The sequence below is a fragment of the Fictibacillus aquaticus genome, assembly GCF_002245695.1.
Taxonomy (GTDB): Bacteria; Bacillota; Bacilli; order Bacillales; family Fictibacillaceae; genus Fictibacillus; species Fictibacillus aquaticus.
Genome location: NZ_NOII01000002.1, coordinates 167836 through 224292, shown reverse-complemented (window position 1 = coordinate 224292; position 56457 = coordinate 167836). Strand labels below are relative to the sequence as shown.

Sequence of the window (56457 nt, the reverse complement as noted above, 5' to 3'; positions counted from 1 at the left end):
CTCTAACAATACAGCCCGGGCATTTTTTGGCAGGCAACGGCAGAAAGAATATGCAGGAGAAATTAAACCGATAACGGAGGGCAATCCATGAACGAACAGCCTTCATTTCTTTTTGATGAAGAAGAAAGCAGCTATATTAGAGGCACCTTCATCCATAATATCTATTACAATACCGAGACATTGTACACTGTCGCTAAAATAAGGGTTCAAAAAACTAATGAAAATTATGATGAAAAAGAAGCGGTGATCACTGGTTTGCTTCCTCCGCTTTCGCAAGACGGACCGTATGTGTTTTTCGGAAAATTTAAAGAGCACGCCAAGTATGGTAAGCAGTACGAGATCACCCATTTCAGAAAAGAATATCCTAAAACAGCAGAAGGTGTGATCCAGTACCTGTCGAGTGACTTGTTCAAGGGCATCGGAAAAAAAACGGCCCAGCAAATTGTGGAGGCTCTTGGTGAGAATGCCATTGAATTGCTGCTCGAACGTCCGGAAAGGCTGAGTGATGTGCCTAAACTGTCAGAAGATCAGGCAAAGTCGCTCTACAGCTCACTCCTTGAAAATCAAGGTCTCGAACAAGTCATGATCCTTCTCCACCCTTATGGGATAGGCCCTCAGCTTTCATCAAAAATTTATCAGACATATAAGGAACAAGCTGTTCATGTACTGCAGAATGAGCCGTACCGCCTGATCACCGATGTGGACGGCATCGGCTTCCATAGAGCGGATGAAATCGGCAGAGGACTTGGAATGGGTCATGAGCATCCTGAACGTATTCAGGCTGCATGCTTATTTGTTTTAAAAGAAACGGGTAATGATGCAGGACATACTTATCTTCCCTCTGATATGCTGCTGCATGAAGTGAAAAAACTTCTTGCCTCAGGCAGCCATTCTGTAGATGAGATGGTCATATTCCGTGAGCTGCAGAACATGGAAGAAGAGAAGAAACTGATCATTAAAGAAGAAAGAGTGTACCATCCGGCACTTTATCATGCGGAAAGCGGAGTCGCTAAAAAAATCGCTGAACTCGCATGCGATAAACAATATGAGAAAGCATTTAAAAAGGGCGACTTTAAAAAAACACTGAAAGAGACGGAAAACAGGCTCGGAATTACATACGCACAGTCACAGAAACAAGCTGTCCATACTGCGCTGCACTCTTCTGTTATGGTTCTGACGGGCGGCCCTGGAACAGGAAAAACCACTGTTATTAAAGGGATCGTTGAAATGTACGGAGAACTGCATGGGGTGAGTCTTAATCCTGAGGATTACAGGCAAGGCAAGGTATACCCGATCGTCCTGGTCGCTCCTACAGGAAGGGCAGCGAAAAGAATGAAAGAATCGACCGGGATTCCGGCTACCACCATCCATCGCTTACTTGGCTGGAAAGGGTCGCATTTCGAAAAAAATGACGATGAGCCGATTGAGGGCAGACTGCTCATTATCGATGAAAGTTCCATGGTCGACATCTGGCTTGCTCACGCACTGTTAAAAGCCGTCCCAAAAGGAATGCAGCTCATTTTTGTAGGAGATGAGGATCAGCTGCCTTCAGTAGGTCCGGGACAGGTGCTGCGTGATGTATTGTCCTTGGATTTTATCCCGAAGGTTACGCTCGTGGACATTTACCGGCAGTCTCAGGATTCCTCCATCATCCAGCTCGCTCACAGTATGAAGCATGGTTCCGTTCCTAAAGATTTAATGGAGCCGAAAAAAGACCGCCGTTTTTTCAGCTGCAATGCTGAGCAGGCGGTTGAGGGCATCCTTCAAGTGTGCAGGGGTGCAATTAATAAAGGATATAAAGCAAAAGATGTACAGGTTCTTGCCCCGATGTACCGCGGCAGTGCGGGAATCGACCGGCTGAATAAAGAGCTGCAGAACTTATTCAATCCTGACGATGGACGAAAAAGAAAAATGCAGTTCGGAGATCATGAGTTTAGAACTGGAGATAAGGTCTTGCAGCTCATCAACCAGCCTGAAGACCAAATATACAATGGAGATATGGGCGAGATTGTCGCCATATTTTATGCTAAGGAAAATAAAGAAAAAGAAGATCAGGTGGTCATTGCTTTCGATGAGGTGGAAGTGACGTTTAAACGCAGTGAATTCTCCCACTTCACTCATGCTTATTGCTGTTCAATCCATAAATCACAGGGAAGCGAATATCCGATCGTTGTGCTTCCTGTCCTCAAAAGCTATTACCGAATGCTCAAACGAAATTTGATCTATACGGCTATCACAAGAAGCAAGGAATATCTGATTTTATGCGGAGAAGGAGAAGCATTTGAATGGGCGGTAACGAGGAGTGACGATGAACGCCGCTATTCAGGTCTGAAAGAAAATCTTGAAGCTGCCTATTTGGCAGAGGTGGAAAAGGTTTCTGTAATGAAAAAAAGCATATGAGTTACACTAAAAATGTTCGGAAAGGCGGGATGACTTTGCGGACATTTTCAGTTTTAGCAGGTTCACGAATCTTTGACCGTCACAGCGGGACGAACGTTATCATTAAAGATGTATTCTTTGATAATAGCGGCATCGTCCACGGCCTGCTGGCCAAACGCCATCCTTGGTCAAAGTGCCGATTTTTCCCCATCAGCGGATTCCTCAGCGAAGCTCCCAAAGTGGCAAATGCTGCAGTTCAGGAGCTATGGACGGTCTGTCATAAGCCTAAACATGTTCTCGGCCAGGCTGTTACGAAGCAAGCGGAAATGGACGCGATGATCACAGATGTATATTTCTCTGATAATCTGGACACGCTTGTAGCAGTTGAAACAACAGAAGGATTCTTCTCTGATATGCGGCATGGCCGACAGACGCTTTTTCATAATGCGTCATATGAGATCAATGGAGAATCGTTCTTCGGCCAATAGGGAGGAAACGGCGTGATTTGTCCGAACTGCAAACGCAAGGATATCGGAAAAATCGGTGTGAACCAATATTATTGCTGGAATTGCTTTATTGAACTCTCCATTCAGCAGGGAAAACTTGCACTGCATCAGGTGGAAGCTGACGGGACGTTAACTTCTTTAGATGACCTGTTTGAAGAGAGCGATTTGGCTTTTAAGGCGGAGGCGCCATAAACTAAGGCGGTGATGGTTTGAACCGATCATTTACTTCTTTACTTGCGCTCGGTATTGGAGCGGCTGCCATGGCTATGAACAAAAGACAGAGCCGCGGCAGGAGCTTAGGTATGATGATGGCGATGGACGACATGTGGAGATCCAGAACTATCCGAAAGATGCGTAAGAAAATCGCGAAAGCCATTTATTAAACAAGAGGCTGGCCGGAATTTCTCTGAGCCAGCCTTTTTTCTGTTTAATCTGGTAAAGAAAGCAGATTTCAGTCTGAAACTCAAGTTATGGCTTAATCTGGTTAATCATCAGAATGATATTCTCTTCTTTGCAAAAACTAGCTTGTAGAGGTGAGTTTCTTGCAGAAAGAAAAGATGCTTCGCTGGATGTACACCCTCCTGTTTCTGCTGCTGCTTTTTTTGTGCGGTTTTATGGTTATGAAGGTTTTTCCGCTGTTCAGCTCTCTGCTGACAGCTCTGAAAAATGTGCTGATCCCTTTTGTTTTAGCCGCTCTGATTACATATTTGCTGCATCCTGTCGTAGAATGGCTGCACAATAAAGGGCTGCCAAGGTTTCTGGCCATACTTATCATTTACGTTCTGTTTTTCGGCGGTACAGGGTGGGCTTTAGTAAAAGGTATCCCACATGTTCTTGCGCAGTTAAAGCAGCTTATGAAAAACCTTCCTGGGATTGCAGGATTATATAAGAACATGCTGATGGAAGTGGATCATCACACATCTAGGCTGCCTTATGCGATGCACGAAAGAATAGATGACACGATTTCAAATATGGAGAATAAAGCTCAGGAATCCCTCGCTGGTGCTATCCTCTCTGTAAGGCATCTAGTGGATTATTTTTTCGTCTTCCTCGTTACACCATTTTTAGTGTTCTATTTTCTTAACGACATCGAAAAAATTAAAAAAGGGCTTTGGTACATCACTCCGAAAAGATGGCGGGGAGAAGGCGGTTCACTGCTGCATGATATTAACTTGTCCCTTGGAGGGTATATTAGGGGACAGGTATTAGTCGGAGTCATCCTTGGTGCAGCAGCAACAATAGCTCTGTGGATCATGGGCATGCCATACCCTGTTCTTCTCGGCCTGTTTATTGCCGTGACCGATGTGATCCCTTATTTCGGGCCGATCATCGGTGCGGTACCTGTCCTGTTCCTGGCATTCACAGTTTCCTGGAAGATGCTCTGGATCGCAGCCGCGATCATGCTCGTACTTCAGTTTATCGAGGGGAACATACTCGGCCCTTTGATCGTTGGGAAAAACGTTCATATCCATCCTGCACTGATTATCTTCGCATTGCTGTTGGGAGGGGAGCTAGGGGGGATCGTCGGTATGATTACAGCCGTGCCCCTCTTGGCGGTTGCGAAGGTCATACTTCTTCATATTAGGGATTATCGTTCTCATCAAACCGTTGACAAGCTAAAATAGTTCATTTTATACTACAGGAGAATACATAAATTCGATGATGGAGAGAAGTAAGCCGAAACATCCTTGCATAGAGAAAGCGCCCTTGGCTGGAAGGCGCTCATGGATAACGGACTGAAAGCTACTCTTGAGTGCAGTTAATAACTGCCGTCTGCCGCGTTAAGGCAAAATCAAGGTGATGGCCGTTTTATGCCATAACCAGGGTGGTACCGCGTGAATGCTCTCTCTCGTCCCTGTTTTTCAGGGGCGGGAGTTTTTTGTTTTTTTAAAGACAGATAAAAGGAGATGTAATGATGAAACAGTTAACATCAGCTCAGGTCAGACAGCTTTTCTTAGACTTTTTTCAGCAAAAAGGCCATGACGTGGAGCCAAGTGCATCGCTTGTGCCTTATGAAGATCCTTCATTGCTTTGGATTAACAGCGGTGTTGCGACACTGAAAAAATATTTTGATGGACGTGTGATACCGGAAAATCCGCGCATCACGAACGCACAAAAATCGATCCGTACTAATGACATTGAAAACGTCGGAATCACAGCACGGCATCATACTTTTTTTGAGATGCTTGGCAACTTCTCGATAGGAGATTATTTTAAAGAGGAAGCGATCCTTTGGGCATGGGAGTTTTTGACGAGCCCGGATTGGATTGGATTTGACGCAGACAAACTATCTGTCACGATACATCCGGAAGATAACGAAGCGTTCGACATCTGGGTGCAGAAGGTCGGAATTCCGGAAGAGCGTATCATCCGTCTCGAAGGAAACTTCTGGGATATTGGCGAAGGCCCAAGCGGACCGAACACAGAAATTTTCTATGACAGGGGCGAATCATACGGCAATGATCCAGAGGACCCTGAACTTTACCCTGGCGGAGAGAATGAACGCTATCTTGAAATCTGGAATCTTGTGTTCTCCCAGTTCAACCATAACCCTGATGGAACATATACACCGCTGCCGAAGAAAAATATCGATACGGGCATGGGGCTTGAGCGAATGGTTTCTGTCATCCAGGATGCAAGAACGAACTTCGATACAGATTTGTTCATGCCGATCATCAAGGCGACAGAGAAAATTTCGGGTTCACAATACGGCAGCGATCTTGAAAAAGACACCGCATTTAAGGTGATCGCGGATCATATCCGTACCGTATCTTTTGCAGTCGGCGACAATGCTCTTCCTTCGAATGAAGGACGCGGCTATATCCTGCGCAGACTTATCCGCCGTGCTATCCGATTTGCGAAAAAAATAGGTCTCCACCGCCCGTTCATGTACGAGCTTGTGCCTGTGGTAGCTGAGATCATGAAGGATTTCTATCCTGAAGTGACAGAAAAAGTTCCGTTCATCCAAAAAGTAGTAAAAAATGAAGAAGAGCGATTCCATGAAACGATCAATGACGGTCTTGCTATTTTAGAAGAGGTTATCGCATCTGAACGCAAAAAAGGCAGCACTGTCATTTCAGGAGCTGACGCGTTCAAGCTTTATGATACGTTTGGCTTCCCGATTGAACTTACGGAAGAATACGCTCAGGAACACGAGATGACGGTCGATCTTGAAGGCTTTAAAAACGAGATGGAAGCACAGCGAGAGCGCGCACGATCTGCTAGGCAGGATGTCGGAAGCATGCAGGTGCAGGCGGGTGTACTCAGCGACGTAACGCTGAAAAGTGAATTCGTTGGATATGAAGCACTCGCAGCACAGGCAGAGATTATCGAAGTGTTTCAGAACGGAGAGCGCTCTGAGATGGTACAAGAAGGCGACGAAGCTCAAATCATGCTATCAAAGACGCCTTTCTATGCAGAAAGCGGAGGGCAGATCGCCGATCATGGAATTATTTCAAACGAAAACCTTACGCTGTTTGTTAAGGACGTACAAAAAGCTCCGAACGGCCAAAACCTTCACAGTGTAATCGTAAAGAGAGGCGTTCTTGAAAAGGGAGCTGCTGTAAGGGCAGAAGTTGATACTCAGTCACGTGCTGAAATCGTAAAGAACCATACGGCGACACACCTTCTTCATCAGGCTTTGAAAGATGTGCTTGGAACGCATGTTAACCAGGCGGGCTCACTAGTCGAAACAGGCCGTCTGCGTTTTGACTTCTCTCATTTTGGCTCAATTTCATCTGAAGAGCTTGAACAGATCGAGAATATCGTAAACGAAAAAATCTGGCAAAACATTACGGTAGACAAAATGCTCAAGCCGATCGCAGAAGCGAAAGAAATGGGTGCGATGGCTTTGTTCGGCGAAAAATACGGGGACATCGTTCGTGTTGTCAGAGTGGGCGATTACAGTCTTGAGCTTTGCGGCGGCTGCCATGTCAGCAATACGGCTGAAATCGGATTGTTTAAAATTGTTGCAGAATCAGGGATCGGTGCAGGAACAAGAAGGATTGAAGCCGTTACAGGAAAAAGCGCATACCGCATGATGAAGGACCAGATTCAGCTTTTGAAAGATGCAGCATCACTTCTTAAGTCCAACTTGAAAGATGTTCCGCAAAAAGTAGAATCACTGCAGAGCCAGCTGAAAGATGTACAAAAAGAAAAAGAATCGCTCTCCGCAAAAATCGGCAGCATGGAAGCAGGCAGCCTGCTTGATGAAAAGATGGAGATCAACGGCGTTTCAGTAATCGCTAAAGTGGTCAGCGCATCAGATATGAACAGTCTCCGCTCCATTTTAGATGATTTAAAAAACAAGCTAGAAAGCGGAATCGTAATCCTTGGTGCAGTAAATAATGAAAAAGTGAACATTGTCGCTGGCGTCACGAAGGATTTAATACCGCAGGGTTATCATGCGGGTAACCTTGTTAAAGAAGTGGCAACAAAGTGCGGCGGAGGCGGCGGAGGCCGTCCTGACATGGCTCAGGCTGGCGGAAAAGATCCTTCAAAACTTGAAAGTGGACTTCAATCTGCAGTCGAAATGATCAAAACCGTTTCCTAACATCACGTTCTTAAGGTACAATAAAGAAAATCAGCTTCCTGATGATTTTGCAAAAAGGGAGAACTTAGGAAAGAGGTGCTGGCAAATGAGTTCGATGGACAAGACGATGAAGTTCAGCTTTAACGATGACTCTTATGATACGAATGTGGAAAATGTTTTGTATTCTGTATATGATGCATTGCAGGAAAAGGGATACAATCCAATAAACCAGATCGTCGGTTATTTGCTTTCAGGTGATCCTGCCTATATCCCGCGTCATAATGATGCCAGATCGAAAATCCGCAAACTTGAGCGGGACGAGCTTATTGAAGAGCTAGTTAAATCTTATTTATCAAGGAAAAAAGAGAGGTCGCTTTAATGCCGCGAACGATGGGGCTTGACGTCGGCACGAAAACGGTTGGCGTTGCTCTAAGTGATGAACTTGGATGGACGGCACAAGGGGTCGAGACGGTCAAACGCCGCCCCGGCCGTCCTGATGATGAAGTGTTTGCAAGGCTTAAGGTGATCGCCGAAGAAAACGAGGTCACACTCGTTATCGTCGGTCTGCCAAAAAATATGAACGGGACCATCGGCCCAAGCGGAGAAGCATGCCAGCTGTTTGCCAAAGAAACAGAAGAAAAGCTGGAACTCCCCGTAAAGCTTTGGGATGAGCGTCTGACAACCGCAGCAGCAGAAAGAACGCTCATATCAGCCGATGTGAGCCGTAAGAAAAGAAAGAGCGTTATCGATAAAATGGCTGCAGCTCTGATACTGCAAGGCTATCTCGACAGCGTAAAATAAACCAGAGGTGATAAACATGGCAAAAGAAGAACGCGAACGTATTATTATTCCAGACGAGAACGGCGACGAAAACCTTTTTGAAGTATTGTTTAAATTCGACGTGGATTCCACAGGCAAATCATATATGGTGACAATTCCTGTTGCTGACTCAGAAGATGACGAGGACAGTGACGAAGTAGAAGTGTTCCCTTTCCGATACGAAGAAAATGAAGATGAAGATGATCTTGCTTTATTCCCGCTCGAAACAGATGAAGAATGGGACATCGTTGAAGAGATGCTTAACACATTTGATGACGAGGATTTTGGAAAAGAATCTTAATCACGCAACAAAAGCCGGGCGGCATAGCCCGGCTTTTTTCTATAGGAAATAAACTCACTAATATAATACATACCAAGGTTAAATTAGAATGACAGTTAAACCCTTGAGTGCAGCCTCAAGTCAGTATGTTTTCCTTTATTTGACATTTTCCCTTCCACTTCTCCAATTTTCTTCTTTTTATGTGAACAAAAGTAAGAATATAGTATACTAGTGGAAGTGAAGGAGGAGTCGAAATTGCTCCAGTTACATATGTCTTCTGTCAGTGGACCGGAAAACAAAAAGAAAAAAAAATCTGTGAAAAAAATTGTGCTTGCCATTTTACTGGTGCTTTTATTAGTTGTATCAGGATCAGCTTTAGGTCTGTACGTTTATGGCAAAAGCCTGCTTGAGGCAGCAGACCCTGACAGCACAAAGGAAGTTTCTATCGTCATCCCAATCGGTTCGTCACCGAAAGAGATCGGTCAGAAGCTGGAGGAAAACGGGCTTATAAAAAACGCACAGTTCTTTCATCTATATTCAAGGTTTATGAATGAGAGCAACTTTCAGGCGGGTTCTTACAGCCTTAATCCAGCAATGGATCTAAAAGCGATTATTAACGCGCTAAAAGAAGGAAAGCTATTCAAAAAACCTCAGTTCATGATCACGATACCCGAGGGATGGAATGTTCCTGAGACAGCTGCTCTTATAGCAGAAAAAACGGGAACGAAAAAAGAAGACGTGGTCAAGATCATGGCAGACAAAACATTTTTATCACAGCTTGAAAAAAAGTATTCAATACTTGGCAAGGACATTTATAAAAAAGATCTATATTATCCCCTTGAAGGATATTTGTTCCCTGCTACATATGAGTTTGAAGAAAAAAAGCCAGACGCAAAAAAAATCATTGATACAATGGTATCCAAAGCAAATGATGTATTTGGAAAATACAGCGCTGATATGGAAAATACTTCATACACGCCTTTTCAGATCGTAACACTCGCCTCGCTGATCGAGGAAGAATCACAGCGGGATGAAGACAGAGCTAAAATTGCCGGTGTTTTTTACAACCGTCTTTCAAAGGATATGAAACTCGACTCAGACCCTACGGTCAAATATGCTCGAAAAGATTTTTCAGTGCAAGTCCTTTATACAGACCTGGAATTTGATTCTCCGTATAATACATACCGTGTGAAAGGAATTCCGGCTGGTCCGATATCTTCACCTGGTGAAGAGTCGCTCAAGGCTGCCTTAAAACCGCAGAAGATGGAAGAGCTTTTCTTTTATGCACGTCCGAATGGTCAGGTCATTTATACCAAAACGCTTTCCGAACATAATGCAGTATATCAAAAGTACCGCCATGAATGGAAAAACTGGAATAAAAAGCAATAAAATGATAAGGCTGGCTGACGAGAGAATGATTCGTCACAGCCTTTTTTTTGCACTAAAAGAAAGTATAACTTTTTTACTAGAAGAGATTCGACTTCATTTAAGATTAGAGTTAAAAGCACGATCTACAGCTAAGGCTGACTTCAATAGATGCTTCAGCCAAGTTTTCTTTGAAGCTTTTTAGCAGCGATACCTTGAACAAAAAAAGGGAGAGCATAAAGGACTGTTTTTGTGTTACAATATACCGGTTAAGTAAAGGGGGATCTGGATTTTGGTCTCAAGCAGCAAAAAGGATGAGTACATCAGCGGCCTTATATCGCCTAGGCCGGAAAACATTGAAGAAATAGAGCAGTATGCGAAGGAGAATGATGTGCCGATCATGGACCTTGTCGGCATCGAATCCCTGCTGCAGCTTCTGAGAATTAAGCAGCCCAAACGCATCCTCGAAGTAGGGACCGCGATTGGATATTCAGCCATAAGAATGGCGTCGTCTCTTCCGGGGACAAACATCGTTACAATTGAAAAAGACGAAGAACGCTATCATATAGCATCAAAGAACATAGAAAAAGCCGGTTTAGAAGGTCGTATTACTGCACTGTTCGGCGACGCGAATGAACTTCATGATGATGTAAAGCATCACGGCCCGTTTGACGTTATTTTTATCGATGCAGCAAAGGGGCAATATCAGAAGTTTTTCGATGCATATACGGCAATGCTTGCCAGCAATGGCATGGTGATAACGGATAATGTGATGTTCAGAGGATATGTAGTTGATCAAACAGGCATTGAAAGCAGGAGACGGCGAGCTCTTGTCAGAAAAATCAGGGCGTTCAACGAATATATTATGAACCACTCCGATTATGATTCAGCGCTGCTGCCAATTGGGGACGGCATATTGGTCAGCATTAAAAAAGTTTAAAGTTGAAGGCTTCAAGTGTTTGGAAGGAGAAGGGATCATGGGAAAGAAACCAATTGTTATCGGAGTTGCAGGAGGATCAGGGTCAGGAAAGACAACGGTGGCAAAAGAAATTTACCGCCAGTTCGCTGACCAGTCTATCCTTATTATCGAACAGGACTCTTATTATAAAGATCAATCTGAAAAGTCGATGGAAGAGCGCCTAAACACGAATTATGACCATCCGCTCGCTTTTGACAACGACCTGCTTATTGAGCATATTAATGAACTGCAGCAATATCACGCGATTGAAAAGCCAGTCTATGACTATACAGCGCATACAAGAAGTGATAAAATTATCCCAGTTGATGCTAAAGATGTCATTATATTGGAAGGTATTCTTATTTTAGAAGATGAGCGCCTGCGTGATTTGATGGACATCAAAGTGTTTGTTGATACAGATGCAGATGTGCGGATCATCCGCCGTTTAGTTCGTGACATGCGTGACAGAGGCCGTACACTTGATTCTGTCATCGATCAGTATATCTCGGTCGTCCGTCCGATGCACAATCAATTCATCGAACCGACGAAAAGATATGCAGACATCATTATTCCAGAAGGCGGTCAGAATCGTGTCGCTATCGACTTGATGGTCACGAAGATCGGGACCATCTTAGAAGAAAAAGCACTGCTGTAATGAATGTGGGTAATACGAATGGACAATCCTGCCCTGACATTCTATGATGGGTTGAGGATGTCCATTTTGTATACATATCGTTTTACTTTGGTAAATATAACGTATTAAGGTACTGAATAACTGAAGGAGTGAATAAAATGTCAGACGAGAAAAAGCATTATATGACCCTTGAAGGGAAACAAAAGCTTGAAAATGAGCTTGAATATTTAAAAACAGAAAAACGCAAAGAAGTGGTAGAGCGCATTAAAGTGGCTCGCAGCTTCGGCGATCTTTCTGAGAACTCCGAATACGATGCAGCGAAAGACGAGCAGGCATTCGTAGAAGCTCGTATCGCTCAACTGGAAAAAATGGTACGCAACGCTGTGATCATCGAAGACAACAAAGACTCTTCCGGAACCGTTTCCATCGGTAAATCTGTCCGTTTTCTGGAGCTTCCAGACGGTGATGAAGAGACTTATATGATTGTCGGAAGTGCCGAAGCAGATCCGTTTGAAGGAAAAATCTCAAATGATTCTCCTATGGCGAAAAGCCTTCTTGGCAAGAAACCGGGAGATGAAGTAAACGTTCACACGCCTGGCGGTGAAATCAGCGTCAGGATCTTAGAAGTTAAATAATACAGCAAGCCCCGCTGCCGTCATGCAGCGGGGCTTTTTTTACACGCTGGCACCTGTTTACCGGTTCATCTCAACGGACAAAATGTAGATGGAGGTGAGGCTAGTGCCAAAGCGGATAAAGAGTACAGGAATAGTTATTTTGGTATTGATGATTCTGCTGGTCGCTCGGCTGGCACAGATCCAGCTCATATCACCGGGTTCGTTTTCCTCATACGATGTGAACCTTATTGAAGAAAGCGTAAGACAGCGCACGCATAGTTTTACTTTTCATGACGGCCGCGGGCTGCTTCTTGACAGCTCAGGCAACAGTCTTTCTGCAGATAAAAAACTTACAGTCGTCTTGTTTCCATTTTTAAAGAACGCTGATGCACCGATAAAAAAATTGAGTGCATTTTTAGGTGTGAATGAAAAAGAAATAATGCAGCAGCTGATAAAAGCAGAAAAACCTTTTGCGCTTGATTTAAACAAGGAAATATCCTTGGACGAAATGAAAGTTATCAATTCATGGAAGATCGAAGGATTGTATGCTCAATGGGTAAGCCTGCGAAAGCCACAGGTATTTGCCAATCATTTTATCGGGGCGGTCGGTGAGGACGAAAAATTACTGAAAGAAAATTATCCTGAGAAATGGGAAACAGGTACGATTAACAGGACAACTAGGACTGGGAAAAATGGAATTCAGGCTGCATTTGATCCTTTTCTTATATCGGAAGGGGAATCTCAGTATGTTTACCATGTGGACCGGTCAGGTGCTCCTTTATTCGGACTTGACGTCAAGCTCAGGACGCCTGAAAATCCGCTCTACCCTCTTCAGGTAAAGACGACCCTTAACAGCAGGATTCAGCAAATCATTGAAGACAGTATTACAGATGCAGGTATAAAAAGCGGAGGAGCAGTGCTTTTGGATACTGAATCAAGCAATGTTTTGGCGATGGCATCCCGACCAATCTTTACTGCCAAGAATGTGTTTGAACCGGAATATCAAAATCAAATGCTGAAAGCCCATCCTCCAGGTTCTGTGTTTAAAATAGTCACTGCAGCTGCTGCGCTCGAGTCAGGTACTGGACTGACAGAACGGTTTGATTGCAGCAAAAATATATATGGCAAAAAGGATGAACGTGACCTTGGTATGCTTGATCTGGAAGAAAGTTTTACTCAAAGCTGCAACTCAGCTTTTGCCTCATTGGCACAAAAACTGTATGCACATGACAGCGGTTTTTTTGACATCTACGCTCAAAAATTAGGCCTATTCCCAACAGCAGGATGGACAGGGGAGGTCTACCATTACTCGGATTTTCGCCATTTTCCGGAAGAGGATGATGCCCAGATCTGGGGAAAACTTAATAAACATGACAGAAACGCGCCGCTTGCTGTCTCCCAGACGGCAATAGGACAGCTGAATGTGAAAGTAACACCGCTGGCGGCAGCAAATATGATGGCTGCGATCGCCAGGGGAGGACAAGTAATGGAAGCAAGGGCGGCTGCGTCTGTGCTCTACTCAGATGGTGCCGAGATGGTCACATTTCCGCTGCATAAAAGAAAAGCCGCGGTTTCACCTTATACTATTATGAAACTTCAATCGATGCTAAGGCACGTTGTCACAGACGAAGCAGGAACTGGACAGGCTCTTGCCGCATTGCCGTATGCTGTGGCCGGAAAATCCGGCACTGCAGAAAAAGACGGTGTGACAGAAGACGTTAAATGGTTTGCCGGATACTTTCCTGCTCAAGCTCCGAAATATGCCCTTGTTGTACTGGATTTGAAGCACGATGATCAAAATAAAGTCCTGAAAGCTTTTTCTTCAATGGTAAAAGAAATATACATTCTTGACCGCGAAAGCTTGCCGCGCTAAAAAATTTTTAAAATAGGACGAAAAAGGGTCTCGTTTTGCCGAATTGTATAGGCGTGTTAAAATAGTTTAAACAGAACCGCCATATTTAGAGGAGGAGAACGATGGACCGTAACAAAAGATATGAAACGCGGACAGGAAAACGTAAACAAAACCGCTTTTTAAATATTGCCATTGGAGTCGTGGCTGTCCTTATACTCATTGTCACAGGAAATCTCTTATTTGGAGGAGACGATAAAGAACCGTCCACTTTTGTTCCAAATAATGAGACTCAAGATAAGAATGTTAAAGAAAAAGATGAAAAAGGCTCAATCGAAAGCGAAAGCAAGGAACAGGAAAAAAGCGAGCCTAAAGAAGAGCAAAAGCCTGTAGAAGAACAAAAACCTGAAGAAGAGCAAAAGCCTGAAGAGGAGCAAAAGCCTGAGGGTGAACAAAGCGAGGCAGAAGGCGGGGGACCAGCTGGACCGTGGGAGCCGATCGGAACCACGCAAAGTGAACCTCATCAAAAGTCTTATGATGATACCTCACAGGACTGGAAAGAAATGACTTCAGCTCTTTCTTATGCCACAGCTATACCTGAGAATGATATGACCATATTGTGGCTCGGGAACGGAGGCAGTGAAGATACTTCCGTCGGCAGAGTACTGTCAAAATCTAAAGGAACAAAATATGAAGTGATGCTGCAGTGGGTGCCTGAAAAAGGGTGGAAACCTACGAGCGTAACGCCAAACTAATAAAAAAACACGTCTGAGTCATTCATGCTCAGGCGTGTTTTTTTGCTTTGAAATGGACAATGGCGCTATATAGCAAAAACCCTTTTGGAGAGGATGCTACTTGGTATGAAATATGGTGTACTTCCAGCATAAGAGCTTTATTGATCTCAATCAGATCATTGATCTTTTTCTCCAGCTCAAGCAGCGAGACAGCCTCTGCAGCTTCTACCTTGTCATGGATCAATTCTGTTATAAAGTTCATATGATAAACCTCCAGTTGAATGCAGTGTTCTTTCTTCACATTATATCGCAATTTTGAGGATTTTTGATGTTTCTAAAATTGATATCAAAACTATTCTGTGATAAATTGGAACATGTAAGATTTTTAATTCATAGTATAACGATAGGAATTATATAATTTATATTGGAGTGACGATAATGGGCAGGGAATTTATTGATCTTTTCGATGAATGGGCATCCTCTTATGATGATACAGTTTCAGGGCATGATGTAGAATATAAGGAAGTTTTTGACCAGTATGAGGTGATTCTCGACACGGTTGCATTAAAGTCAGCAGGCAATGTTCTTGAATTTGGTGTTGGCACTGGCAACTTAACTGAAAAGCTGCGAAGCAAAGGCCTTTCTGTATTTGGGATCGAGCCTTCAACAGAAATGCGTAAGAAAACAGAAAGCCGTTTTCCTGACCTTTCTCTTTTTGATGGAGATTTTCTGAGCTTCCCGAAAATTGATGCGGAGATCAATACGATTGTCAGTACTTATGCGTTTCATCACCTGACAGATGAGGAAAAAGATAAAGCGATCGAGCTTTATAGCCATCTTCTCGGCCAAAATGGTAAAATTGTATTTGCGGATACAGCATATCTTCACGATGAAGACCGCCAGGCACGCCATGCAAAAGTAAAAGAACAAGGATTTCTTAACCTGCTCAAGGATTTGCAGACTGAGTATTATACGACACTCGAGGTACTTGAGAGCCTGTTTGCAAAACATGGTTTTTCTGTATCTTTTACAAAAATGAACGAATACGTGTGGCTGATGGAAGCTGTAAAAAAATAATATTGGAGTTTATACTTTATGAAAATTGGCATTATCGGAGCAATGGAAGAAGAAGTAGTTATTTTGCGTGACTTGATGGAGCAGCCGGAAGAGCAGAAGATCGCCGGCTGCGAGTTCCACAGCGGCATTCTTCACGGAAAAGAAGTCGTTCTGCTGAAATCCGGCATCGGAAAGGTAAACGCAGCGCTCGGAACAACACTAATGATTCAGATGTACGCACCGGATGTGATCATCAACACCGGTTCTGCAGGAGGGTTCAATACATCCCTTAATGTAGGGGATATTGTTATTTCAACTGACGTGACGCACCATGACGCGGATGCGACCATTTTTGGATACGCGTACGGTCAGATCCCGCAAATGCCAGCTTCTTACACGCCTGATGCTGAGCTTGTAAAAGCGGCTGAAAACGCTGCGTTAAAAGTAGAAGGCATCCAGGTTGCCAAAGGTCTTATCGCATCAGGCGATTCGTTCATGAGCGACCATGAACGTGTTGATTTTATCCGTACGAAGTTTCCAGAGCTTTATGCTGCGGAAATGGAAGCTGCTGCGATAGCGCAAGTGTGCTACCAGTTTAAGAAGCCATTCGTGATCATCCGTTCATTGTCAGATATTGCAGGCAAGGATGCTCGTTTATCGTATGACCAGTTCTTGGTGACGGCATCAAAAAACTCTGCTGAACTTGTTCAGCGGATCCTAGAGGAGCTGAATTAACATGACGAAGAAAATGAATGTAGAAAGCTTTAACCTTGACCATACAAAAGTGGCGGCGCCTTATATCCGTCTTGCAGGTACAACAACAGGAAAAAACGGCGACGTTATCCATAAGTATGACATCCGTTTTTGCCAGCCTAACAAAGAACATATGCCGATGGACGGGCTGCATTCTATTGAGCATCTGATGGCAGAAAATATCCGCAACCATCATGCTTCTGTAGTGGATATCAGTCCGATGGGCTGCCAGACAGGTTTCTACCTCTCTGTTATTAACCATGATAATTATGATGAAATCCTAGATGTTCTTGAAAAAACATTGAACGATGTGCTTAAGGCCGACGAAGTTCCGGCGTGCAACGAAGTTCAATGTGGATGGGCGGCAAACCACAGCCTTGAAGGAGCGAAGGAAATCGCTGAAAAGATGCTTTCCAAACGCGGCGAATGGCACGTTGTGTTTGCTGAGTAGGGAGGACAAGTATGGCTGTTTATCGCAACGTTCATGAGCTTGTCGGCAATACACCGCTCATGGAGATCACGCAGTTCGGATTGAAACGGGGAGTAAGATTGTTTGCCAAGCTTGAATTCATGAACCCTGGCGGCAGTGTTAAGGACCGTCTAGGCCGTGAGCTTCTTGATGAAGCTTTCCGTACAGGAAAGCTGGCTGAAGGCGGAACGCTGATCGAGCCAACTGCCGGAAACACCGGAATCGGCCTGGCGCTCGCCGCAATAAACGGAGGCATTTCTGTTATTTTTGTTATCCCTGAAAAGTTCAGCATCGAAAAGCAGGAGCTTATGAAAGCTCTTGGGGCTAAGATCGTTCATACACCTACAGCTCTCGGAATAAAGGGTGCGATTGAAAAAACGAAGGAACTGCTCGCTGAAATACCAGGATCTTATACACCCGCACAGTTTTCCAACCCTGCCAATCCGCTGACTTATTATAAGACGCTGGGTCCGGAAATATGGACTGACCTTGAAGGTAAGGTGGATATTTTTGTTGCCGGAGCCGGCACGGGCGGAACGTTTATGGGTACTGCTAACTATTTGAAAGAACAAAACGAGAAAGTGAAAACTGTCATCGTAGAGCCAGAGGGATCGATCTTGAATGGCGGAGAATCTGGACCGCACAAAACCGAAGGAATCGGCATGGAGTTTTTGCCTGAATATATGAACAAAGAGTATTTCAATGCTATTCATACCGTAATGGACGAAGATGCGTTCAGACGTGTGAAAGAACTTGCCGCAAAAGAAGGCTTACTGGTCGGAAGCTCTTCTGGAGCTGCACTGCATGCTGCCCTGATCGAGGCAGAGAACGCACCAGACGGAGCCACTGTCGTAACGGTTTTCCCGGACAGTTCTGAGCGGTACTTAAGCAAGAAAATTTATGAGGGAGGAATATGACGATGAAACGTAAAACAAAGCTTATTCACGGCGGAATCCCGTCAGATGCACAGACGGGAGCAGTATCCTTCCCAATCTATCAGGTAAGCACATACAAGCAGGAAGAAGTCGGCGTCCATAAAGGATTTGAATATTCCCGGACTGGAAACCCGACAAGGAATGCCCTTGAAGAACTGATCAAAGATCTTGAAGGCGGAAAACGAGGATTTGCGTTCGGTTCAGGAATGGCAGCTATCACAGCAGTCATGATGCTCTTCAATGCAGGTGACCACGTGATCCTGACGGACGATGTATACGGAGGCACATATCGTGTCATGACAAAAGTGCTGAACCGTCTTGGTATCGAGTCAACGTTTGTTGATACAACAGACCTAAATGAAGTTGAAAAAGCGCTTCAGCCGAACACGAAAGCATTATATGTTGAAACACCGACAAACCCGCTTCTTAAAGTTACAGATATTGAAGCTGCAGCACAGTGGGCAAAATCCAAAAACCTTCTGTTCGTGGTGGATAATACGTTTAACACGCCATATTGGCAGACACCGATCGAGCTTGGGGCGGATATCGTCCTTCACTCAGCAACAAAGTATATCGGCGGGCATAGTGATGTTGTCGCAGGACTTGTAGTCGTGAACGACGATAAGCTTGGTGAAGAATTCCACTTTGTCCAGAACTCAACGGGCGGAGTGCTAGGACCGCAGGATTCTTGGCTGCTGATGCGCGGTATAAAGACACTTGGTCTGCGTATGGAAGCTCACGAGAGCAGCACAAAAAAGATCGTTGAATTTTTAAGCAGCCATCCAGGTGTTGGAAAGATTTATTATCCTGGGCTTGAAACGCACCCGCAGCATGAAATCGCGAAAAAGCAATCAGGCGGTTTTGGCGGCATGGTTTCCTTTGATGTCGGCAGTGCAGAAAAAGCAGATCAGATGCTGAAGAAAGTAAAATACTTCACACTTGCTGAAAGCCTCGGTGCTGTAGAAAGCTTGATTTCAGTGCCGGCACGCATGACCCATGCGTCCATTCCTGCAGAGCGCCGTGCAGAGCTTGGCATCACAGACGGCTTGGTCCGCATCTCAGTAGGTATTGAAGACGTGGAAGACTTGATCGCCGATTTACAAAACGCGCTTGCTGAATAACATAAAAAAACTGACCGGAGCTTCTACGAAGGTACTGAAAAGCCCTTACTAACAAGTTTGGTGCAGTTGATTTCCGCTCCAGGGTGCTGAGCTTTCCGCGGGGCGTGCGGTGAGCCCCTTTGCCGCTACGCGCCCTAAAGGGTCTCACCTTCCCGCTCGTCCCGCAGGAGTCTCGCACCCTTCCGCTCCAATCACAACATGTTTTTATCACAATACAATAATAAATCACAAGAGGGTCATGCCAGTCGAAGTGGTGTGGCCCTTACTTTTTTATAATTATAACTGTTGGTTGTCTTAAGGTCTTATAAGCCTCTTAATGAAGAGTTGAAAACAAGGATTTGCATGAAATTCGGCGTGATTGCTCCTAAACAATCTAACGTCTAAACCTTGAGCTGTTAGCACTTCTTTCATTACATACGCCTGTTCATCTTGATTTCATCATTGAAAAAGTTGATCGGAGTGTAAGGTGCCGACTCCTGCGGGACAAGCAGGAAGGTGAGACCACTCAATGGCGCGTAGCGGCGAGGGGGCTCACCGCCTGCCCCGCGGAAAGCGTGCGCCTGAAACGGAGATCAACCTCTGCTATGATTTTCTTTAATATTTTCAGTGCCCTCAGCTGCTGATTGGGTCATTTTTTGAGTGCTAAAAACCTTTTTTTATGACTTGTGCATTCTGTCACAGAGTTGTAAACATTTGCTTGCTTAGCTGGCCGCTTTCATATGTTACTGTGTAAGTAGGGGTTAGGAGGTATAGAGATGACACAAAATGAAAAACAGGTTATTCAGCAGAAAGTTACGGATTATCAGCGTTTTGGCATCATTCTATTAAGCTTAAGCGCCTTTTTATATCTAGGACTTGTTCTTCCGATGGAGGGGCGGGACACGATGGATTCGATCTTTCTTGGTCTATCCACATTGTCTCTTTTAGCCATTACGTCTATCATGTATTTTGCCGCTAAAAAATATAAAGAAATTCTTCGCGATTCAGAATAAATAATACAATATATGGAACCAAACACACCGTTTCAGGCAGAGCCTGAAGCGGTGTTTCTTTTTGCACAATAGGGAATCCTATTAGTAACTGCTACAAAAAGGAGCTGCAACATGGGAATTATACTAGCACTTATCACCGCTGTATGCTGGGGCAGCATCGTGCTCGTCAGTGAAAAATTAGGCGGGGACGAACACAGCCAGACACTCGGAATGACGTTTGGCGCCCTTATTTTTGCAACAGCTGCATATTTTATCACACAGCCTAAGCTTGACAGCGAAACGTTTGCGGTTGGACTCGTGTCTGGACTGTTTTGGGTAATCGGGCAGCGCAATCAGTTTGCGAGCGTCGATTATCTTGGTGTTTCCAAGATTGTGCCGCTTTCGACCGGTATGCAGCTTTTCGGGACGACGTTATTTGGTGTCCTCATCTTCCGCGAATGGGAAACAAGCCAAGAGATTACGATTGGTTTGATTGCGATCAGCGCCATCATAGCCGGAGCGGTTTTCACCTCCATCAAAGACAAAAATGAAAAAGGGAAGGGAAATGATTATAAAAAAGGCCTGACTGTCCTTCTCGTTTCTACTGTCGGGTTTGTCGGCTATGTGATCTTGATCCGCTGGTTTGAGATCGACGGCTGGAAGGCGATTCTTCCACAGGCAATCGGAATGCTGCTTGGCGGCATTGTGCTGTCACTCGGACATTCAGCGTTCAACAAATATGCAGTGCGCAACATACTAACTGGCTTTCTATGGAGCACAGGTAACATCACGCTTCTTTTGAGCCTTTCAATGATCGGGGTGGCTACAAGCTTTTCGCTTTCACAGACGGGAATCGTTATTTCAACGCTAGGCGGAATTTTTATCCTGAAAGAAAAGAAGTCTAAACGGCAGAAAGTGTTCATAATGATTGGCCTTGTGTTAATTGTTGCCGGCGGTGTTCTGCTCGGTTATACGAAAAAATAAAAGGAGCGGTGGACGTGTATAAAGATCTACAAGGAAAAACAGTAATCATCACGGGTGCAGCAACAGGCCTTGGCAAAGCGTGTGCCCTAAGATTCGCGAGCGAAAAAGCAAATATCGTCATTAACTATTACGAGGAAAAACAAGAGAAAGATGTACATGATATAATCGATGAGATTAAGGATCTTGGTGCAGAAGCAATCGGTGTAAGAGGTGACGTGACACAGGAAGAAGATATCCGTGCCCTTGTAGAAGAAGCGGTCAGCACGTTCGGGAAGCTGGATGTGATGATCAACAACGCCGGCATCGAAAACGAAGTTCCGTCACATGAACTTTCTATGGAGGACTGGAACAAGGTTATTTCGACTAACCTCACCGGCCAGTTTATCGGCTGCCGAGAGGCGCTTGCTTATTTTGTTAAGAACCAGATACAAGGATGCATCATCAACATGTCCAGCGTGCACGAGATCATCCCGTGGCCGCACTTTGTTCACTATGCGGCGAGCAAAGGGGGCATCAAGCTCATGACGCAGACACTGGCACTTGAGTATGCACCAAAGCGTATCCGCATCAACAGCATAGCCCCTGGTGCGATCAATACACCGATCAATGAGGAAAAGTTCAAAGATCCTAAAAAGAAAAAGGGTGTAATTGATCTCATTCCGATGGGCTATATCGGCAAACCAGAGGAGATTGCAGCTGCTGCAGCCTGGCTCGCATCCAGCGAGGCAAGCTATGTGACAGGGCTGACATTAATCGCAGACGGCGGCATGACACTTTACCCAGGTTTTCAGGCAGGTAAAGGATAATAATAATGTGATGGTGAGAGCGGCTGATTAAGTAATGTCAGGCGCTCTTTATTTCACTATCGGAAAGTATAATTTTTTAACAAAAAAGAGATACGACGTCGTCAAAAAGTCTAAGTGTATAGTATAAGGTCAACTAAGGCTGACTGAAAAAGCTTGGCATCAGCCAAGTTTTCTTTATGTTAAAATAGGAAATGCAATACATATTTATTACTTTATTGAAAAAGGCGGTTTGTTATGAAACAGATATTTAAAACGTACCGGTTCTCCATCCTGTTGCTTTTTGCCATCGTCGCAGGAGCACTGCTGGGATGGGTGATGAAAGAGGATGCGGCAAAACTGAAGCCTTTAGGGGACCTTTTCCTTAACCTGATGTTTACGGTTGTCATACCGCTCGTATTTTTTTCCATCAGTTCTGCTATCGCTTCGATGGGCAGCGCCAAACGGTTCGGTAAAATTCTAGGAAGCATGCTCGGCGTTTTCTTGTTCACGGGAATCATTACAGCCGTCATCACGATGGGGGCTGTAAAAGTTTTTGATCCGTCAGAAGGCGTGAAGATCAAGCTTGTGAAGCCTGAAGACACAGGTGAAGCGGTTTCAGTTGCTGAGCAGATTACAGCGACGCTGACAGTTCCAGACTTTATGGAGTTGTTCAGCCGGTCGAACATGCTCGCACTGATCGTGTTCTCTGTTCTTGTAGGGCTTGCAGCGTCAATGGCAGGTGAAAAAGGCCGGCCTTTCTCTGCGTTCCTGCTCGCAGGATCAGAAGTGATGATGAAGCTGGTTAAGATCATCATGTATTATGCCCCGATCGGATTGGGTGCATATTTTGCAGCATTGATCGGTGAATTCGGGCCGACTCTGATCGGTTCTTACCTGAAAGCAGTGCTGTTCTACTATCCACTGTCGATTTTCTATTTTGTCGTATTCTTTACACTTTATGCGATGCTTGCAAATGGAAAGAAAGGGGTATCACTGTTTTGGAAGAACATGCTGCCTCCTTCCATTACATCGCTCGCAACTTGCTCAAGCGCAGCATCCATTCCGGTTAATCTGGAAGCTACTAAGAAGATGGGCGTACCGGCGGATATTAGCGAGACGACGGTGCCGCTTGGCGCATCGCTTCACAAAGACGGTTCCGTCATGGGCGGAGTGCTCAAGATCACGTTCTTGTTCGGAGTTTTTGACATGAACTTCTCTGGTATCAGCACGTACATGATGGTCGGTTTCACTGCCATATTAGTCGGTATGGTTATGGGGGCAATACCGCAGGGCGGAATGATAGGTGAGATGCTCATTCTGTCACTGTTCGGCTTCCCTCCAGAAGCACTGCCAGTGATCGCGGCGATCAGCACGATCATCGATCCGCCAGCAACACTCTTGAACGCAACTGGAGACAATGTAGCGAGTATGATGACCGCACGTCTTGTTGAAGGAAAGCGCTGGGTAACAGAAAATGTTTTAAAGCAATCGGCATAACAAAAAAGGGTCTGCTCAAATAAATGAGCGGACCCTTTTGCCGTTTAAAACTGGATGCCAATTAATGTGCCGATGCAAAGCAATGCGCCGAATGATAAATGAAGCAAAGCCGTTAAGCCTAGCGCACCGTTTAATTTTACCGGTTCCCATGTTGAAGCGGCAATCTTGATAGCTTTCACTGCAACAGGAAGGGTAAGAAGAGCGAGTATGCTCCAAAACGGAAGGAGAGAATTCATGATAAGCATGCTTAAAATGATATATGGACCTATCATCAGAACGTAATACTCAAGGCGTGACCATTTCTTGCCTATCAGTCCCACGATTGTGATTTTATTTATCTTTTTATCGGTTTCCAGATCGCGGAGATTGTTCGCATGCAAAATCGCCATCACTAAAAACGCATTAGGCAATGCTGCAAGTGTGATCTCGCCGCTCAGCATGTGTGTCTGTGTATAATAGGAACCGACGACTGCCAGGACGCCGAGTGTAGAACCTGAAGCGATCTCACCGAGTCCGTTATATGCAAGAGCAAACCGGGTGGCTGTGTAAAAATAGCCGACCAGCAATGAAGGGATGCCGATATAAAGAACGATAGGACCTGTCAATGCAGTTAAATAGAGACCGGAAACGATACTGATGCCAAAGAATACGAGACCGGTAACGTATACCTGCTTCGGCGTCATCTCACCTCGGTCGATCACGCCTGAAGGGCTGAGGCTGCCCGGAAGATCGGCGCCTTTTGTATGGTCAAAATAATCGTTGACCAAGTTAGTCCCGCACTGTAAGCTGACGGCGCCAAGTAAGGTTAAGAAAAATACATAATAATTTATGTCCGTCCATTGTGAAGCTAGAATGGTACCGAAAAGGACGGGAATGATGGATGCCGTTAGTGAAAACGGCCTTGTAGATGCAAATATAACTTTTGGATGAAGCATGATGTGACCTCCTTTACAACACTATTATAATCAAAGATTGTGAAGGTGTACACATTCGAGTATTTTAACAAAAATGGGTGTCATCATTTTGCAGTATGTGCATATCTTAAAAAAGCAGTAAGATAAAAGATGTTTACAGAAGTTCCATTTATGGGTATAATTGGAACTGGATTAATATTAAGTAAAAGGAGGCTGTTTAACATGACTTATAAATTACAAAACAATAAATTTCATAATTGTAACCCATCGGCCTTCTGTGGATGCAGTACGTCTTTTTAATCTTTGTTAAAAAGCGCCGCAGGCTGATGTCCTGCGGCTTTTTTGTGCCCTTCGCCAAACGCCGCAGGAATCTCTGCGGCGTTTTTTATATTGAAATTTAATTAAACAAAGGAGGTTTTAACAATGTTGATCAGCATTGCGTTATTACAATGGCTCGTACTGGAGAAAGATACGGCATGAAGGGCAGAAAAACGAAAATCAAGGGAGAGATAAGAATATGTTTACATTAAATCTATTGTTTGTTTCCATCACGGTTTCTTTTAAGAAGAAAGAGATGACATACAGCGACTACAACGATCAGAAGCGAATTAAAGGCCTGTATGAAAGCATGAGAGACAAATCGGCAAATCACATATCGATGTTTTAAAATACAAGACTGTTTTGTAAACTATATTGCTTTTAAAGAATACAGAGAAGAGGTTGATCTCCGTTTCAGGCGCACGCTTTCCGCGGGGCGGGCGGTGAGCCCCCTCGCCCCGCTGGAGTCGGCGCCTTACACTCCAATCAACTTGTCAAAGATGTATTCAAGATGACTAAGTGAACGTAATGGAAGTGTCGTCTAATTAATTGGACGAAGAATAGGAACATTTCTCATATATAGGCGTTGAAGCTTAAGCGAAAACTCCGCTGAACTTTCTTATAAAAACAAACCGTTCAAAAGCAACAATCTTTTAGAAAAGAGTCCAAACAAAAACCGGCAGCGAAATACTAGCTGCCGGTTTTACCGTTTTGCTGACCTTGCTTTCTTGCCTCTAGCCGGAGTATATCCGTTGCTGTGAATGGTTCCCGCTTGCATGCTTAAGGCTGTATGTAAAGTATCAAAGCTAACTGTATTCGTGTCGTTGAAAATTTGCAACATCACTTGGGCAGCTGCTCTTGCGTCTTCTAATGCATCATGGTGGCTTAGAGGGATTTGAAGGATATTAGCAAGCAGGTTCAGCTTGTGGCTTACAAGGTTCGGCCATGCTGCTCTAGCGGCTAACAGGCTGCAAGAATAATCAAACGATGGAAATCCGAGATCATAATCGGTTAGAACATTCCTAAGAACACTCATATCGAAACTCGCATTATGGGCTACAACCATTTTGCCGGCCAGAAGCGGGAAGAGTTCATTCCATACTTCATCAAACTCTGGGCTGCTCATTACATCTTCCTTCGTGATGCCGTGAATGGATGTATGAAAAGGATCGAACCAGTTTTGCTTCGGTTTAATGAGCGAGTAGTAGGAATTCGTGATCCTGCCGTTCTCTACTTGCACCAGACCGATTGAACAGGCACTGCCTCTCATCTTGTTAGCTGTCTCAAAATCCAGCGCTATAAAATCCAAATATTTTCACCTCAGTCATGATTCAGCTTCATGTCAATTATACACTTATCCATAAATGAAAGGGTACTATTCAACGATTCAAAATAAATTAAACCAGCAGTACAGACACCTGCCAAGCCCAGCTCTGCATAGAGATAATGGAGATGATCCTAACAGGAGGTGTCTTATGTCAGGGATGCTTGCACTGCTGTCATATTTTTTCAAAGAGTTAATGTTCTTTGTATCGTACGTAAAAAACAACGCCTTCCCGCAGCCGCTGTCTGAGAGCGATGAAAAGAAATATTTAAAAGAAATGGCGGAAGGCGACGAACACGCGCGCAGCCTGCTGATCGAGCACAACCTTCGTTTAGTTGCACACATCTGCAAAAAGTTCGAGAACACCGGTGAAGATACAGAAGATTTGATCTCAATCGGAACAATCGGTCTGATCAAGGCGATAGAGAGCTATTCACGAGGCAAAGGGACGAAGCTTGCGACGTATGCGGCAAGATGTATTGAAAACGAAATACTGATGCATTTGAGGGCTTTAAAGAAGACAAAGAAAGATGTTTCTCTTCATGATCCTATAGGCACAGACAAAGAAGGAAATGAAATCACGCTGATCGATGTTTTAAAAGCGGATACAGAGGACGTCGCGGATGCGATCCAGCTGAAAATGCAGAAAAAGAAAATCTACGATTACATCCATGTGCTTGATGAGCGGGAGAAGGAAGTGATCGTCGGACGTTTCGGGCTTGATCTGAAAAAAGAAAAAACACAGCGCGAGATCGCCAAGCAGCTCGGAATCTCGAGAAGCTATGTTTCGCGCATTGAAAAACGCGCTCTCATGAAGCTGTTTCATGAGTTTTACCGCAGCAGGCAGCAAGGTGAAAGAAACAGATAAATAAAGAACAATCTTTTCATGATTGACTTCCTCACTCTTTTAAAGAATAGAGGAAGTTTTCTTTTGTTCTTTTTTGGCTTTTTTCATTATTTTTTAATTCAAGGGAGAAAATAAAGAAAAAAAGAAATGAGGAACTGCAATGGCAAGAAAAAGAAGACCGGTTGTACCAGAAGCAAGAGAAGCACTGGATCAGTTCAAAGCTGAGGTAATGAAAAAGGCGGGTTATAAAGTGGATCCGTCTAATCCTCATGCTGTTAAGTACGAAGTGGCAAAAGACGCAGGCATCCCGTTAAAAGATGACGGAAATGGCACACTGACTGCCAAAGAAGCAGGCATCATCGGGGGTGAGATCGGCGGACGGATGGTCAAAGAACTGATCAGAAGAGCGAAAGAAAATTTGTAGCCAGCTCATCAATCAGCGGTTCCCCCGTTTATCTCACTCTGTAAAAGGGCAAGAAGGATATATACGGACCTCTACAGAAATAATTTAAAGATGTATGAAGACGCGAGGGGGGAACCAAGTGGAAAGTACCGTAATGTATGTTTCGTTTGTGGTGATGCTCGCATACTTTGTTTTTCTCGCAGTAACAGATTGATTTTGTTGGCTTAAAGCGGAGCTCCTTTAGCAGGGGCTTCTTTTCATTTTATCTATTATTAAGAGTCCTTTATAAAGATTAATGCTTTTAACACACTTTTATTTTTATTTAAATAAACTTAATAGTCGATTTTTATTGGAAAATTTTTTATAATAAGAAAAGATAGAAAAATACGTGTCAGGGGGAATTAATGATGCTATTGCAAGGCCTAAAGCAAACATGGAATTTAGACACTGCTTTTAAAGGAGGCAGTTCTTCTCCTGAGTTATTGGAAAAAATCCAGTGGCTGCAGCAGACCGCCGCTGAAATTGAAGCAAATGCAGGGTCTTTTGAATTTTCGGAGGAAGCTTTTAAAACATTAACAGAAGAATTGCAGAACTTTTCAGCTGAACTTTCGACTGCTGGATCCTTTATTGGCTGTCTTATCGCCCAGAACGTGCATGACAAAGAAGCGATCTCGCTTCGCGGGAAGCTTGAAGCGGTTTATGCAATGTACTCGAACGCAATGTCAGCGCTTAGCATCAAATGGATGGAAACACCGGACGAAAAGTGGAGTGCTGTACTCGAAAAAGAGGACTACGGACACATAGGTTTTTATTTAAATGAAAAGCGAAATGCTGCAAAAGAAAAACTTTCTGCAGGAAAAGAAGCGCTTATAAATGATCTGGCTGTTGACGGCTATCATGCCTGGTCTACGCTTTACGACCAGGTCGTAGGGAAAATGGAAATTCCGGTTACATATGAAGGAAAAGACGAAAAGCTTTCTGTAGGTCAGGCAGAAAACCGCCTAGGACATGGTGACAGGAATGTTAGACGAGAAACATTTGAAAGCTATACAAAAGCGTGGGAGCAGGATGCTGATTTCTGTGCGAGCGCTCTAAACCATATCGCTGGATTCCGTAACTCAGTGTATAAGCATCGCGGCTGGGAATCTGTTTTGAAAGAGCCGCTGGCGATTAACCGCATGCAGCAGGAAACGCTTGATGCAATGTGGGGTGCAATTCAGTCGCAGAAGAACATTTTCGTTCAGTATCTGCAGCGCAAAGCAAAGATTCTTGGCGTCGACAAGCTTGCTTGGTATGATATTGATGCTCCGCTTTCAGAAGCAAACAGCAAAATGGACTATGATGAAGCAGCCAATTTTATCGTGGAACACTTCAAGAGTGTCGCACCGGTGATGAGTGCGTTTTCTGAAAAGGCGTTTATTGAAAGCTGGGTAGAGGCGGAGGACCGTCCTGGTAAACGTCCAGGAGGATTTTGCACAGGTTTTCCTACGAAAAAAGAAACGCGCATATTCATGACGTTCTCCGGCACACCGAGCAACGTATCTACACTTGCGCATGAGCTGGGTCACTCGTTCCACTCTGATGTATTGAAAGATCTTCCGTATTTCTCGACGAAATATGCGATGAATGTAGCCGAAACAGCTTCAACATTTGCTGAGCTGATCGTATCTGATGCGGCGGTGGATAACGCTAAAACGCAAGATGAGAAGATTGCGCTCTTAGAAGATAAAGCCCAGCGTGCAGTGGCGTTTTTCATGAACATTCATGCCAGATTCTTGTTTGAAACAAGGATGTATGAAGAAAGAAAGAGCGGCCAGCTTTCTGCAGCTAGACTGTGTGAGCTTATGGAAGAAGCACAGAAAGAAGCATATTGTGATGAACTGTCAGAGTATCATCCGTACTTCTGGGCTTCCAAGCTGCATTTCTATATTACGGATGTGCCATTCTACAACTTCCCGTACACGTTCGGCTTCTTGTTCTCTGCCGGCATCTACGCGGTTGCGAAGCAGGAAGGGCCATCATTTGAAGAAAAGTACATCAAGCTTCTCCGTGATACAGGAAAGATGCAAGTAGAGGAACTCGCACAAAAGCACCTTGGAGTAGATATCACAAAACAAGATTTCTGGTTAAAGGGGATCGAACTTGCATCACAAGATGTGGAGCAGTTCCTTGAACTCACAAAATAAATAAAATAAAAAAGCTGAAGTGACCGGCGGAGCTCTCCGTCGCCTTCAGCTTTTTTTGTTTTCTAACAAAGCAAATGAAACCCGCAGGAGCGGGTTTCATTTATTTTTTATCTCTTTTTTATGGATATCGTGCTGATCATAAAAAAAGACAGCGCGAGTATGAGGAACATGAATAGAAACCCAGGCATCAGGTTTACGGTCAAGTAGCTGATTCCAAGCAGACAGCCTGCAATCGTAATAGGCATGCCGACGAACGAACCGGTAAATTCCGTGATGTTAAATCGTGCGAGGCGGATTGCTCCGCAAACCATGAAAATAATGCTGAAAATGACACCTGGCACTCCAAATTGCTGAAGCACTGCTTCATGGATAAGAAGGGCTGGAGCGATACCGAATGAGATAAGGTCGCACAGCGAGTCAAGCTGCTTGCCGAAATCCGATTCAATATTCAGCTTTCTAGCGACCATGCCGTCAAACCTGTCAAACAATCCTGCAAGAAAAATGAGAATAAATCCGGTTTTTAAATTGTCCTGCACAATAAACATTAATGCCAGAGCACCCAGCGAAAGGTTGATCAGCGTCAAAAAATTAGCACTCTGGCTTTTTACTTTTTTCACTGTCGAATCAATTCGCTCTCTTTCAATCATAAACATGAAGACCACTCCCCCAACTTAAAAAGCGAATGCTGCGGAGTTTCAAGAGCTTTGCTTTTTAATGATTTTCTTCCATCAATTATATGTTATTTTAGAAAATTTAGGAAGGGGAGTTATAATTGGCCATCTTTTTTTTCTTTTTCTTCTAACTGGTTATATGCAGTTTTTTCCCATAGAGGAACACCGCTTCTATATGCAGCACGGGAGATCATATGGCCGCCGACAGGGGCGGTGAGGAGAACGAAAATGATCCCTAATATAAGCTTTCCGCTGAAAATGCCCATATCAAACAGAAAATATAAAAAAGTTGCGATCAGAACTCCTGACACACCAAGTGTTGCGCTTTTGGTCGCCGCATGAAGACGCGAATATACATCTGGAAAGCGAAGAACGCCGATCGTGCCAGAGAGTATAAAAAATGTGCCGGCGATAAGGAACAGGCTAATCACGGTCTCTTTCAATGATATCACCCTTCTCCAAAAATTTTGCTATAGCCACTGTCGCGATGAATGTCAGGATGCCGATCAGCAAGATAACATCGTTCAGGTGGATAGAGTCAAGTATAATCGCAATAATCCCCGTTATGGCGATCAAGTTAATGCCGATCGTATCAAGAGCAACAGCACGGTCAGGGTTAGACGGACCGGCAATAGCTCGATAGAGAAGAAAAAGAATGGATAAGCAGTTTATTACGAGACAGCCCCAAACGACCATTTCAAACCATTCACTCATCACGTCACCTCCCGGATTGCTTTTTCGAACGTTTCCTTAATTCCCATGATCGTATCGTTAACATCTGGAAGATCGATCGCATGAATGTATATATATCGCTGATCACGGGAGATATCGACACTAAGAGTTCCTGGTGTCAATGTGATCAAGTTCGCCAGCAGCGTGATCTCCCAGTTCTTTTTCAGGTCAATCGGCAAGGCAATGATTCCGGGCTGCATATCAAGCTTAGGCTTGTACACCCATTTCAGCACTTCTATGTTCGCTAAAATCAGTTCTTTTGCAAAGAGATAGATTAAATACATGATCGCGTTCACATAACGGAAGTAAAAAGAATCGGGAATAAACCGGTTCAATAAATACAGCAGGAAGACTCCTACAGCAAAACCGCACAGGAAACTGACAAACGTATAGCTTTCTGACAGGAACATCCAAACAATCCCTATGATGATATTGATGATCAGTTGAAATGTCATTCAGCTCCCTCCTTAAGCACAGTACTGATGTAGCCTGACGGATCATTTAGCCAGTCTCCGGCAATCTGAATCCAAGGGTAGACAGATTCCGCGCCGATACCCATGAAAACACCGATGGCAACAAGAGCGCCTGCAGAGGCAAGGGCTGTCTTCGGGATAGGATGTTTAGGTTCTTGATGCTCTCCCCAGAAAGCTCCGATAAAAATTCGGATAACTGAGAAGAGGATTAAAAGGCTTGAGAACAAGCCGATTCCTGTAACAGTATAATGACCTTCAAGCATCGCACTTTTTAGCAGTATCAGCTTTCCGATAAATCCGCTGAACGGCGGCAGTCCTGCGAGTACAAGGCAGGATAGGAAAAACAGCCAGCCGAGAACGGGAGCAGAATGAATGTAGCCGCTCATTTTTCTGAGATCTGATGTTCCTGCATGCATCGCGAGCAGACCTGCCAGGAAGAAGAGCGCAGCTTTGATGCCCATGTCATGCAAAAGATAATAAATCGTTCCTGCCAGAGAATCAGCAGAAAAAGTTCCAATCCCGATCATCATGAAGCCGATGGCAGGAAGAATGTTATAGGCGATGATCAGCTTTACATTATTTGTGGAGAGGGCACCGATCACGCCTGCCAGCATGGTAAGTGCGGCTAGAACAAGGAAAAATGAATGTGTCAGCTCGAGTTTATGAACGAAAATAAGAGAGAACACCCGCAATATTGAATAAATGCCGACCTTTGTCAGAAGCGCACCGAACAGTGCTGATATGACTGAAGGAGGGGCCGTGTACGATTTTGGCAGCCAGAAGTAAAGCGGGAAAAGTGCTCCTTTCGTTGCAAAAACAATGAACAGCAGAATACCGATCCCTGTAAGTACGCCTCTTTGTTCCACTTCGGCAACTCGCTCAGCAAGCTGAGCCATGTTGACCGTACCTGTGACAGAGTAAAGAAATGATACGGTCGTAACAAACAGGATAGAAGAAAACAAGTTTAGGATGATATATTTGAGTGATTCTCTGAACTGCTGCTTGCTTCCTCCCAGAATAATGAGCGCATAGGAAGCCATGAGAAGCACTTCAAAGAATACGAACAAGTTAAAAAGGTCGCCTGTCATAAACGCACCGCTCACCCCTGTCAGCAGCAGCAGCACGAGCGGATAAAAATAAAATTTCTGCAATCTTTGTTCGAGCGTATGAAACGCATATAGAATGGCTGCTGATGTTACGACATTAGCAGCAAGAACAAGCAGTACAGAAAGATAGTCGGCGACCAGTACGATTCCGTATGGCGCCTTCCATCCACCAGTTTCAAGAACGATCGGCCCCTGGCTGAAGACACGGTACACAAGAAATGCCGAATAGAATGTATTCAGCAGGAGAGCAGCAGCAGCAGCTTGCTTCGTTCTATTTAGATTGTATTTAAACAGAAGCATTAAAACCGCGGTAAACAGCGGCAGCAGTATAGGTATAATGACTAAATTACTCATCTTCCAATCCTTTCAGCTCATCCATCCTGTCGGTATGATTCGTCTGATAAGCGCGGTAGGCAAGGACGAGCAAAAAGCTGGTCACGCCAAAACTGATGACAATAGACGTTAATATGAGTGCCTGAGGAAGCGGGTCTGTATAGCTTTCAGCCGCTTTTTCCAGCACAGGCGGCGCTCCGCGGTTAAGCTTTCCCATCGTCAAGATAAAAAGATGGGCGCCGTGTGAGAGAAGTGCCGTACCGAGGATAACCCGAAGCAGCTGCTTTTGCAGCAGCATGTAGATGCCTGCTGCAAAAAGAGATCCTGCCAGGATGCACATTACTATTTCCATAGTGGTCTTCAGTCTCCTTTCGTGCGCAGCTTAATCATAATGTAGATTCCGATTGCGGCAAGGCCAAGAACAGTAATTTCAAAGAGTGTATCCAAGCCCCGCATGTCCACTAAAATGACGTTGACTATATTTTTTCCTCCGCCGAGTGTATAAGAGGTTTCCACAAAATAATGAGAAATCGTATCAAACCATTTTGAACTGTGGGCGGAAATGGCGATAAGCGTCAAAATTGTTCCTGTACTAAGCGAGACGATCAAGTCAAAAAACTTCTCTCCTGCTGTCTTGTTTAACGGCCAAAGCTTTGGCAGGTGCTTAAAGCAGAGCAGGAACAGTCCTACTGTAATGGTTTCGACGACAAGCTGTGTCAGTGCAAGGTCAGGTGCCCGGAAGAACACGAACAACAGGCTCAATCCGTATCCGACAACACCGACAACGAGGATCGCTGCGATGCGGTGTGTCATGAATACCGAAGCGATAGCTGCGATCAGCATGACCGCACCGATGATAAGTTCAGGGATCGTGACCGGAGCGAGGTCGCTAGTAGAAAATGCAAACCCGCCGGTACGCCACAGGAACCATCCTGCTGCACCTGTCAAAAAGGCAAGGATTATCATGGTATATAATCTCAGAGATCCTGTCATGTATCCGTTTGTGAGCTGCTTTGAGCCGTTTGTCAATACAGACAGCAAGCCATTATAAAATCGGTCAGCTGACGCATACGATGGAATCCTGCCATATAGAGGCTGCCATTTTTTCAGCGTTATAAATAATAAGGTGCCGGCAATGACAACTGCGAGTGACATATACAGCGGAATGTTAACTCCGTGCCAGAATTTGAGATGAACCAATGCTTTTTCACCAGTGACCGCTTCTGTCGCAGGTGCAAGCAAAGAACCGCTGATGAGATTTGGCATAAGACCGATAATAATCACTAATATGACAAGAATGGCAGGAGCTGCGAGCATCCCTTTCGGTGCCTCATGCGGCTTTTTCGGGAGATCTTTAACGTTTCCTTTGCCAGAAAATGTTCCAAATACAAGGTACATCGAGTAAACGAAGGTAAAGATGCTTCCAAATACGGCGAGAAATGGAACGAAATCAGCAAAGGCAGACGCAAGCGACGTTGTCTGGCTGATTTTAAGAGAAGCCGTAAAGAACATCTCCTTGCTTAAGAACCCGTTTAATATAGGAAGCGGTACACCGGCCATGGAAAAGGCTGCGATAAAAGCAAGAGTAGCTGACACCGGCATGAGTGACATGAGTCCGCCAAGCCTGCGAATGTCTCTCGTACCCGTTTCATGGTCGACGATACCTGCCACCATGAACAAACTTCCTTTAAATGTTGCATGATTGAAAATATGAAAAATCGCAGCGAGCACTGCTCCGCCGGTACCGAATCCCAGCATAGCCATGATCATGCCAAGCTGGCTGATCGTGGAATAAGCGAGAACACCTTTTAAATCAGTCTGCTTCACGGCAAGAAATGACCCTGCGCAAAGAGTGATAAGGCCGATTCCTGTTACAAGCAGGAAAAAGGCATCCGTACCGCTGAAGATCAATGAAAAACGTGCCGTCAAGTAAAGGCCGGCTTTTACCATTGTTGCGGAGTGCAGATATGCTGAGACAGGAGTTGGGGCTTCCATCGCGTCAGGCAGCCACGTATGAAACGGAAACTGCGCCGATTTGGTGAAAGCACCTGTCATCACTAAAAGCAGTGCCGGAATAAAAAGCCCGCTGTTCAAAATATCTTCCTGTGCGGCGATCATTCCGCGTATGCTCGTTGTATCTGTAATATTGGTCAGGATGATAAGACCGGCAAGCAGAGAGAGGCCTCCCATTACGGTGATAAGCATCGATTTCTGGGCGCCGTAAGCGGAGCGTTTCCTTTTATACCAAAACCCTATCAGCAAAAAGGACGAAATGCTCGTGAACTCCCAGAATGTGTACAGAACAAATACATTATCTGAAAGGACCACGCCAAGCATCGAACCCATAAAGAGAAGCAGATATACATAAAATTGCTTCAGCTGTTCAGTCCGATCAAGATAATAGATAGAGTAAAAAACGACGAGAGAGCCAATTCCAGTAATCAGAAGCACGAACAGCATACTCAAACCGTCCAGATAAAAATCAAGATTCACATCAAGCGATGGAATCCATCTGACGGTTTGCATAATAGTGTCACCTGAAATAAGGACAGACAGCTTCTGCAGCAGGATAATAAACAAGACAACAGGAACAGGCAGCACAAACCACCCAGCATGGAGACGCCGGCTGTCTGAATAAATAAACGGAAATATAGCAGCCGCCAAAAAGGGGGCGAGTATGTAGTAATGCAGCATTTCCGGGCAGACCTCCTTTTTTTAAACAATAGCCTAGAAACAAGCAATCTCTTTCATTTTAAGCAATATCGCCTGTTATAAGCAAATGAAAAAGGAAAGCAGGGGATAATCCTGTCTGAATATCATTCCCATTTTTTAGCTAACCTAAATAATAGGAGTGATGACAAAATGCGACAGACAATCGCGATCATGTGCTTGATCATAGCATGCGGGTGCGGCCGTACAGCTGCTGATGCAAAAAACGGACCTGAACCTTCATTTTTGCCAAGAGAATATTACAGAGTTCACCAGCCATATGAGCGTCCAAAAACAGCTCAATCCATAGCGGAGGATATAAGGAAGGAAGTCGCTGGAATGCCCTCTGTCAGACAAGCGGCTGTATTGAAGAAAAACGGAGAATATGTAATCGCAGTTAAACTCGATTCCTACAGCCGAAAGAGCCATGCCGCAATATGCCTCAATATCAAGCGGACGGTCGAGTCAAAGTGGGCCGAAAAAGCTGTAGTGTTCTCTTCGCCTAGAGAATTCAGGACGATAAGGAACGAGACGAAAAGGAAGGGATAAAAAAAATAAGCGGCATTAGCCGCTTTACATGAAAGGCATGATCACTCTTTTGTGCAGAGAGCGCCGTTCAATTTCTTTTTGTATTAACTTGATAAATTCAGTGCTCAATTTCAGTTCTTTCGCTTTAAAATAAGATTCAATTAAAAGCTCGTCCGATAATTTTTCCATAGGATCAGCCGGAAGCCGGCTCGTCCACCTCCTGTTCTTCTTTCACAACAAAAGATTACCGATTCGCTGTTCTTTTTTGCTGATTATATAAATACGATGTAGGTTGAAGTTATTTTGTATCCAAAGTCTACCATGAAACAAATTGTGGAACAACCGTTCGCTTATCCACAGTGTTTGGTGGATAAGTTGTGGGTAAGTTGTTCATATGTTCTTACTTTTCTGTCAATTGGGGTAGAATTATGTGAATAGAGTTATCCACACTTTTGAAAGGCGAACGTTTTGTCGAAAACTTTTTTTGATTTTACATATTGCCTCTCTTTTCATTTAAAAGAGATTGTGAACTCTCATTTTATTGGTATTATAGTAAGAGTGGAATTAGTAGGTGAAGAGGTGCTATGATGTTAAAACAATTTTTGCCGGCACAGCATGTTAAAAGCATATTTGATATTTCGCCGGATATGCTCGTGCAAAAAGGCGTAAAAGGAATCATTACTGATCTGGACAACACGCTTGTAGAGTGGGACAGGCCAGATGCGACACCAGAGCTTATCGAATGGTTCACTTCAGTAAAAGAAAAAGGAATCCTGATTACAATCGTATCTAACAATACCCAGCAGCGTGTCAGATCATTTTCTGACCCGGTTGGGATTCCGTTTATTTACAGTGCAAGAAAGCCGATGACCCGTGCCTTTAAGCGGGCGATTCAGGACATGAAACTAAAAAGAGAAGAAATTGTCGTGATCGGAGACCAGCTGCTTACTGATGTTCTAGGCGGCAACAGGCTTGGTCTTCATACTATTCTTGTCGTTCCGGTCGCCAGCACTGATGGGCTGTGGACTCGTGTTAATCGTAAAATGGAGCGAATGATACTTGGATGGATGAAAAAACGCGGCATGATACACTGGGAGGAATAGTTTTGGAAAACGTTAAATGTGCAGGCTGCGGCGTTCACATTCAAACAGAAAACAAGGAAGCGCTCGGTTATGCCCCTCCTTCTGCTTTAGAGAAGGAAACGGCCATATGCCAGCGCTGTTTTCGTTTAAAGCATTATAATGAAATTCAAGATGTGGCGCTGACAGATGATGATTACCGTAAGATTGTATCTTCTATCAGCAAGGAGAACGCGCTTGTTGTTATGATTGTCGACATATTCGATTTTAACGGGAGCTGGGTGCCAGGCATTCAAAAGCTAGTAGGGAACAACCCGATTCTCCTAGCTGGCAACAAACTGGACCTTCTGCCAAAATCGGTGAATCCAAGGAAAGTTGAGCTCTGGATGAACAAGGAAGCATCAGAGCGGGGTTTGAAGCCTGAAAAGGTTCACCTTATTTCAGCAGCTAAAGGCCACGGGATCGCAGAACTTGCTGATTCGATTGAAACACACCGCGGCGGACGTGATGTGTACGTTGTCGGGTGCACGAACACAGGAAAATCCACCTTTATCAATCGACTTTTAAAAGAGTTTGGAGAAGGCGGAAGCGACTTTATCACAACGTCATACTTCCCTGGCACAACTTTGGACATGATTGAGGTGCCTTTAGATGACAGGAGCGCACTTTTCGATACACCGGGAATCATTAACCCAGAACAGATGGCTCACTATGTCAGCCAGAGCGAATTGAAAATCATCACACCGAAAAAAGAGATCAAGCCGATGGTGTTCCAGCTCAACGAAGAGCAGACACTCTTTTTTGGCGGTCTTGCAAGGCTCGATTATATAAAAGGCGGGCGGCGTTCATTCATCTGCCATCTATCCAATGAAATGAACATCCACCGAACGAAGCTTGAAAACGCTGACGACTTATATGACAGGCAGCTTGGCGATCTGCTGCAGCCGCCTGGAGAAAGAGAAGGCTTCCCTCCTCTTGTAAAACACGAGTTTCTGATCAAAGAAGGAAAAACAGATGTTGTGTTTGCCGGATTAGGATGGGTTACCGTACCAGAGGCTGGTGCTAAAATTGCGGCATATGCTCCCGAAGGAACAGGAGTCAGCCTGCGTAAATCACTCATATAAAAGAGGGATAATATGAAGAAGCTCTTATTGATCGGCAATCCCGTTGAACAGTCTCTCTCCCCAGAGATGCATAATGCTGCAGCTGCTGGATTAGGTATTCCGTATCAATATGAAAAGCGGTGTGTGCAGCCCGATCAGCTGGAAAAAACAATAATGGAACTTCGAAACGGTGAGTATGAGGGTGCCAATGTTACGATTCCGTATAAATCGGCATGCATCCCCCTTTTAGACAAAGTAGACGAAAGCGCAGAGAAAATTGGTGCAGTCAACACGATTGTGAAGGAAGGGTCTAAGCTTGTCGGATATAATACAGACGGGACAGGCTTTGTCAGGGGCTTAAAAGAAATTTCCCCGTTTCCCATCGATCAATCTCATATCCTGATCGTTGGAGCAGGAGGAGCGGCTAGAGGAATCATCGCCGCCCTGCTCAGCGAAAAGGCTCTGTGTGTGACTGTGTGCAACCGCACAGAATCGAAGGCAATGGAGCTGGCACTCGAGTGGGAAAATGTGAAAACCGTCAGTATTGAACAAGCGGAAAAGAATTTGGACCAGTATAGCATCATCATCAACACAACAAGTTCAGGCATGTATCCTCATACAGAAAAAATGCCAATTTCTTTGGGTACATTAAAAGCAGGGACTATGGTTTCAGATATCATCTACAACCCTTTTAAAACCTTGTTGCTGAATGAAGCTCAAAAAAGAGGAGCTATAATCGACAACGGCATCTCGATGTTCGTTTACCAAGGTGCTCTTGCATTTGAGAAATGGACAGGATTGTTCCCGGATGTTGAACTAATGAAAGAAACCGTAGTAGAAAAATTAAGGAGGAAATTATGTTAACAGGCAAGCAAAAAAGATTTTTACGTTCAGAGGCTCATCATTTAACGCCGATTTTTCAAGTAGGAAAGGGCGGAGTCAACGACAACCTGATCAAACAGATCGGCGAAGCGCTGGAAGTCAGAGAACTGATCAAAGTCAGTGTCCTGCAAAACTGCGAACAGGATAAAGAAGAAGTCGCTCAGCTGCTTTCAAAAGGAGCAAAGGCTGAGCTTGTTCAGTTAATCGGGAGCACGATCGTCCTGTACAAAGAATCAGTGGAGCAGAAAAAAATCAGTCTTCCATAGGAGGTCCGATGAAAAAAACAGGTATTTTCGGAGGTTCGTTCAATCCGCCGCACACTGGCCACCTGCTTATCGCACAAGAAGCAATCATGCAGCTGAACCTGGATCGCATTGTTTGGATTCCAGCAAAAAAACCGCCGCACAAACTGCTTGACGGCAACGCGGGAGCTGCTGATCGTGCAGAAATGGTCAGACTCGCGATAGAAGATAACACGAATTTTCACATGTCGCTCATCGAATATGAACGGGAGGGCGCTTCTTATACCATCGATACGGTAAAGCAGCTATTGCAGCAGGATTCAGATCAGCAGCTTACGTTTATTATGGGCGGCGACATGGTCCATACATTGGAAACTTGGAAGGGTATCGAAGAGCTCCGTGAACTCGTATCTTTTGCAGGAGTTAAGCGGAAAGACAGCATTGTTGACGAAAGCTGGAAAGAATACAAAGTCAGCAAGATAGATGTTCCGCTGCTTGAGATCTCCTCTACTTTTATCAGAGAACGCAGGCAGAACGGTGGAAACATCCGTTATTATCTTCCGGAAAAAGTATTACAGTATATTGAGGAGAACGGGTTATATGGACAGAAACAAAGCTCTTGAACTAGTCAGGCCGCATTTGACGGAGCATCGGTATATCCATACACTCGGGGTGGAAAAAGCTGCAGTTGAGTTGGCTGGCAAGTATGGCGCAGATATCGAGAAAGCGAGGATTGCGGCAATCCTTCACGATTATGCGAAATTTCGTCCAAAAGAGGAAATGCAGGCAATCGTCAGGCAATCGAGCCTGCCGGATGACCTTCTTCTTTATGGTACTGAATTGCTGCACGCACCAGTAGGAGCCATGCTGTTAGAAAAAGAAGCCGGTATCAAAGACAAAGAAATTCTTTCAGCTGTCTCTTATCATACAACTGGACGGGACAGCATGACACTGCTGGAAAAAGTGATTTTTCTCGCGGACTACATCGAACCGAACCGAATTTTCCCCGGAGTTGATGAGGTGCGCGAGCTCGCTGAGACCAGCCTCGAAAAAGCATCATTAAAAGCACTGCAGAATACCATACTATTTTTAATGAAACAAAATCAGCTGATCTATCCGTTCACTATTCTTGCTTATAACGGATTGCTGAGAGAGATTAAAGGGAAGTAATATATAAAGGAGGTATGCTTTTTGAACGAAAAGAATTTAATGGAACTAGTGGTGAAAGCTGCTGATGATAAAAGAGCAGAGGATATCGTGGTACTTGATATGAAGGGGATTTCGCTTGTAGCCGATTATTTTGTTATCTGCCACGGCAATTCTGAGAAGCAGGTGCAGGCTATCGCTAAAGAGATCAAGGACTCTGCTGCTGAAAACGAACTTCACATAAAACGTATGGAAGGTTTTGACCAGGCAAGATGGGTATTGCTTGACCTTGGCAACGTAGTAGCGCACGTTTTCCATCGAGAGGAACGCACGTATTATAATCTTGAAAAGCTGTGGGGAGATGCTCCTTCAGTTAACGTGGATACAATTATTCCTACGCAAGGATAATCAGCCATGAGCTATCAACAGTTTGCGTATTATTACGATGAACTCATGGAGAGCGCACCGTATAGCCATTGGGTAGAATATTTTAAGAAAAAATCACTGAAGTATGAGTTTGAAGGAAACAGAGTGCTGGATCTTGGCTGCGGAACGGGGTCATTCAGTATTCGTCTGGCTAAAGAAGGATATGCGGTAACAGGTGTTGATCTTTCGAGCGAAATGCTCATGATCGCCAAAGTGAAAGCAGAAAAAGAAAACGTTATGCTTTCGCTGTTTGAACAGGATATGAGAAGTCTTGAAGGATTGGGTGAGTTTGACGCTGTTACTATTTTCTGTGATTCACTTAACTATCTGTTAACGGAAGAAGACGTCCTTGATGCCTTTCATAGTGCCCGATCACACTTGAAATCTGGCGGTCTGCTTTTTTTTGATGTTCATACCATTTATAAAATGCAGCATATTTTTTTAGGCAACACGTTTGGAAGCAACGAGGAGCACTTATCTTACATATGGCAGTGCTATGAAGGCGAATGGCCGGACAGTGTCGAGCATGATCTCTCTTTCTTTGTTCGCAATGGCACAATGTATGATCGATTCGATGAACTGCATATACAGCGTACGTTCTCTGCGGATACATTTGCTGAATTGCTGAAGAAAGCAGGCTTTCAACTGCTCGAAACAACCGCCGATTTTATCGATGGCGATATTTTGCCAGAATCCGAACGCCAATTTTTTATCGCACGCAAGACCTCCTGAACATAGGAGGTTTTTTGTTTTTATTTGGTACAGGTGATTGATAAGGTAAAATAGAATTAGCATTACAAGGAGGTGCTTACATGTTTGCGGCACATGAAAATGTGAAAAACTCCATACTCGAAGCGATTATTGACAGCGCTTACGAATGGATTGTCGTTGTCGATAAAGAAGGAATAATACAATACATGAACAGAACGTATGCAGAATTCTTAGGAGAAAATATTCACAGCGTTACAGGCAGACATGTGTGCGATGTGATTGAAAATACCCGGATGCACAAGGTGGTAGAAAGCGGAGTGCCGGAAATAGCTGACCTGCAATACATAAGGGGAAACTATATGATCGCCAACCGGATACCTGTCAAGGTTGACGATGAAGTTATCGGGGCGGTAGGAACCGTGATATTCCGCGATACAGGACAATGGAAGAAAATGAACAGTCATATAAAAAGTCTTCTTCATGAGCTCGAGTTTTACAAAAAAGACTGGCATGAAAAAAACGGCGCTAAATATTCGCTTCAAGATCTAGAAGGAAGATCTGAAAAAATGGTACATCTAAAAGGACAAGTGAAAAAGGCGGCAAGCAGCGATCTGCCCGTTCTGATCAGCGGTGAAAGCGGGACAGGTAAAGAGCTGATCGCACACAGCATTCACCAGCTGAGTGAACGCAGCGGCAAGCCTTTTATTAAGGTAAATTGCGGCGCAATACCAGAAACGCTATTTGAGTCGGAGCTTTTTGGCTATGAAGAAGGTGCGTTTACCGGTGCAAAAAAAGGCGGGAAAGCAGGTAAATTCGGTCTGGCTGACGGAGGGACAATCTTTCTCGATGAAATTGGCGATCTTCCCTCACATATGCAGATCAAACTGCTCCGTGTACTGCAGGAAAAAGAAATTGAAACGATCGGATCGACCGTTTCAAGAAAAGTAGATGTGCGGATTATTGCAGCGACAAACAGGCCGCTGCAGCAAATGATCGTTCAGCGGCAGTTTCGAGAAGATCTTTATTATCGAATAAACGTAATCCCGCTTAACGTTCCGCCGCTGCGAGATCGGAAGGAAGACATTCCAGGACTTGTTGCGAAGCTGCTTGACAAGATTACAAGCAGATCTGGCAAGCGGATTATAGGAGTAGAAAATGATGTAATGAACTGGTTCCTCTCTCATCAATGGCCAGGCAACATTCGGGAACTTGAGAACGTTCTTGAAGCTGCATCCCATTTTTCTCCTGGTGAGATCATTTTGGCTGATTTTGTTCCAGGTATTTCACACGAGAGGGTTACAGCTGTATCAGGGGAAAAAAGCTTAAAGGAAATTCTTCAGGAAACAGAAGAAAAGGTTCTTAGGGATACATTGAGAGATTGCAGCTTTGACAAGAAAAAAGCTGCTTCATTGCTAGGAATCGGAAAAACAGTGCTCTACGAAAAAATAAAAAAATACAATATTCAAGAAGTATAGAAGTTTCCGTTTTTCCGGAGTTTGAATTCCGGAAAAACGGAACAAACAAAACTTTATAAATATGAAAAGCTGATTATATTTTCCGGGAAACCGGATATATCAGAATCGTAAAGTCTGAATTTTGCGAATTAAAAGTTGGCATGCATCTTGCAAGTCTATAACAGGAGGCTATCAGCCTTTGCCGGTATCTGCCGGCTATTATAAAAGGAGGTCATAAAATGGACATCATTATTATTCTGCTTTCATTATTTTTTCTAATGTTCGTTGCTTACAGAGGCTTCAGTGTCATTTTGTTTGCGCCGATCGCCGCGCTTTTCGCAGTCCTTTTGACAGAGCCAGCGCATGTTCTTCCATTCTTTTCCGGGGTCTTTATGGAAAAAATGGTCGGCTTCATTAAACTTTATTTCCCGGTATTCCTTCTTGGGGCGATCTTCGGGAAAGTTATCGAGATGTCTGGATTTGCCAAGTCTATCACAAGAAGTGTCATCAAGCTGATCGGACCGTCCCGAGCGATGCTCGCGATCGTGCTGGTTGGCGCTATCCTGACGTATGGCGGCGTTTCACTGTTTGTTGTAGCATTCGCACTTTATCCATTTGCTGCCGAGCTATTTAAAGCAGCTGATATTCCAAAACGCCTCATCCCAGGAACGATCGCACTTGGTGCCTTCACGTTTACGATGGACGCCTTCCCAGGAAGTCCGCAGATTCAAAACATCATCCCAACATCGTTCTTTGGGACAGATACTTGGGCAGCACCATGGCTCGGATTCATTGGAGGGCTATTCGTTCTTGTTTTAGGGATGACGTATCTGGAATGGCGCCGCCGCCAGGCTGCTAACAAGGGTGAGGGGTACGGCACCGGTCATGAAAACGAACCAGAAAAGATCGATGACACTAACCTGCCAAATGCATTTATAGCCATCCTGCCGCTTCTTCTTGTCGGTGTGTTCAACAAAATTTTCACCGAGCTCATTCCAAAATATTATGGGAAAACGTTTGATTTCTCTGCACTTGGAATGAAGGATGTAGCTCCGATCGAAATCGCGAAGCTTTCAGCTGTCTGGGCTGTAGAAGGAGCTCTTATCATCGGAATTGTAACCGTATTCATTTTTGGATTCAAGAGAATGAAAGAGAACTTTAACAAAGGCTTGAACCTGTCGATCGGGGGAGCTTTGCTCGCTACGCTTAACACGGCTTCTGAATACGGCTTCGGTGGAGTTATCGCTGCTCTTCCAGGTTTTGCTGCGGTGAACAAGGCAATGTCTGATACAATCACAGACCCGCTCGTGAACGAAGCGGTAACGACGACAACGCTTGCTGGGATCACAGGTTCTGCATCCGGCGGGATGAGTATCGCGCTTGCCACAATGAGCGAACAGTACATTGAACAGGCTGAAAAGCTTGGAATCAGTCCAGAAGTATTGCATCGCGTAGCATCGATGGCTTCTGGCGGTATGGATACATTGCCGCATAACGGAGCGGTCATCACCCTTCTTGCTGTAACTGGATTGACACATAAACAGTCATATATCGATATTTTTGCTATGACTTTGATTAAAACTGCAGCGGTATTCGTTATCATTGCTCTTTACTATATGTTTGGCATCGTGTAAAAACCTGCTTTTAGAAAGGGGAATATTATGAACGGATTATTAGAAGGGAAATCTGCTTTTATTACAGGTGCGGCAAGCGGCATCGGAAAAGAGCTTGCTGCGGCATTTGCAGCAGAAGGCGCTGCAGTTGTTATCAGTGACTTGCAGGCGGAAAAAGCGGAAGAAACAGCTAGAGAACTGGAAGACCAAGGGTTTAAAGCGATTGCGATCCGCTGTGATGTAACGAAGGAAGATGAGATCGCTGCCGCATTGGATGAGGCCGTTACGGCATTTGGCAAGATCGATGTGCTCATCAATAACGCTGGTCTCCAATATGTGTCTCCGCTTGAGGAATTTCCGACTGATAAATTTGAACTGCTTGTGAAAATCATGCTCACTGCACCATTTATTGCAACAAAGCATATTTTTCCTCATATGAAAAAGCAGGGAAGCGGCCGGATCATCAATATGGCTTCCATCAACGGACTTGTGGGATTTGCTGGCAAAGCTGCTTATAACAGTTCCAAGCACGGCGTGATCGGTCTGACGAAAGTGTCGGCACTTGAAGGGGCTGAGCATGGTATCACTGTTAATGCAATCTGTCCTGGATATGTGGATACGCCTCTTGTCCGCGGCCAGCTCGAGGATCTCGCAAAAACACGCAGCGTGCCTCTTGAGAGTGTACTAGAGGAAGTCATCTATCCTCTAGTACCGCAGAAAAGACTTCTTGATGTAAAAGAAATCGCTGATTACGCCATCTATCTGTCGAGCGATAAGGCGAAAGGAATAACCGGTCAGGCGGTCGTCATCGACGGCGGCTATACTGCACAATAAGAAAATGAACTCCGCCAGATCAATGCATCTTGACGGAGTTCATTTTTTTCAGGTCATGGATAATTCGAAAAAAATTTTTTCTGTCTAACGCCTTTGTGTACCGCCATTTTACAAGTTTTGATATGATTCTAGCATCTTGACAATCACAATATTTAGTGTGAAAGTAGAGTTAATAAAACTACATATTGAATAAAAGGTGCCTTTTATAGGCTGAAAAGGGAATCCGGAGAAATGCCGGAGCTGTCCCCGCAACTGTAAATGTGGACGAAACGGAGATGCCACTGTGCTTTCATAGCATGGGAAGGTCCGGAGTAGGAAGAAGCAAAGCCAGTAGACCTGCCTTTTATTCTTATGCTTTAGTTCCCGGGGATTGGGACCGTAAAAAGCCTGTTTTTGCTATGCGGCAAATTGGTTTCTTGCGTCCTTCTTCCCGGAAGGGCTTTTTTTATGCCCAGAAAAATGAAGGAGGGAACTTATAATGACAACAGTAGCAAAAACAAGGCTCGGGGATTGGCTGAACACATTAAGCGAACGATTTCCCCGGCTCTCAATGGATAATTATTTAGAAAAAGCAGAAAAGCTGTTAAACAAAAATCAGAACGAAGAGGAAACGTTGAAAGAGTGCATTAGAAGAGCACTTGATGAAATGAGCACAAAAGAGCCGGACTGGACATTTGCTGCGGCAAGCCTGTTTCTTGAATCTTTATACGAAAAAGCCGCAAAAAACAGGGGATTGAAGGCTGCTGCGGAGTATCCGCCATTTTATGAGATGGTTGATCACATGACGGAAAACGGCATATATGACGCAGCGCTAATCCAAGCGTACTCAAAAAAAGAGATTGAGGAGCTTGGCGCTGTGCTGGATAAAGAAAAAGACAAGCTTTTTACATACATCGGAATTGTTACACTGGCAGAACGGTACCTTGCAAGAGATCATGAAGGAAACGTGATCGAGCTTCCGCAAGAAAGGTTTATGATCATCTCCATGGCTTTAATGCGAAATGAAGCAGCCGCAAATAGGATAGCTTTAGTCAAAGAAGCGTATTGGGCGCTGTCAAACTTGTATATGACAGTCGCTACACCGACACTCACGAATGCGGGGAAGGTGTCTGGCCAGTTGAGCTCTTGCTTTATTGATACGATGGACGATAGTTTACGAGGGATCTTTGAGAGCAATACGGATGCGGCAACCGTCTCGAAAAATGGAGGCGGGCTCGGTATCTATCTTGGCAAGATACGTTCACGTGGATCTGATATAAGAGGATTTAAAGGAAACTCTTCTGGCTGCCTGCCGTGGATGAAACAGCTGAACAATACGGCCGTTTCAGTCGACCAGCTTGGGCAACGGCAAGGAGCGATCGCGGTTTATCAGGATATTTGGAACAAGGACATCATCGAATTTTTGGACGCCAAGCTTAATAACGGAGATGAGCGGAAACGAACACACGATTTATTTACGGGTGTGTGCATTCCTGACCTTTTCATGGAGGCAGTTGAAAAAAGAGAGATGTGGTGTCTGTTCGATCCGCATGAAATCCGCCAGGTGATGGGATTTTCACTGGAAGATTCGTATGATGAAAAAAAGGGCGGCGGCACATTCCGAAGACGATATGAACAGTGTGTCAGAAATAGCCGCCTTTCCAGAGTGGACATATCAGCGATTGAAATTATGAAACGTATCATGAAATCGCAGCTGGAGACGGGGACACCGTTCATGTTTTACCGCGACACGGTCAACAGGATGAATCCAAACAAGCACGCCGGAATGATTTATTGCAGCAATCTTTGTACAGAAATCACACAGAACCAGTCGGTAACAAGAGTTGTTTCAGAAACGACAGAGGACGGCAAGATCATCATCAAGAAAGAACCTGGAGATTTTGTTGTCTGTAATTTATCATCCATCTCTCTAGCCAGGACCGTTAGTGATGACTGCCTTGAGAGGCTGATCATGATCCAAGTCAGAATGCTGGATAATGTCATAGATGTGAACACACTTGACGTACCGCAAGCTGAGATGACAAATAAAAAATATCGGGCGATAGGGCTTGGGACGTTTGGCTGGCACCATCTTCTCGCTTTGAAGAAACTGTCATGGGAATCAGAGGAAGCGGTCAAGTATGCAGACGAGCTTTATGAGACGATCAACTATCTTGTGATTAAAGCGAGCGCTGCTCTGGCAGAAGAAAAAGGTGCATACCCGGCATGTTCCGGATCCGAATGGGATACAGGCGGTTATTTTGAATCCCGGGGCTATAGTAGTGAAAGATGGAAGAAGCTAAAGTACAAAGCGGCAAAGTCAGGCATGCGAAACGGCTATCTGATGGCGGTTGCGCCTAACGCTTCTACCTCCATTATCGCCAACTCCACACCGAGCATTGATCCCGTTTTTAATAAAATGTATTCGGAAGAGAAGAAAAATTACAGAATTCCTGTTACGGCGCCTGACTTGTCGCCTTCAACATTTTGGTATTACAAATCAGCTTTTGTTATCGACCAGCATTGGAGCATAAGACAGAACAGCGCGAGACAGCGGCATGTGGACCAGTCGATCTCCTTTAACCTGTACGTGACGAACAGCATCAAAGCGAAGGAATTGCTTGGCCTTCATCTGGATGCGTGGCAGAGCGGCTTGAAGACCACCTATTATACACGGTCAACTTCGTCCGAACTGGAAGGATGTGAAAGCTGTGAGAGCTGAGTCAGTGAACAGCCCATTAACGCTTCGCCGCCTGTATGACCCTGGGGCGCCGAATGCATCAACAGGCATCATTAACGGAAGTAGCAGCAATGTGCTGAACTGGGATGATGTCCGCTATCCGTGGGCATATCCGCTGTATAAAAATATGCTGTCAAACTTTTGGACACCTTTTGAGATCAACATGTCTAGCGACGTGAAGCAGTTTCCGCAGCTGTCTGAAGAAGAAAGAGAGGCGTTTAATAAAATTATCGGGCTGCTGGCTTTTCTTGACAGCATTCAGACCGATTACACGGGCAGGGCTGCACAGTATCTGACCGATTCAAGCCTTGTAGCGCTCATGACCACCCTCTCTTTTCAGGAGGTTGTCCATAACCAGTCATATTCGTATATCCTTTCTAGTCTTGTTCCAAAAAGAAAACAGGATGAAGTGTTTGAATACTGGAAAACAGATGAGATATTAAGGGAGCGCAACGATTTTATCGCGGAGGTTTATGATGATTTTGCGGCAAATCCATCACCGCTTACCTTTATGAAATCAATCGTCTTTGATGTAATACTAGAGGGGCTGAACTTTTATTCGGGATTTTGCTATTTCTATGGTATGGCAAGGAATCAGAAAATGATCTCGACTTCTACGATGATCAATTATATTAACCGTGATGAACAGCTGCATGTACACTTGTTCTGCAGGATATTTCACGAATTGCTGGAAGAGTTTCCGTCGCTGAACAATGAGCGGACAGAAGCGTTTGTACAGCAATCGTTCATAAGAGCAGCTGAGCTCGAAGTAAACTGGGGCAAACATGTTCTTGGGTCTGCCATGCCGGGCATCGATCATGATGAATTGGAGCATTATATCAAGTTTATGGCGAACAAGCGGGTTAACGAACTTGGCTTTGGGCGCCCGTTTGAAAATTACAGGACCAATCCTTTTCCTTGGATAAAAGCCTATTCTGATGTAAATTCAGGAAAAAGCGATTTTTTTGAACAGAAATCGAGACAGTATACGAAGGTTTCTGACGAAAATGGCTTCGATGAACTGTGAAAGCCGGGATTTCCCGGCTTTTTTTCTTTGCTGAAATCAGCTACATTAAGTTTGTTAGGCTTCGGGAAGCTCTTCTTTCACTTCAAACTGTGAGGATATTTTCTCGATATCCTCATGATATTTTTCATGCGTTTTGCGAATGACTGCATCAAACAACTCTTCATGCCCTTTTAAGATCTTAATTCCTTCTCCTGTGATTCCGCCTTTTACACATACCTTTTGAATGAGCGCCGGCAGTGTATAAACTTCTTTTTCAAGCAGCTTGCCCATGCCGATGATCATCTCAGTTGCCAGTGTAGTCGCCTGTGCTCTTGAAATTTCCGTCTCGTTCACCGCACTGTTGATGAAGCACTGCAGCAAGAATCCTATAAATGCCGGACCGCAGCTCGCAAGGTCGGAAGACACCCTTGTCGTGTTTTCCTCGATGAGCACAGGCTTTGAAATATACGACATGATCTCAAGCAGCTTTTCTCGGTATTCGGTATGGCAGCGGACGCCGAACGAGATGAGCGAAGAGCCGGAAAGCGCCCGGTTGGTGATGCTAGGGATGGCCCTTGCAACGTTGCAGTCAACAAGTGATTCCAGCTGCTCGCACGAAATAGGACTGGTGATAGAAACGATAAGCTTATGTTTAGCGATCGCTGACTTGTTCTCAAAAAGCAAATTGAAAAATTCATGAGGTTTTACACAGATAAATATGATATCAGAAAACTGAAACACTTCCTGAGCTGATCCGGCAACCCGCAGCTTTGGATAAGCATTTTTAAGACGTTCTGCTTTAGATATTGTCCTGTTTGTGACCATCAGCCTTGACTGCGGAATCGCGGAAGATTCTATGAATGATGCCGCAAGGACACTGCCCATATTGCCGGTACCGATTATCCCGATCTTCATACGCATTCCTCCTTTCCCTGCATTTAAATTTATGCGGAAGATGAATAGAATATGAGTTTCGGAAATTCGAGTCCAATAGAGGAGGAATAAAATTGGTCAATTATTTTAGGGAACACATGAAAAAAGCGGGTATTGCAGGGCTGCTTCTGCTGCTGTTCGCCATTTATTTATACAGTGGACATACTGATAAAAAAGAAGAAGTTCAAGAGGATGTGATGCCAATTTCTCAAAAGCTAGCGGAGGATGATGCTAAAGCCGAAAAAGGTGAGCTGAAAACAAAAATCCCCGCTGCAGTATGGGTGGATGTAAAAGGAGAAGTAGGAAAGCCGGGAGTGTATCAAGGAAAACCAGGGGAACGGGTGATGCACTTCATCCAAATGGCAGGAGGGTTCACAAAAAACGCCGATCCCAAATCTGTGAATCTGGCAGCTGTTGCTGTCGACGAGATGGTCATTTATGCGGCAAAAAAAGGGGAGCAGCTCCCGCCATCTTCTATAGGAACTTCAGTAAGCACGGGAGGATCTAAGGGTATCAGCATCATCATCAATTCAGCGACAAAAGAAGAGCTGATGGAGCTGCCGGGAGTAGGACCCGCTAAGGCGGATGCGATTATAAGCTATCGTGATGCGAACGGTCCTTTTTCTACTTTTGAAGATTTGCTTGAAGTAAGAGGGATTGGAGAAAAGACAGCAGAACAATGGAAAGAAATGATCATCTTCACTCATTGACGGAGATAAGAACGTAAGTCTACACTTAGTATCAGACAGGAGGGACGAGTATGAACCGTATTTCATGGAACGACTATTTTTTGGCTCAAAGCTATCTTCTTGCATTGAGAAGCACATGCACCCGGCTTGCTGTCGGAGCCACGATCGTACGAGATAACAGAATCATAGCTGGCGGCTATAATGGATCAATTTCCGGCGGTGTCCATTGTATTGATGAAGGATGCTATGTAATAGACAACCATTGCGTCCGCACCGTCCATGCTGAAGTGAACGCCATCTTGCAATGTGCAAAATTTGGCGTGCCGACAAACGGAGCATCCATGTATGTGACACACTTTCCGTGCCTTAACTGCTGCAGGATTATCATACAGAGCGGCATCAAAACACTGTATTATGGCGAGGATTATAAAAATCATCCATACGCTGTTGAACAATTCCGTGAAGCAGGCGTCATCACAGAAAAAATAGAATTTCAGGAGCCGCCAAACATATTCGGCAAACAAATGATCACGAAAGAGTGAGGCCGTATGTTGTTCCACTGTTTTGTGTCAGTGTCATCGCCGGCGTCTTAAGTTATGAACATCATCTTAAGACCGCAGCCTTTATTGCATCGGCGGCCAGCGCTGTTTTATTTTGGAAGAATGTGCGGTGGCTCGCTGCCGCCCTCCTCGCGCTGCCCGTCTTTTATCTTTATTCACATGTTTACGCTTCCGTAGTATTCCCTACTTATAACACTCCTCCGCACAACTCATACAAAGTTCTTTATACGGTTTCCTCTGCACCTGACATCGACGGCGACAAGATTACTTTTTGGGCTGCTGACTCAAACGATAGAAATCGCGTATATGTCAGCTACAAAGCACGAAGTGAACAAGAAGTGATGTTTTTCAAGAAGCTGAAATCTGGCGAGAAATGCTACATGAGAGGCGATTTGGAAATTCCTGAACCAAAGAGAAATGAGTTTGGCATGGATTTTCCCAGCTTTTTAAAGCAGAACGGGGCAGCATTTATAATGAAGCTGAAGAGTGTCCCGGACGGATGCCTTTCTCCCAGTACAAGCGTAATCAATTCACTGGCAAATGCGCGTCTTGCAGGCATAAAGCATGTGACTTCCAGGTATCCTGAGGATGCATCCGGACTGCTTAATGCTTTGCTTTTTGGAGATAGAAACGGAATCGCTCCTTCTATAACGAAAGCATACCAAGAGCTCGGACTGACGCATTTGCTTGCAGTTTCGGGCTATAATGTGGCTGTGCTGATCGGGTTAATATTTCTGCTGTTAGGTACGTTCGGGATGAGCAAAGAAAGAATATATGTTTGTCTTCTTTTCCTTATTCCTTCCTACACCGTTTTAACAGGCGGGGAAAGCTCGATTATCAGAGCGGGGATCATGGGGTGTGCTGCCGTCTTTTTTCTATTGTTAAAAAGAAGGGTAACGCCGGCCAGTATAATCGGGACCGCGTTTATTCTCATGCTGTTCGCGAATCCTTTTGAGATTTACAGCCTCGGATTTCAGCTTTCATTTTATATGACATTCGTCCTCATCTGCTCCAAGAAAATTCTCCTGCTGCCTGGCAGCAGCATCATCGTTATGCTTCGTGCCACTTTGATCTGCCAGCTTACTTCTCTTCCTTTTATTTTGTATCATTTTTATGAAATTTCCATCTGGTCTCTCCCGCTCAATGCTGTATACATCCCCTTCATATCGCTGCTGCTGTTTCCATTAACGGTCCTTATCGTTCCTTTAGGTGCCATGTTTCCTGCCCTTGGGTCTTTTTGTGATGTTTTCCTGATCATTCTAACAGAGGCATCATCAGATTTGCTTCAGCTCGCTGCCGGCCATACAAAGCCATTCATCTTAGGGAGGCCGAATATCGCTTTCTTATCAGGATATACGGCGGCATCTTTCTATTTATTGACTTACTGGGAACAAAAGAGGAAGCTTGCTCCAGCTGCTTTTATGCCTTTTGCTGCTGTTATTCTGCTGCATGCATCTGTACCTTATTTACGGGGTGAGGCGCGGATTACCTTCTTGGATGTCGGCCAAGGTGACAGCATCGTTATTGAACTTCCCCGAAGAGATGGTGTTTACTTATTGGATACAGGCGGTACATTGAATTTTGGAAGCCAAAAAGAAGACTGGAAGCAAAGAAAAAAAGAGTTCGATATTACTGAGGCTGCCGTTATCCCAGCATTGAAAGGTATGGGGATAAGAAAGATCGACGGTCTCATCCTATCACACAGCGACGCTGATCATGCAGGAGGAGCTCACCTTATTTTAAAAGAGTTTTCTGTTAAAAAACTTTATGTGCCTTTTCATACGCAGATGGTAACTCAACTTGAACGAAGCATATTACAAAATGCTGTGAAGAAAAAAACAGAGGTGATCAGGTTAAAGAAAGGGATGACATGGAACGTTGGGGAAAGCTTGTTTTCAGTTCTGTCTCCATTAGGAACAGAGGAGGAAAGCAATGACCAGTCAATCGTACTATGGTCGAGAATTGAAAGTGCGAAGTTTATGTTTACAGGAGATATAGGGGCGGAAGGAGAAAGCAGGATATTGAAGCAGTTTAAAGCCATTAAAGCAAATGTATTAAAGGTTGGCCATCATGGCAGCCTTACTTCTTCAACAGAGGAGTTTCTTGATGCCGTCACGCCTGACATCTCTATAATAAGTGCTGGACGCAATAACCGGTACGGACATCCGGCACCTGAAATTCTTCAGAGGCTGAATAGTAATCACACGAAAGTTCTGCGAACCGACATAAATGGTGATATACGGGTCACAGTGAAAAACGGAACCATTATAACGAAAACAATGATAAAAAAAGAAAACCGCTGATGTCTCAGCGGTTTTCTTTTATGTATTATACAAAAAGTTTCATGATAACGCCGATAGCAAAAATCAACGCAAAGAACCCAAAGGACCAGATAAACCCTACTCCGGAGTCAATTAAATCGTTGCGTTTGCTCTGAACATCCTTTTCAAAACGATTCATTCGGCAACCCTCCTAATCCATCCTTAGTATAAGACAAATATTCGCAAAAATCCATACTGAAAATGCTTTCTTTTCAGATGCAAGCAGAAATAGTCTGGTGCCCAAATTTCTCCGCACCTGTAAAGCATTGTCACAGATAGCAACGAAGCGCATAGGATATCATAATTAATGCCGACTCGTTAACTGCCTGGAAACCCGGGGTCTTGGCGGTTGGCGTTCTATATAAATGAGAGGGCGGTCTATAGGCTGTTCTCTTTTTTGTGTTTATTATTGCAATCTCCCTCTAAAGAACATACGATGAGAAGGAAGAGGTGGACACATGGTAACAATTGATGCTTTGAAAAAACAGATCAAACAGCGCAGTCTGTCACCGCTGTATCTGATTGCGGGTACAGAACAGCATATTATAAACGAGGCGCTACAGGCGTTCTCCTCCAGTTTTGAAGAAGGCGAGAAGGACTTTAATTACAGTGTGTATGATTATCAGGAGAGCCCGATTCAGACAGCTGTTGAAGATGCTGAAACGATGCCGTTTATCGGAGAACGGCGCATCGTCATTTTAAAGAACGCAGTGTTTCTTACGGGAGCAAAGGACAAGAGCAAGGCAGACCATAACCTTGCATCTTTTGAAGCATACATAAAAGAACCAGTTGACTATACGGTTTTTGTGATCGTGGCGCCTTACGAAAAGCTTGATGAACGAAAAAAAATTGTCAAGCTGCTGAAAAAAGAAGCGCAAGTAATTCCTGCCGCTCCGTTGAGTCATGATGAAGCAAGAAAGTGGCTGATGGAAAGGACCAGAGACCTCTCTTTGAAGATGGAAGATGAAGCGGCGGAATTGCTTTTGGCGCGGCTCGGAGCAAACCTTGCTTCGCTAAGGTCTGAGATCGAAAAAATTTCTCTTTATACAGGAGAGGGAACCGTCACAAAAGAAACGGTAGAAAAACTTGTGCCTAAAACACTGGACGATGACATCTTCGCACTTGTTGACGATGTCGTGAAAGGACGAAATGAACAGGCTCTCCGGACAATGTATGATCTGCTCAAGCAAAATTACGAGCCGATTCAGATTCTGGCTTTAATCTCCAGACAGTTCCGCATCATTTTTGGTGTTAAAGAGCTCTCCAAGAAGGGTTACGGTGAAAAGCAGATCGCATCAGCGCTGAAAGTTCACCCGTATGCAGCGAAGCTCGCCGGCAGGCAAGCCAGCCGATTCAGTGAGAAGTCGTTGAAATGGATGATTGACAGGTTTGCTGAATGTGACTATGAGATGAAAACAGGGAAAATGGATAAAGTGCTGATTCTCGAGCTGCTAATCGTACAGATTGCTTCTCTTCGATAAATAAATAACAAAAAGTCTGCCAGAGAGGGCAGGCTTTTTGTTATTGTGCTGATGTGGCAAAATTGTATGGCGAAGTGTCTAGAAAAGATGTCGGAAGTTCTATAATGTTTGTCGAAACATCTAAATTATATGTCGAAGCATCTAGAATAATTGTCGAATCGGCTAAATTCCAGCTATTGTGTTTATTAAGGGTATATTTGATGGTTAATTTAATGGGATTTTGTATTTTCGGCCTTTTGTATGTCCAGATGCGGGTAACTTCAGGCGTAAAAGCATCTTTGAAGCAACATGAATGGACTGGATATGAAGAAAGTCCCTGAACTCAAAGTTCGTAATCATCGGACTGATTAATAGCCCATAATCTTGCAATGCTTCCTTGTAAGCTTCTTTATCCAAGCATTTGCACTTTGGGCATATCCAGTTTTTAACCATCTTTTTCATTGGGATTTTTTCACACTGGGGACATAGAACTCCTGAAATTAGCGAGGAACGATGGATTTTATAACGAGATAGTATATCTGATTCGCCGGGATCGTGATGTTTTAATAACAGGGTGCAAATTCGACGTATAGATTTTTTCTCTAAAACAGGTGCGTGATTTTTATAAAGTTCAAAAATTTTTTCAACAGCAAACGGCAAATTATCTGCACGTGTAATTTCTTGCAGAGGAACACTTGCCAGATAATCTAGTTGGCTTTTGGATTGGCCATTACTAATAAGGTTTTAATTGGGATACCGGTAATCTTCTGTGCAGTAAGCCATAACTCCAGCTGTGTTTTCTGCCTTCGTACTTGTGAGAGAGGGTCTGGAAATACGTCCAGCTGGCCAAGGGTGTTTAGACGGGTCATCTGCTGATGCCGAGGATCAATTGTGATTTTGCCAGAGAGGTTCTTTACTTCTAATATGAGAAAATACGATGGGGTAAGGATGAGGATATCAATCTGAAAAGAACCGATATGGTTGGTGAGCCTCAAATCGTGAAAAATAAAATTCTTTATTTTTCGTCTAAAAAACGAAGGTAATATTCTAGAGATTTTTCCCCGAGATAACCGTTTTTCCACCGGGCAAGGTCAACCTCAATTAACTGTCTTCCCTCAAATTCAAAAGGAAGCCGCCGCAATAGTGCCTCTAGTTGCATCAACTTAAGTGGAAGTGCTTTTTCTTTTTCAATCAATCACATCAACTCCTTCAAAATGAAAAAGTCCAGAAAAAAGAAAAAACGACCCATTTACATGTGGCCGTTTCGTGCAGATCCAATAATTTACGCGTTGATTCCGTTAAGAGTCTTTGCAAGACGAGACTTTTGACGAGATGCTGCATTCTTATGGATAAGTCCTTTAGTAGCTGCTTTGTCAAGTTTCTTAGTAGCTACAGCAAATGCTGCTGTTGCTGCTTCAGCATCTTTGTTAGCTGCTAAAGTTTCGAAGTTCTTTACTGCAGTACGCATAGCAGATTTTAGTGAAGCGTTGTGTGC

At 44.3% G+C, this 56457-nt stretch carries 63 protein-coding genes, 1 riboswitch and 1 other annotated feature (2 of these 65 cut by a window edge); of the genes, 47 read left to right on the top strand and 16 right to left on the bottom strand.

Going from position 1 to position 56457, the window contains the following annotated elements:
* From CGZ90_RS09065 to CGZ90_RS08995, 16 genes are all read left to right on the top strand, one after another.
* Positions 1 to 74, top strand: partial view of a tetratricopeptide repeat protein gene (locus CGZ90_RS09065; protein WP_094252060.1) — the 3' end only. Its footprint begins 577 nt before the window's first position; the window shows 74 of its 651 coding nt (coding positions 578-651); its start codon lies beyond the left edge, outside the window; it ends in the stop codon at positions 72 to 74.
* 13 nt (positions 75 to 87) lie between these two features.
* Entirely contained in the window at positions 88 to 2400 is a 2313-nt protein-coding gene (gene recD2, locus CGZ90_RS09060) for an SF1B family DNA helicase RecD2 (protein WP_094252059.1), read from the top strand.
* A gap of 35 nt (positions 2401 to 2435) precedes the next feature.
* Positions 2436 to 2867, top strand: coding sequence for a hypothetical protein (locus CGZ90_RS09055; RefSeq protein ID WP_133063572.1), 432 nt, complete (start codon positions 2436 to 2438; stop codon positions 2865 to 2867).
* A 12-nt stretch (positions 2868 to 2879) separates the two neighbouring features.
* Entirely contained in the window at positions 2880 to 3077 is a 198-nt protein-coding gene (locus CGZ90_RS20720; protein ID WP_094252057.1) for a hypothetical protein, read from the top strand.
* A gap of 17 nt (positions 3078 to 3094) precedes the next feature.
* Entirely contained in the window at positions 3095 to 3268 is a 174-nt protein-coding gene (locus CGZ90_RS20350; RefSeq protein ID WP_106408312.1) for a DUF3918 family protein, read from the top strand.
* A gap of 150 nt (positions 3269 to 3418) precedes the next feature.
* Positions 3419 to 4510, top strand: a complete 1092-nt coding sequence (locus tag CGZ90_RS09045; protein WP_379675145.1) for an AI-2E family transporter — start codon at positions 3419 to 3421, stop codon at positions 4508 to 4510.
* A 25-nt stretch (positions 4511 to 4535) separates the two neighbouring features.
* Positions 4536 to 4745 (top strand) — a binding site (T-box leader).
* A gap of 55 nt (positions 4746 to 4800) precedes the next feature.
* Positions 4801 to 7437 carry an alanine--tRNA ligase gene (gene alaS / locus CGZ90_RS09040; RefSeq protein ID WP_094252056.1) on the top strand — a complete coding sequence of 879 codons (2637 nt, stop codon included), beginning with the start codon at positions 4801 to 4803 and terminating at the stop codon, positions 7435 to 7437.
* 85 nt (positions 7438 to 7522) lie between these two features.
* A complete protein-coding gene (locus CGZ90_RS09035) occupies positions 7523 to 7795 on the top strand; it encodes an IreB family regulatory phosphoprotein (RefSeq protein WP_094252055.1) in 273 nt (90 codons plus the stop codon).
* Positions 7795 to 8217: a Holliday junction resolvase RuvX gene (gene ruvX, locus CGZ90_RS09030; RefSeq protein ID WP_094252054.1), complete on the top strand. Its 423-nt coding sequence runs from the start codon at positions 7795 to 7797 to the stop codon at positions 8215 to 8217. Before CGZ90_RS09035 ends, ruvX begins: the two co-directional genes overlap by 1 nt.
* A 16-nt stretch (positions 8218 to 8233) precedes the next feature.
* Positions 8234 to 8536, top strand: a complete 303-nt coding sequence (locus CGZ90_RS09025; RefSeq protein ID WP_094252053.1) for a DUF1292 domain-containing protein — start codon at positions 8234 to 8236, stop codon at positions 8534 to 8536.
* Between the two features lie 234 nt (positions 8537 to 8770).
* Positions 8771 to 9904 carry an endolytic transglycosylase MltG gene (gene mltG, locus CGZ90_RS09020; RefSeq protein ID WP_094252052.1) on the top strand — a complete coding sequence of 378 codons (1134 nt, stop codon included), beginning with the start codon at positions 8771 to 8773 and terminating at the stop codon, positions 9902 to 9904.
* A gap of 268 nt (positions 9905 to 10172) precedes the next feature.
* Complete coding sequence (locus CGZ90_RS09015; protein WP_240515397.1) at positions 10173 to 10820, top strand: O-methyltransferase; 648 nt, start codon at positions 10173 to 10175, stop codon at positions 10818 to 10820.
* A 37-nt stretch (positions 10821 to 10857) separates the two neighbouring features.
* The gene (gene udk / locus CGZ90_RS09010; protein ID WP_094252051.1) at positions 10858 to 11493 is read left to right on the top strand and encodes a uridine kinase; all 636 of its coding nucleotides are present in this window, start codon (positions 10858 to 10860) and stop codon (positions 11491 to 11493) included.
* A 137-nt stretch (positions 11494 to 11630) separates the two neighbouring features.
* Complete coding sequence (gene greA, locus CGZ90_RS09005) at positions 11631 to 12107, top strand: transcription elongation factor GreA (RefSeq protein WP_094252050.1); 477 nt, start codon at positions 11631 to 11633, stop codon at positions 12105 to 12107.
* Positions 12108 to 12210: 103 nt separating this feature from the next.
* Positions 12211 to 13959 carry a peptidoglycan D,D-transpeptidase FtsI family protein gene (locus CGZ90_RS09000; RefSeq protein ID WP_165766822.1) on the top strand — a complete coding sequence of 583 codons (1749 nt, stop codon included), beginning with the start codon at positions 12211 to 12213 and terminating at the stop codon, positions 13957 to 13959.
* A gap of 101 nt (positions 13960 to 14060) precedes the next feature.
* Positions 14061 to 14690 (top strand): YrrS family protein, encoded by a 630-nt coding sequence (locus tag CGZ90_RS08995; RefSeq protein ID WP_094252048.1) that lies wholly within the window; start codon positions 14061 to 14063, stop codon positions 14688 to 14690.
* 28 nt (positions 14691 to 14718) lie between these two features.
* Here CGZ90_RS08995 and CGZ90_RS08990 read toward each other — a convergent pair whose 3' ends face one another.
* Entirely contained in the window at positions 14719 to 14931 is a 213-nt protein-coding gene (locus tag CGZ90_RS08990; RefSeq protein WP_094252047.1) for a DUF2536 family protein, read from the bottom strand.
* A 176-nt stretch (positions 14932 to 15107) separates the two neighbouring features.
* On the opposite strand from CGZ90_RS08990, the gene CGZ90_RS08985 reads away from it, so the two are divergent.
* From CGZ90_RS08985 to CGZ90_RS08945, 9 genes are all read left to right on the top strand, one after another.
* Entirely contained in the window at positions 15108 to 15746 is a 639-nt protein-coding gene (locus CGZ90_RS08985) for a class I SAM-dependent DNA methyltransferase (RefSeq protein ID WP_094252046.1), read from the top strand.
* 18 nt (positions 15747 to 15764) lie between these two features.
* Positions 15765 to 16460 (top strand): 5'-methylthioadenosine/S-adenosylhomocysteine nucleosidase, encoded by a 696-nt coding sequence (gene mtnN / locus CGZ90_RS08980; protein WP_094252045.1) that lies wholly within the window; start codon positions 15765 to 15767, stop codon positions 16458 to 16460.
* Position 16461: 1 nt separating this feature from the next.
* Positions 16462 to 16929, top strand: coding sequence for an S-ribosylhomocysteine lyase (locus tag CGZ90_RS08975; protein ID WP_094252044.1), 468 nt, complete (start codon positions 16462 to 16464; stop codon positions 16927 to 16929).
* Between the two features lie 11 nt (positions 16930 to 16940).
* Positions 16941 to 17864 carry a PLP-dependent cysteine synthase family protein gene (locus CGZ90_RS08970; protein WP_094252043.1) on the top strand — a complete coding sequence of 308 codons (924 nt, stop codon included), beginning with the start codon at positions 16941 to 16943 and terminating at the stop codon, positions 17862 to 17864.
* Positions 17865 to 17866: 2 nt separating this feature from the next.
* A complete protein-coding gene (locus CGZ90_RS08965) occupies positions 17867 to 19003 on the top strand; it encodes a bifunctional cystathionine gamma-lyase/homocysteine desulfhydrase (RefSeq protein ID WP_094252042.1) in 1137 nt (378 codons plus the stop codon).
* Positions 19004 to 19758: 755 nt separating this feature from the next.
* Positions 19759 to 19995: a YrhC family protein gene (locus CGZ90_RS08960; protein ID WP_094252041.1), complete on the top strand. Its 237-nt coding sequence runs from the start codon at positions 19759 to 19761 to the stop codon at positions 19993 to 19995.
* Between the two features lie 111 nt (positions 19996 to 20106).
* The gene (locus CGZ90_RS08955; RefSeq protein ID WP_094252040.1) at positions 20107 to 20958 is read left to right on the top strand and encodes a GRP family sugar transporter; all 852 of its coding nucleotides are present in this window, start codon (positions 20107 to 20109) and stop codon (positions 20956 to 20958) included.
* 14 nt (positions 20959 to 20972) lie between these two features.
* A complete protein-coding gene (locus CGZ90_RS08950; RefSeq protein WP_094252039.1) occupies positions 20973 to 21764 on the top strand; it encodes a glucose-1-dehydrogenase in 792 nt (263 codons plus the stop codon).
* 234 nt (positions 21765 to 21998) lie between these two features.
* Entirely contained in the window at positions 21999 to 23240 is a 1242-nt protein-coding gene (locus CGZ90_RS08945) for a dicarboxylate/amino acid:cation symporter (RefSeq protein ID WP_094252038.1), read from the top strand.
* A 44-nt stretch (positions 23241 to 23284) separates the two neighbouring features.
* Here the strand turns inward: CGZ90_RS08945 and menA are convergent, their stop codons facing one another.
* Entirely contained in the window at positions 23285 to 24175 is an 891-nt protein-coding gene (gene menA / locus CGZ90_RS08940; protein WP_094252037.1) for a 1,4-dihydroxy-2-naphthoate octaprenyltransferase, read from the bottom strand.
* Positions 24176 to 24671: 496 nt separating this feature from the next.
* Between menA and CGZ90_RS20485 the strand changes: the two genes are divergently transcribed.
* On the top strand, positions 24672 to 24821 hold the full coding sequence (locus CGZ90_RS20485) for a YrzI family small protein (protein WP_133063571.1): 150 nt from the start codon (positions 24672 to 24674) through the stop codon (positions 24819 to 24821).
* A 354-nt stretch (positions 24822 to 25175) separates the two neighbouring features.
* Here the strand turns inward: CGZ90_RS20485 and CGZ90_RS08930 are convergent, their stop codons facing one another.
* The gene (locus CGZ90_RS08930) at positions 25176 to 25781 is read right to left on the bottom strand and encodes a 3'-5' exonuclease (protein WP_094252035.1); all 606 of its coding nucleotides are present in this window, start codon (positions 25779 to 25781) and stop codon (positions 25176 to 25178) included.
* 166 nt (positions 25782 to 25947) lie between these two features.
* Between CGZ90_RS08930 and sigK the strand changes: the two genes are divergently transcribed.
* From sigK to CGZ90_RS08915, 3 genes are all read left to right on the top strand, one after another.
* A complete protein-coding gene (sigK, locus tag CGZ90_RS08925) occupies positions 25948 to 26664 on the top strand; it encodes an RNA polymerase sporulation sigma factor SigK (RefSeq protein ID WP_094252034.1) in 717 nt (238 codons plus the stop codon).
* A gap of 139 nt (positions 26665 to 26803) precedes the next feature.
* Positions 26804 to 27067 (top strand): alpha/beta-type small acid-soluble spore protein, encoded by a 264-nt coding sequence (locus CGZ90_RS08920; protein WP_094252033.1) that lies wholly within the window; start codon positions 26804 to 26806, stop codon positions 27065 to 27067.
* 386 nt (positions 27068 to 27453) lie between these two features.
* Positions 27454 to 29232: a M3 family oligoendopeptidase gene (locus tag CGZ90_RS08915; RefSeq protein WP_094252032.1), complete on the top strand. Its 1779-nt coding sequence runs from the start codon at positions 27454 to 27456 to the stop codon at positions 29230 to 29232.
* Positions 29233 to 29339: 107 nt separating this feature from the next.
* Here CGZ90_RS08915 and pssA read toward each other — a convergent pair whose 3' ends face one another.
* The 7 genes from pssA to CGZ90_RS08880 all read right to left on the bottom strand — a co-directional run bounded on the left by pssA (position 29340) and on the right by CGZ90_RS08880 (position 35241).
* Positions 29340 to 29885, bottom strand: a complete 546-nt coding sequence (pssA, locus tag CGZ90_RS08910) for a CDP-diacylglycerol--serine O-phosphatidyltransferase (RefSeq protein ID WP_094252031.1) — start codon at positions 29883 to 29885, stop codon at positions 29340 to 29342.
* A 113-nt stretch (positions 29886 to 29998) separates the two neighbouring features.
* The gene (gene mnhG / locus CGZ90_RS08905; RefSeq protein WP_379675146.1) at positions 29999 to 30355 is read right to left on the bottom strand and encodes a monovalent cation/H(+) antiporter subunit G; all 357 of its coding nucleotides are present in this window, start codon (positions 30353 to 30355) and stop codon (positions 29999 to 30001) included.
* Positions 30327 to 30617 carry a Na(+)/H(+) antiporter subunit F1 gene (locus tag CGZ90_RS08900; RefSeq protein WP_094252030.1) on the bottom strand — a complete coding sequence of 97 codons (291 nt, stop codon included), beginning with the start codon at positions 30615 to 30617 and terminating at the stop codon, positions 30327 to 30329. Before CGZ90_RS08900 ends, mnhG begins: the two co-directional genes overlap by 29 nt.
* Positions 30617 to 31090 carry a Na+/H+ antiporter subunit E gene (locus tag CGZ90_RS08895; RefSeq protein ID WP_094252029.1) on the bottom strand — a complete coding sequence of 158 codons (474 nt, stop codon included), beginning with the start codon at positions 31088 to 31090 and terminating at the stop codon, positions 30617 to 30619. Before CGZ90_RS08895 ends, CGZ90_RS08900 begins: the two co-directional genes overlap by 1 nt.
* Positions 31087 to 32568: a Na+/H+ antiporter subunit D gene (locus CGZ90_RS08890; RefSeq protein WP_094252028.1), complete on the bottom strand. Its 1482-nt coding sequence runs from the start codon at positions 32566 to 32568 to the stop codon at positions 31087 to 31089. The genes CGZ90_RS08895 and CGZ90_RS08890 overlap by 4 nt, the downstream gene beginning before the upstream one ends.
* Positions 32561 to 32899, bottom strand: a complete 339-nt coding sequence (locus CGZ90_RS08885) for a Na(+)/H(+) antiporter subunit C (protein WP_094252027.1) — start codon at positions 32897 to 32899, stop codon at positions 32561 to 32563. The genes CGZ90_RS08890 and CGZ90_RS08885 overlap by 8 nt, the downstream gene beginning before the upstream one ends.
* A gap of 8 nt (positions 32900 to 32907) precedes the next feature.
* Positions 32908 to 35241 (bottom strand): Na+/H+ antiporter subunit A, encoded by a 2334-nt coding sequence (locus CGZ90_RS08880; RefSeq protein ID WP_094252026.1) that lies wholly within the window; start codon positions 35239 to 35241, stop codon positions 32908 to 32910.
* A 168-nt stretch (positions 35242 to 35409) separates the two neighbouring features.
* Between CGZ90_RS08880 and CGZ90_RS08875 the strand changes: the two genes are divergently transcribed.
* Positions 35410 to 35805 carry a YhcN/YlaJ family sporulation lipoprotein gene (locus tag CGZ90_RS08875; protein WP_094252025.1) on the top strand — a complete coding sequence of 132 codons (396 nt, stop codon included), beginning with the start codon at positions 35410 to 35412 and terminating at the stop codon, positions 35803 to 35805.
* A 24-nt stretch (positions 35806 to 35829) separates the two neighbouring features.
* Here CGZ90_RS08875 and sda read toward each other — a convergent pair whose 3' ends face one another.
* Positions 35830 to 35973, bottom strand: a complete 144-nt coding sequence (gene sda / locus CGZ90_RS08870; protein ID WP_094252024.1) for a sporulation histidine kinase inhibitor Sda — start codon at positions 35971 to 35973, stop codon at positions 35830 to 35832.
* Positions 35974 to 36371: 398 nt separating this feature from the next.
* Between sda and CGZ90_RS08865 the strand changes: the two genes are divergently transcribed.
* The 13 genes from CGZ90_RS08865 (at position 36372) to CGZ90_RS08805 (ending at position 49020) form a co-directional block, all read left to right on the top strand.
* A complete protein-coding gene (locus tag CGZ90_RS08865) occupies positions 36372 to 36887 on the top strand; it encodes a YqeG family HAD IIIA-type phosphatase (protein ID WP_094252023.1) in 516 nt (171 codons plus the stop codon).
* On the top strand, positions 36848 to 37987 hold the full coding sequence (gene yqeH, locus CGZ90_RS08860; RefSeq protein WP_094252022.1) for a ribosome biogenesis GTPase YqeH: 1140 nt from the start codon (positions 36848 to 36850) through the stop codon (positions 37985 to 37987). The genes CGZ90_RS08865 and yqeH overlap by 40 nt, the downstream gene beginning before the upstream one ends.
* Positions 37988 to 37999: 12 nt before the next feature.
* On the top strand, positions 38000 to 38830 hold the full coding sequence (gene aroE / locus CGZ90_RS08855) for a shikimate dehydrogenase (protein WP_094252021.1): 831 nt from the start codon (positions 38000 to 38002) through the stop codon (positions 38828 to 38830).
* Positions 38824 to 39114: a ribosome assembly RNA-binding protein YhbY gene (gene yhbY / locus CGZ90_RS08850; protein WP_094252020.1), complete on the top strand. Its 291-nt coding sequence runs from the start codon at positions 38824 to 38826 to the stop codon at positions 39112 to 39114. Before aroE ends, yhbY begins: the two co-directional genes overlap by 7 nt.
* An 8-nt stretch (positions 39115 to 39122) precedes the next feature.
* Entirely contained in the window at positions 39123 to 39713 is a 591-nt protein-coding gene (locus tag CGZ90_RS08845; RefSeq protein ID WP_094252019.1) for a nicotinate-nucleotide adenylyltransferase, read from the top strand.
* Positions 39691 to 40260 carry a bis(5'-nucleosyl)-tetraphosphatase (symmetrical) YqeK gene (gene yqeK, locus CGZ90_RS08840; protein ID WP_094252018.1) on the top strand — a complete coding sequence of 190 codons (570 nt, stop codon included), beginning with the start codon at positions 39691 to 39693 and terminating at the stop codon, positions 40258 to 40260. The genes CGZ90_RS08845 and yqeK overlap by 23 nt, the downstream gene beginning before the upstream one ends.
* Before the next feature lie 39 nt (positions 40261 to 40299).
* Positions 40300 to 40644 (top strand): ribosome silencing factor, encoded by a 345-nt coding sequence (rsfS, locus tag CGZ90_RS08835; RefSeq protein WP_379675177.1) that lies wholly within the window; start codon positions 40300 to 40302, stop codon positions 40642 to 40644.
* 6 nt (positions 40645 to 40650) lie between these two features.
* Positions 40651 to 41394: a class I SAM-dependent DNA methyltransferase gene (locus tag CGZ90_RS08830; protein ID WP_094252016.1), complete on the top strand. Its 744-nt coding sequence runs from the start codon at positions 40651 to 40653 to the stop codon at positions 41392 to 41394.
* 80 nt (positions 41395 to 41474) lie between these two features.
* Positions 41475 to 42848: a sigma-54 interaction domain-containing protein gene (locus CGZ90_RS08825; RefSeq protein WP_094252015.1), complete on the top strand. Its 1374-nt coding sequence runs from the start codon at positions 41475 to 41477 to the stop codon at positions 42846 to 42848.
* A 218-nt stretch (positions 42849 to 43066) separates the two neighbouring features.
* Entirely contained in the window at positions 43067 to 44461 is a 1395-nt protein-coding gene (locus CGZ90_RS08820; protein ID WP_094252014.1) for a GntP family permease, read from the top strand.
* 27 nt (positions 44462 to 44488) lie between these two features.
* Complete coding sequence (locus CGZ90_RS08815; RefSeq protein WP_094252013.1) at positions 44489 to 45274, top strand: 3-hydroxybutyrate dehydrogenase; 786 nt, start codon at positions 44489 to 44491, stop codon at positions 45272 to 45274.
* A gap of 177 nt (positions 45275 to 45451) precedes the next feature.
* A riboswitch (cobalamin riboswitch) is annotated at positions 45452 to 45632 on the top strand.
* Between the two features lie 120 nt (positions 45633 to 45752).
* A complete protein-coding gene (locus CGZ90_RS08810; protein WP_094252012.1) occupies positions 45753 to 47975 on the top strand; it encodes a ribonucleoside-diphosphate reductase subunit alpha in 2223 nt (740 codons plus the stop codon).
* The gene (locus tag CGZ90_RS08805) at positions 47965 to 49020 is read left to right on the top strand and encodes a ribonucleotide-diphosphate reductase subunit beta (RefSeq protein WP_240515396.1); all 1056 of its coding nucleotides are present in this window, start codon (positions 47965 to 47967) and stop codon (positions 49018 to 49020) included. The genes CGZ90_RS08810 and CGZ90_RS08805 overlap by 11 nt, the downstream gene beginning before the upstream one ends.
* A gap of 54 nt (positions 49021 to 49074) precedes the next feature.
* Here CGZ90_RS08805 and comER read toward each other — a convergent pair whose 3' ends face one another.
* The gene (comER, locus tag CGZ90_RS08800; protein ID WP_094252011.1) at positions 49075 to 49914 is read right to left on the bottom strand and encodes a late competence protein ComER; all 840 of its coding nucleotides are present in this window, start codon (positions 49912 to 49914) and stop codon (positions 49075 to 49077) included.
* Positions 49915 to 50006: 92 nt separating this feature from the next.
* Here comER and CGZ90_RS08795 point away from each other — a divergent pair, with 92 nt between their 5' ends.
* From CGZ90_RS08795 to CGZ90_RS08785, 3 genes are read left to right on the top strand one after another with little or no spacing between them, the layout of a single operon-like run.
* Complete coding sequence (locus CGZ90_RS08795; protein WP_094252010.1) at positions 50007 to 50642, top strand: helix-hairpin-helix domain-containing protein; 636 nt, start codon at positions 50007 to 50009, stop codon at positions 50640 to 50642.
* A 50-nt stretch (positions 50643 to 50692) separates the two neighbouring features.
* Positions 50693 to 51163 carry a ComE operon protein 2 gene (locus CGZ90_RS08790; RefSeq protein ID WP_094252009.1) on the top strand — a complete coding sequence of 157 codons (471 nt, stop codon included), beginning with the start codon at positions 50693 to 50695 and terminating at the stop codon, positions 51161 to 51163.
* Positions 51160 to 53484 (top strand): DNA internalization-related competence protein ComEC/Rec2, encoded by a 2325-nt coding sequence (locus tag CGZ90_RS08785; RefSeq protein ID WP_165766821.1) that lies wholly within the window; start codon positions 51160 to 51162, stop codon positions 53482 to 53484. Before CGZ90_RS08790 ends, CGZ90_RS08785 begins: the two co-directional genes overlap by 4 nt.
* Before the next feature lie 25 nt (positions 53485 to 53509).
* On the opposite strand, the gene CGZ90_RS08780 is transcribed toward CGZ90_RS08785, so the two are convergent.
* On the bottom strand, positions 53510 to 53641 hold the full coding sequence (locus CGZ90_RS08780) for a YqzM family protein (protein ID WP_094252007.1): 132 nt from the start codon (positions 53639 to 53641) through the stop codon (positions 53510 to 53512).
* A 319-nt stretch (positions 53642 to 53960) separates the two neighbouring features.
* On the opposite strand from CGZ90_RS08780, the gene holA reads away from it, so the two are divergent.
* Positions 53961 to 54983: a DNA polymerase III subunit delta gene (gene holA, locus CGZ90_RS08775; protein WP_094252006.1), complete on the top strand. Its 1023-nt coding sequence runs from the start codon at positions 53961 to 53963 to the stop codon at positions 54981 to 54983.
* A gap of 686 nt (positions 54984 to 55669) precedes the next feature.
* Here holA and CGZ90_RS21300 read toward each other — a convergent pair.
* The 3 genes from CGZ90_RS21300 to rpsT all read right to left on the bottom strand — a co-directional run.
* Positions 55670 to 56044, bottom strand: a complete 375-nt coding sequence (locus tag CGZ90_RS21300) for a nuclease-related domain-containing protein (protein ID WP_094252004.1) — start codon at positions 56042 to 56044, stop codon at positions 55670 to 55672.
* Positions 55978 to 56157: a hypothetical protein gene (locus CGZ90_RS20480; protein WP_133063570.1), complete on the bottom strand. Its 180-nt coding sequence runs from the start codon at positions 56155 to 56157 to the stop codon at positions 55978 to 55980. Before CGZ90_RS20480 ends, CGZ90_RS21300 begins: the two co-directional genes overlap by 67 nt.
* A gap of 87 nt (positions 56158 to 56244) precedes the next feature.
* On the bottom strand, positions 56245 to 56457 hold the 3' portion of the coding sequence (gene rpsT, locus CGZ90_RS08760; protein WP_094252003.1) for a 30S ribosomal protein S20. It continues 54 nt past the right edge of the window; 213 of the gene's 267 nt are visible here — the last part of the coding sequence; the start codon falls outside the window, past its right edge; its stop codon occupies positions 56245 to 56247.

Excerpts from the sequence above, each read along its gene's own strand:
- aroE (WP_094252021.1), top strand. The coding sequence starts at position 38,000 with ATGAAGAAGCTCTTATTGATCGGCAATCCCGTTGAACAGTCTCTCTCC.
- ruvX (WP_094252054.1), top strand. The coding sequence starts at position 7,795 with ATGCCGCGAACGATGGGGCTTGACGTCGGCACGAAAACGGTTGGCGTT.
- CGZ90_RS08865 (WP_094252023.1), top strand. The coding sequence starts at position 36,372 with ATGTTAAAACAATTTTTGCCGGCACAGCATGTTAAAAGCATATTTGAT.
- CGZ90_RS08915 (WP_094252032.1), top strand. The coding sequence starts at position 27,454 with ATGCTATTGCAAGGCCTAAAGCAAACATGGAATTTAGACACTGCTTTT.
- CGZ90_RS08880 (WP_094252026.1), bottom strand. The coding sequence starts at position 35,241 with ATGCTGCATTACTACATACTCGCCCCCTTTTTGGCGGCTGCTATATTT.
- sda (WP_094252024.1), bottom strand. The coding sequence starts at position 35,973 with ATGGAAAAATTATCGGACGAGCTTTTAATTGAATCTTATTTTAAAGCG.
- yqeH (WP_094252022.1), top strand. The coding sequence starts at position 36,848 with ATGGATGAAAAAACGCGGCATGATACACTGGGAGGAATAGTTTTGGAA.
- CGZ90_RS09035 (WP_094252055.1), top strand. The coding sequence starts at position 7,523 with ATGAGTTCGATGGACAAGACGATGAAGTTCAGCTTTAACGATGACTCT.
- alaS (WP_094252056.1), top strand. The coding sequence starts at position 4,801 with ATGAAACAGTTAACATCAGCTCAGGTCAGACAGCTTTTCTTAGACTTT.
- CGZ90_RS08955 (WP_094252040.1), top strand. The coding sequence starts at position 20,107 with ATGGGAATTATACTAGCACTTATCACCGCTGTATGCTGGGGCAGCATC.
- sigK (WP_094252034.1), top strand. The coding sequence starts at position 25,948 with ATGTCAGGGATGCTTGCACTGCTGTCATATTTTTTCAAAGAGTTAATG.
- CGZ90_RS08960 (WP_094252041.1), top strand. The coding sequence starts at position 19,759 with ATGACACAAAATGAAAAACAGGTTATTCAGCAGAAAGTTACGGATTAT.
- CGZ90_RS08900 (WP_094252030.1), bottom strand. The coding sequence starts at position 30,617 with ATGAGTGAATGGTTTGAAATGGTCGTTTGGGGCTGTCTCGTAATAAAC.
- yqeK (WP_094252018.1), top strand. The coding sequence starts at position 39,691 with ATGGACAGAAACAAAGCTCTTGAACTAGTCAGGCCGCATTTGACGGAG.
- CGZ90_RS09025 (WP_094252053.1), top strand. The coding sequence starts at position 8,234 with ATGGCAAAAGAAGAACGCGAACGTATTATTATTCCAGACGAGAACGGC.
- menA (WP_094252037.1), bottom strand. The coding sequence starts at position 24,175 with ATGCTTCATCCAAAAGTTATATTTGCATCTACAAGGCCGTTTTCACTA.
- mtnN (WP_094252045.1), top strand. The coding sequence starts at position 15,765 with ATGAAAATTGGCATTATCGGAGCAATGGAAGAAGAAGTAGTTATTTTG.
- CGZ90_RS08970 (WP_094252043.1), top strand. The coding sequence starts at position 16,941 with ATGGCTGTTTATCGCAACGTTCATGAGCTTGTCGGCAATACACCGCTC.
- udk (WP_094252051.1), top strand. The coding sequence starts at position 10,858 with ATGGGAAAGAAACCAATTGTTATCGGAGTTGCAGGAGGATCAGGGTCA.
- CGZ90_RS08810 (WP_094252012.1), top strand. The coding sequence starts at position 45,753 with ATGACAACAGTAGCAAAAACAAGGCTCGGGGATTGGCTGAACACATTA.
- CGZ90_RS08845 (WP_094252019.1), top strand. The coding sequence starts at position 39,123 with ATGAAAAAAACAGGTATTTTCGGAGGTTCGTTCAATCCGCCGCACACT.
- pssA (WP_094252031.1), bottom strand. The coding sequence starts at position 29,885 with ATGTTTATGATTGAAAGAGAGCGAATTGATTCGACAGTGAAAAAAGTA.
- CGZ90_RS08815 (WP_094252013.1), top strand. The coding sequence starts at position 44,489 with ATGAACGGATTATTAGAAGGGAAATCTGCTTTTATTACAGGTGCGGCA.
- CGZ90_RS08820 (WP_094252014.1), top strand. The coding sequence starts at position 43,067 with ATGGACATCATTATTATTCTGCTTTCATTATTTTTTCTAATGTTCGTT.
- CGZ90_RS08945 (WP_094252038.1), top strand. The coding sequence starts at position 21,999 with ATGAAACAGATATTTAAAACGTACCGGTTCTCCATCCTGTTGCTTTTT.
- CGZ90_RS08895 (WP_094252029.1), bottom strand. The coding sequence starts at position 31,090 with ATGACATTTCAACTGATCATCAATATCATCATAGGGATTGTTTGGATG.
- holA (WP_094252006.1), top strand. The coding sequence starts at position 53,961 with ATGGTAACAATTGATGCTTTGAAAAAACAGATCAAACAGCGCAGTCTG.
- CGZ90_RS20485 (WP_133063571.1), top strand. The coding sequence starts at position 24,672 with ATGTTTACATTAAATCTATTGTTTGTTTCCATCACGGTTTCTTTTAAG.
- CGZ90_RS08975 (WP_094252044.1), top strand. The coding sequence starts at position 16,462 with ATGACGAAGAAAATGAATGTAGAAAGCTTTAACCTTGACCATACAAAA.
- CGZ90_RS08825 (WP_094252015.1), top strand. The coding sequence starts at position 41,475 with ATGTTTGCGGCACATGAAAATGTGAAAAACTCCATACTCGAAGCGATT.
- greA (WP_094252050.1), top strand. The coding sequence starts at position 11,631 with ATGTCAGACGAGAAAAAGCATTATATGACCCTTGAAGGGAAACAAAAG.
- CGZ90_RS08875 (WP_094252025.1), top strand. The coding sequence starts at position 35,410 with ATGCGACAGACAATCGCGATCATGTGCTTGATCATAGCATGCGGGTGC.
- CGZ90_RS08990 (WP_094252047.1), bottom strand. The coding sequence starts at position 14,931 with ATGAACTTTATAACAGAATTGATCCATGACAAGGTAGAAGCTGCAGAG.
- CGZ90_RS08830 (WP_094252016.1), top strand. The coding sequence starts at position 40,651 with ATGAGCTATCAACAGTTTGCGTATTATTACGATGAACTCATGGAGAGC.
- yhbY (WP_094252020.1), top strand. The coding sequence starts at position 38,824 with ATGTTAACAGGCAAGCAAAAAAGATTTTTACGTTCAGAGGCTCATCAT.
- CGZ90_RS08790 (WP_094252009.1), top strand. The coding sequence starts at position 50,693 with ATGAACCGTATTTCATGGAACGACTATTTTTTGGCTCAAAGCTATCTT.
- CGZ90_RS08890 (WP_094252028.1), bottom strand. The coding sequence starts at position 32,568 with ATGAGTAATTTAGTCATTATACCTATACTGCTGCCGCTGTTTACCGCG.
- CGZ90_RS08920 (WP_094252033.1), top strand. The coding sequence starts at position 26,804 with ATGGCAAGAAAAAGAAGACCGGTTGTACCAGAAGCAAGAGAAGCACTG.
- CGZ90_RS08885 (WP_094252027.1), bottom strand. The coding sequence starts at position 32,899 with ATGGAAATAGTAATGTGCATCCTGGCAGGATCTCTTTTTGCAGCAGGC.
- comER (WP_094252011.1), bottom strand. The coding sequence starts at position 49,914 with ATGAAGATCGGGATAATCGGTACCGGCAATATGGGCAGTGTCCTTGCG.
- recD2 (WP_094252059.1), top strand. The coding sequence starts at position 88 with ATGAACGAACAGCCTTCATTTCTTTTTGATGAAGAAGAAAGCAGCTAT.
- CGZ90_RS08780 (WP_094252007.1), bottom strand. The coding sequence starts at position 53,641 with ATGAATCGTTTTGAAAAGGATGTTCAGAGCAAACGCAACGATTTAATT.
- rsfS (WP_379675177.1), top strand. The coding sequence starts at position 40,300 with ATGGAACTAGTGGTGAAAGCTGCTGATGATAAAAGAGCAGAGGATATC.
- CGZ90_RS08965 (WP_094252042.1), top strand. The coding sequence starts at position 17,867 with ATGAAACGTAAAACAAAGCTTATTCACGGCGGAATCCCGTCAGATGCA.
- CGZ90_RS08995 (WP_094252048.1), top strand. The coding sequence starts at position 14,061 with ATGGACCGTAACAAAAGATATGAAACGCGGACAGGAAAACGTAAACAA.
- CGZ90_RS08985 (WP_094252046.1), top strand. The coding sequence starts at position 15,108 with ATGGGCAGGGAATTTATTGATCTTTTCGATGAATGGGCATCCTCTTAT.